Source organism: Vibrio sp. T13N, from assembly GCF_032970445.1.
GTDB lineage: Bacteria > Pseudomonadota > Gammaproteobacteria > Enterobacterales > Vibrionaceae > Vibrio > Vibrio diabolicus.
Genome location: NZ_JAWJYE010000001.1, coordinates 57,672 through 115,342 on the forward strand (window position 1 = coordinate 57,672; position 57,671 = coordinate 115,342).

Annotated in this window: 49 protein-coding genes (2 of these 49 cut by a window edge); 23 read left to right on the forward strand and 26 right to left on the reverse strand. The window is 45.8% G+C overall.

The genetic code is table 11. The features are described from left to right. Together R2S67_RS00295 and R2S67_RS00300 are read left to right on the forward strand one after the other, a co-directional pair. Positions 1–615: the 3' portion of a DMT family transporter gene (locus tag R2S67_RS00295; protein WP_053809570.1), read on the forward strand. 243 nt of this gene lie to the left of the window's left edge; 615 of the gene's 858 nt are visible here — the last part of the coding sequence; its start codon lies beyond the left edge, outside the window; the stop codon is at positions 613–615. Between the two features lie 44 nt (positions 616–659). After that, entirely contained in the window at positions 660–1,274 is a 615-nt protein-coding gene (locus R2S67_RS00300; protein ID WP_053809571.1) for a glutaredoxin domain-containing protein, read from the forward strand. A 126-nt stretch (positions 1,275–1,400) separates the two neighbouring features. On the opposite strand, the gene R2S67_RS00305 is transcribed toward R2S67_RS00300, so the two are convergent. From R2S67_RS00305 to R2S67_RS00315, 3 genes are all read right to left on the reverse strand, one after another. Continuing rightward, entirely contained in the window at positions 1,401–1,535 is a 135-nt protein-coding gene (locus tag R2S67_RS00305; protein ID WP_005391196.1) for a hypothetical protein, read from the reverse strand. Positions 1,536–1,668: 133 nt separating this feature from the next. After that, positions 1,669–2,016 (reverse strand): hypothetical protein, encoded by a 348-nt coding sequence (locus tag R2S67_RS00310; RefSeq protein WP_005391198.1) that lies wholly within the window; start codon positions 2,014–2,016, stop codon positions 1,669–1,671. A 178-nt stretch (positions 2,017–2,194) separates the two neighbouring features. Next, complete coding sequence (locus R2S67_RS00315) at positions 2,195–3,388, reverse strand: multidrug effflux MFS transporter (protein ID WP_256964455.1); 1,194 nt, start codon at positions 3,386–3,388, stop codon at positions 2,195–2,197. A 105-nt stretch (positions 3,389–3,493) separates the two neighbouring features. Here R2S67_RS00315 and R2S67_RS00320 point away from each other — a divergent pair, with 105 nt between their 5' ends. Both R2S67_RS00320 and R2S67_RS00325 read left to right on the forward strand, forming a co-directional pair. Beyond that, entirely contained in the window at positions 3,494–4,381 is an 888-nt protein-coding gene (locus tag R2S67_RS00320; protein WP_005391202.1) for a LysR family transcriptional regulator, read from the forward strand. 183 nt (positions 4,382–4,564) lie between these two features. Then, on the forward strand, positions 4,565–6,385 hold the full coding sequence (locus R2S67_RS00325; RefSeq protein WP_074189912.1) for a putative bifunctional diguanylate cyclase/phosphodiesterase: 1,821 nt from the start codon (positions 4,565–4,567) through the stop codon (positions 6,383–6,385). Positions 6,386–6,492: 107 nt separating this feature from the next. Here the strand turns inward: R2S67_RS00325 and R2S67_RS00330 are convergent, their stop codons facing one another. Together R2S67_RS00330 and R2S67_RS00335 are read right to left on the reverse strand one after the other, a co-directional pair. Further along, complete coding sequence (locus tag R2S67_RS00330) at positions 6,493–7,776, reverse strand: peptidoglycan DD-metalloendopeptidase family protein (RefSeq protein WP_145472100.1); 1,284 nt, start codon at positions 7,774–7,776, stop codon at positions 6,493–6,495. A gap of 124 nt (positions 7,777–7,900) precedes the next feature. Continuing rightward, positions 7,901–8,530, reverse strand: a complete 630-nt coding sequence (locus R2S67_RS00335; protein WP_167427647.1) for a hypothetical protein — start codon at positions 8,528–8,530, stop codon at positions 7,901–7,903. Positions 8,531–8,733: 203 nt separating this feature from the next. Between R2S67_RS00335 and R2S67_RS00340 the strand changes: the two genes are divergently transcribed. The 4 genes from R2S67_RS00340 to R2S67_RS00355 all read left to right on the forward strand — a co-directional run bounded on the left by R2S67_RS00340 (position 8,734) and on the right by R2S67_RS00355 (position 14,097). Then, complete coding sequence (locus R2S67_RS00340; protein ID WP_080955925.1) at positions 8,734–9,135, forward strand: GFA family protein; 402 nt, start codon at positions 8,734–8,736, stop codon at positions 9,133–9,135. Between the two features lie 152 nt (positions 9,136–9,287). Next, positions 9,288–9,959: a YoaK family protein gene (locus R2S67_RS00345; RefSeq protein ID WP_317341693.1), complete on the forward strand. Its 672-nt coding sequence runs from the start codon at positions 9,288–9,290 to the stop codon at positions 9,957–9,959. A gap of 454 nt (positions 9,960–10,413) precedes the next feature. Continuing rightward, positions 10,414–11,778: a YjiH family protein gene (locus R2S67_RS00350; protein WP_031780191.1), complete on the forward strand. Its 1,365-nt coding sequence runs from the start codon at positions 10,414–10,416 to the stop codon at positions 11,776–11,778. A 447-nt stretch (positions 11,779–12,225) separates the two neighbouring features. Beyond that, positions 12,226–14,097 (forward strand): methyl-accepting chemotaxis protein, encoded by a 1,872-nt coding sequence (locus R2S67_RS00355; protein WP_317341694.1) that lies wholly within the window; start codon positions 12,226–12,228, stop codon positions 14,095–14,097. A gap of 153 nt (positions 14,098–14,250) precedes the next feature. Here the strand turns inward: R2S67_RS00355 and R2S67_RS00360 are convergent, their stop codons facing one another. The 3 genes from R2S67_RS00360 to R2S67_RS00370 all read right to left on the reverse strand — a co-directional run bounded on the left by R2S67_RS00360 (position 14,251) and on the right by R2S67_RS00370 (position 16,999). Next, positions 14,251–14,598, reverse strand: a complete 348-nt coding sequence (locus R2S67_RS00360) for a hypothetical protein (protein WP_082244876.1) — start codon at positions 14,596–14,598, stop codon at positions 14,251–14,253. A gap of 235 nt (positions 14,599–14,833) precedes the next feature. After that, positions 14,834–15,991, reverse strand: coding sequence for an amino acid permease (locus R2S67_RS00365; RefSeq protein ID WP_005391218.1), 1,158 nt, complete (start codon positions 15,989–15,991; stop codon positions 14,834–14,836). Between the two features lie 696 nt (positions 15,992–16,687). Beyond that, positions 16,688–16,999, reverse strand: a complete 312-nt coding sequence (locus R2S67_RS00370; RefSeq protein WP_145472101.1) for a hypothetical protein — start codon at positions 16,997–16,999, stop codon at positions 16,688–16,690. A 141-nt stretch (positions 17,000–17,140) separates the two neighbouring features. Here R2S67_RS00370 and R2S67_RS00375 point away from each other — a divergent pair, with 141 nt between their 5' ends. Continuing rightward, complete coding sequence (locus tag R2S67_RS00375) at positions 17,141–17,476, forward strand: helix-turn-helix domain-containing protein (RefSeq protein ID WP_145472102.1); 336 nt, start codon at positions 17,141–17,143, stop codon at positions 17,474–17,476. A 215-nt stretch (positions 17,477–17,691) separates the two neighbouring features. Here the strand turns inward: R2S67_RS00375 and R2S67_RS00380 are convergent, their stop codons facing one another. The 7 genes from R2S67_RS00380 to R2S67_RS00410 all read right to left on the reverse strand — a co-directional run bounded on the left by R2S67_RS00380 (position 17,692) and on the right by R2S67_RS00410 (position 25,174). Further along, positions 17,692–18,438, reverse strand: coding sequence for a phosphatase (locus tag R2S67_RS00380; RefSeq protein ID WP_317341696.1), 747 nt, complete (start codon positions 18,436–18,438; stop codon positions 17,692–17,694). A 25-nt stretch (positions 18,439–18,463) separates the two neighbouring features. Further along, positions 18,464–19,198 carry a nucleoside/nucleotide kinase family protein gene (locus R2S67_RS00385; protein WP_317341697.1) on the reverse strand — a complete coding sequence of 245 codons (735 nt, stop codon included), beginning with the start codon at positions 19,196–19,198 and terminating at the stop codon, positions 18,464–18,466. A gap of 9 nt (positions 19,199–19,207) precedes the next feature. Further along, positions 19,208–19,726: an MltR family transcriptional regulator gene (locus R2S67_RS00390; RefSeq protein ID WP_005435522.1), complete on the reverse strand. Its 519-nt coding sequence runs from the start codon at positions 19,724–19,726 to the stop codon at positions 19,208–19,210. 59 nt (positions 19,727–19,785) lie between these two features. Then, complete coding sequence (locus tag R2S67_RS00395) at positions 19,786–21,057, reverse strand: zinc-binding dehydrogenase (protein WP_317341698.1); 1,272 nt, start codon at positions 21,055–21,057, stop codon at positions 19,786–19,788. A 47-nt stretch (positions 21,058–21,104) separates the two neighbouring features. Then, the gene (locus tag R2S67_RS00400; protein ID WP_005498331.1) at positions 21,105–22,529 is read right to left on the reverse strand and encodes a PTS mannitol transporter subunit IICB; all 1,425 of its coding nucleotides are present in this window, start codon (positions 22,527–22,529) and stop codon (positions 21,105–21,107) included. Between the two features lie 12 nt (positions 22,530–22,541). Further along, the gene (locus R2S67_RS00405; RefSeq protein ID WP_005391226.1) at positions 22,542–22,985 is read right to left on the reverse strand and encodes a PTS sugar transporter subunit IIA; all 444 of its coding nucleotides are present in this window, start codon (positions 22,983–22,985) and stop codon (positions 22,542–22,544) included. Between the two features lie 431 nt (positions 22,986–23,416). Beyond that, positions 23,417–25,174, reverse strand: coding sequence for an SgrR family transcriptional regulator (locus R2S67_RS00410; RefSeq protein WP_317341711.1), 1,758 nt, complete (start codon positions 25,172–25,174; stop codon positions 23,417–23,419). Positions 25,175–25,568: 394 nt separating this feature from the next. Here R2S67_RS00410 and R2S67_RS00415 point away from each other — a divergent pair, with 394 nt between their 5' ends. Both R2S67_RS00415 and arsB read left to right on the forward strand, forming a co-directional pair. After that, positions 25,569–25,910 (forward strand): ArsR/SmtB family transcription factor, encoded by a 342-nt coding sequence (locus R2S67_RS00415; RefSeq protein ID WP_006742094.1) that lies wholly within the window; start codon positions 25,569–25,571, stop codon positions 25,908–25,910. Positions 25,911–25,994: 84 nt separating this feature from the next. Continuing rightward, the gene (gene arsB / locus R2S67_RS00420; protein WP_005391233.1) at positions 25,995–27,050 is read left to right on the forward strand and encodes an ACR3 family arsenite efflux transporter; all 1,056 of its coding nucleotides are present in this window, start codon (positions 25,995–25,997) and stop codon (positions 27,048–27,050) included. Positions 27,051–27,092: 42 nt separating this feature from the next. On the opposite strand, the gene R2S67_RS00425 is transcribed toward arsB, so the two are convergent. Both R2S67_RS00425 and R2S67_RS00430 read right to left on the reverse strand, forming a co-directional pair. Then, the gene (locus tag R2S67_RS00425) at positions 27,093–27,872 is read right to left on the reverse strand and encodes a helix-turn-helix transcriptional regulator (protein WP_258647105.1); all 780 of its coding nucleotides are present in this window, start codon (positions 27,870–27,872) and stop codon (positions 27,093–27,095) included. Between the two features lie 21 nt (positions 27,873–27,893). Continuing rightward, the gene (locus R2S67_RS00430) at positions 27,894–28,427 is read right to left on the reverse strand and encodes a YbhB/YbcL family Raf kinase inhibitor-like protein (RefSeq protein WP_167427652.1); all 534 of its coding nucleotides are present in this window, start codon (positions 28,425–28,427) and stop codon (positions 27,894–27,896) included. Between the two features lie 188 nt (positions 28,428–28,615). Between R2S67_RS00430 and R2S67_RS00435 the strand changes: the two genes are divergently transcribed. Beyond that, positions 28,616–29,407 (forward strand): PhzF family phenazine biosynthesis protein, encoded by a 792-nt coding sequence (locus tag R2S67_RS00435; RefSeq protein WP_317341712.1) that lies wholly within the window; start codon positions 28,616–28,618, stop codon positions 29,405–29,407. 92 nt (positions 29,408–29,499) lie between these two features. Here R2S67_RS00435 and R2S67_RS00440 read toward each other — a convergent pair whose 3' ends face one another. After that, positions 29,500–30,528, reverse strand: coding sequence for a lactonase family protein (locus R2S67_RS00440; RefSeq protein ID WP_317342135.1), 1,029 nt, complete (start codon positions 30,526–30,528; stop codon positions 29,500–29,502). 405 nt (positions 30,529–30,933) lie between these two features. On the opposite strand from R2S67_RS00440, the gene R2S67_RS00445 reads away from it, so the two are divergent. Genes R2S67_RS00445 through R2S67_RS00455 form a run of 3 tightly spaced genes read left to right on the forward strand, consistent with a single transcriptional unit; the run spans position 30,934 to position 33,909 of the window. Further along, a complete protein-coding gene (locus R2S67_RS00445; RefSeq protein ID WP_025503691.1) occupies positions 30,934–31,881 on the forward strand; it encodes an HlyD family secretion protein in 948 nt (315 codons plus the stop codon). A gap of 4 nt (positions 31,882–31,885) precedes the next feature. Continuing rightward, the gene (locus R2S67_RS00450; RefSeq protein WP_268979056.1) at positions 31,886–32,812 is read left to right on the forward strand and encodes an ABC transporter ATP-binding protein; all 927 of its coding nucleotides are present in this window, start codon (positions 31,886–31,888) and stop codon (positions 32,810–32,812) included. Continuing rightward, positions 32,812–33,909 (forward strand): ABC transporter permease, encoded by a 1,098-nt coding sequence (locus R2S67_RS00455; RefSeq protein WP_162472215.1) that lies wholly within the window; start codon positions 32,812–32,814, stop codon positions 33,907–33,909. Before R2S67_RS00450 ends, R2S67_RS00455 begins: the two co-directional genes overlap by 1 nt. Before the next feature lie 108 nt (positions 33,910–34,017). Here the strand turns inward: R2S67_RS00455 and R2S67_RS00460 are convergent, their stop codons facing one another. The 3 genes from R2S67_RS00460 to fdhF all read right to left on the reverse strand — a co-directional run bounded on the left by R2S67_RS00460 (position 34,018) and on the right by fdhF (position 39,854). Continuing rightward, on the reverse strand, positions 34,018–34,389 hold the full coding sequence (locus R2S67_RS00460; protein ID WP_005391248.1) for a hypothetical protein: 372 nt from the start codon (positions 34,387–34,389) through the stop codon (positions 34,018–34,020). A 176-nt stretch (positions 34,390–34,565) separates the two neighbouring features. Further along, the gene (locus R2S67_RS00465) at positions 34,566–35,513 is read right to left on the reverse strand and encodes an endonuclease/exonuclease/phosphatase family protein (RefSeq protein ID WP_375222749.1); all 948 of its coding nucleotides are present in this window, start codon (positions 35,511–35,513) and stop codon (positions 34,566–34,568) included. Positions 35,514–35,585: 72 nt separating this feature from the next. After that, positions 35,586–39,854, reverse strand: a complete 4,269-nt coding sequence (gene fdhF, locus R2S67_RS00470; protein WP_317341715.1) for a formate dehydrogenase subunit alpha — start codon at positions 39,852–39,854, stop codon at positions 35,586–35,588. A 244-nt stretch (positions 39,855–40,098) separates the two neighbouring features. On the opposite strand from fdhF, the gene R2S67_RS00475 reads away from it, so the two are divergent. The 5 genes from R2S67_RS00475 to copI all read left to right on the forward strand — a co-directional run bounded on the left by R2S67_RS00475 (position 40,099) and on the right by copI (position 47,764). Continuing rightward, on the forward strand, positions 40,099–40,518 hold the full coding sequence (locus R2S67_RS00475; RefSeq protein ID WP_005391253.1) for a hypothetical protein: 420 nt from the start codon (positions 40,099–40,101) through the stop codon (positions 40,516–40,518). Positions 40,519–40,735: 217 nt separating this feature from the next. Beyond that, positions 40,736–42,157: a TolC family protein gene (locus R2S67_RS00480; RefSeq protein ID WP_168187777.1), complete on the forward strand. Its 1,422-nt coding sequence runs from the start codon at positions 40,736–40,738 to the stop codon at positions 42,155–42,157. A gap of 103 nt (positions 42,158–42,260) precedes the next feature. Beyond that, positions 42,261–43,976, forward strand: a complete 1,716-nt coding sequence (locus R2S67_RS00485; protein WP_317341717.1) for an efflux RND transporter periplasmic adaptor subunit — start codon at positions 42,261–42,263, stop codon at positions 43,974–43,976. A 2-nt stretch (positions 43,977–43,978) separates the two neighbouring features. Further along, positions 43,979–47,119: an efflux RND transporter permease subunit gene (locus tag R2S67_RS00490; protein ID WP_317341719.1), complete on the forward strand. Its 3,141-nt coding sequence runs from the start codon at positions 43,979–43,981 to the stop codon at positions 47,117–47,119. Between the two features lie 63 nt (positions 47,120–47,182). After that, entirely contained in the window at positions 47,183–47,764 is a 582-nt protein-coding gene (gene copI / locus R2S67_RS00495; RefSeq protein WP_253644341.1) for a copper-resistant cuproprotein CopI, read from the forward strand. 97 nt (positions 47,765–47,861) lie between these two features. Here the strand turns inward: copI and R2S67_RS00500 are convergent, their stop codons facing one another. After that, positions 47,862–49,208, reverse strand: a complete 1,347-nt coding sequence (locus R2S67_RS00500) for a ferric reductase-like transmembrane domain-containing protein (RefSeq protein WP_317341720.1) — start codon at positions 49,206–49,208, stop codon at positions 47,862–47,864. A gap of 239 nt (positions 49,209–49,447) precedes the next feature. Between R2S67_RS00500 and blaCARB the strand changes: the two genes are divergently transcribed. Both blaCARB and R2S67_RS00510 read left to right on the forward strand, forming a co-directional pair. After that, entirely contained in the window at positions 49,448–50,299 is an 852-nt protein-coding gene (gene blaCARB / locus R2S67_RS00505; protein WP_053809595.1) for a CARB family carbenicillin-hydrolyzing class A beta-lactamase, read from the forward strand. Between the two features lie 292 nt (positions 50,300–50,591). Further along, complete coding sequence (locus R2S67_RS00510) at positions 50,592–51,641, forward strand: sensor domain-containing diguanylate cyclase (protein ID WP_048625291.1); 1,050 nt, start codon at positions 50,592–50,594, stop codon at positions 51,639–51,641. Between the two features lie 118 nt (positions 51,642–51,759). Here R2S67_RS00510 and R2S67_RS00515 read toward each other — a convergent pair whose 3' ends face one another. Beyond that, positions 51,760–51,912, reverse strand: coding sequence for a hypothetical protein (locus R2S67_RS00515; protein WP_005375418.1), 153 nt, complete (start codon positions 51,910–51,912; stop codon positions 51,760–51,762). Between the two features lie 245 nt (positions 51,913–52,157). On the opposite strand from R2S67_RS00515, the gene speG reads away from it, so the two are divergent. Further along, positions 52,158–52,697 carry a spermidine N1-acetyltransferase gene (speG, locus tag R2S67_RS00520; RefSeq protein WP_041853120.1) on the forward strand — a complete coding sequence of 180 codons (540 nt, stop codon included), beginning with the start codon at positions 52,158–52,160 and terminating at the stop codon, positions 52,695–52,697. Between the two features lie 48 nt (positions 52,698–52,745). Here speG and R2S67_RS00525 read toward each other — a convergent pair whose 3' ends face one another. From R2S67_RS00525 to vmeQ, 3 genes are all read right to left on the reverse strand, one after another. Further along, positions 52,746–53,543: a hypothetical protein gene (locus R2S67_RS00525; RefSeq protein ID WP_317341721.1), complete on the reverse strand. Its 798-nt coding sequence runs from the start codon at positions 53,541–53,543 to the stop codon at positions 52,746–52,748. 175 nt (positions 53,544–53,718) lie between these two features. After that, positions 53,719–54,843 carry an OmpP1/FadL family transporter gene (locus tag R2S67_RS00530; RefSeq protein WP_317341723.1) on the reverse strand — a complete coding sequence of 375 codons (1,125 nt, stop codon included), beginning with the start codon at positions 54,841–54,843 and terminating at the stop codon, positions 53,719–53,721. Between the two features lie 110 nt (positions 54,844–54,953). Next, positions 54,954–57,671 carry the 3' portion of an efflux RND transporter permease subunit VmeQ gene (gene vmeQ / locus R2S67_RS00535; protein ID WP_317341724.1) on the reverse strand. Its footprint extends 429 nt past the window's final position, so the window shows 2,718 of its 3,147 coding nt (coding positions 430–3,147); the start codon falls outside the window, past its right edge; it ends in the stop codon at positions 54,954–54,956.

Below are 57,671 nucleotides of genomic sequence, written 5' to 3' on the forward strand. Positions count from 1 at the left end.
TATCCAGTTCCGATTTGGCAAGGCATTGCGCTGCTGATGACCTCTCCATTATTTGCAACGGTTGGATCTGGCTTGTTACTCAAAGAGAAAGTAGGTACTGCACGCTGGTTAGCAACATTAACAGGGTTTGTTGGTGCTATGATCATTCTTGAGCCGTGGGCAGATTCATTTACATGGGCGACCCTGCTTCCTGTTGGCGCCGCATTTTTCTGGGCAGCGTATTCTCTGATGGTAAAGAAAATGTCGGTCAACGATCCGCCCTCAACCATGGTTGTCTATTTATTACTGCTGATAACGCCGTTTAATATCTTATTGGCAATACCGACATTTACGATGCCAAATACCTGGACGATATGGGGCGTACTTTTAGCCGCAGGCGCGCTTACAGCACTCGCTCAATGGGCTATCGTTAAAGCGTACGCAGTTGCAGACGCCTCGTTTGTGCAACCATTTGATCACGCAAAACTGCCTTTGAATGTCGTTGCTGGCTGGTTGGTGTTTGGCTGGGTACCACCTGGTCGTTTATGGCTAGGCGCCGCGATTATTATTGCCTCCATTGCGTTTATTACGCACTGGGAATCGAAAAAGACAAAGCTAGTTGAAAGAAAAGTCTAATTTCAAGGTTCTATATTTTCAGGAAAGGAAATGAGGAACACCATATGAGTCAACCAATCAAAATTACACTGTACCGCTGGGCTGGTAGTTGGGGTCCATTCAAAGTCAATATTCCTTGTGGTGAATGTACGTTAACTAAAGATATTTTGACGGATACTTTTAAAAACGAACTCGCTGATGTCCCCGTTGAACTGGAAGTAAAAGATTGGTTATCACATTGGTGGGAACCATTAAAAGCAGGGGCCTGGCATGCACCGATTCTTATTGTCGAAGGAAAAGTGGTCAGCCAAGGAGAAGCGCTAAACCGGGGCGTGCTTGTGCAATCAGTTATCGCTGAATGGGTCAAACGCGATGAGCTAAAAGGCAACATTGTTTATGGTAAAGCCACCTGCCCTTACTGTGTCAAAGCGAAACAACTACTTGACGATGCTGGTGTTCAATACGAGTATCATGACGTGGTTAAAGACAGCGCCGCTTTGTATCGCATGATCCCCGAAGTAAAAGCCATCATTGGAGAAAAAACGCCGGTAACAGTGCCGCAGATCTGGTTGGATGGAAAGTATGTTGGAGGCGCTGACGATTTAGAAAAGTGGTTAGCAGCAAAGGGGCTAGATAAAGTGCCTAATAATGTCGTGGAGATACCAAGCCAATCCGCTTAGCGTTTGATTCAAATGCCATCCGTCTTTGAGTAGTGGTTTACCAATGTTGTTCAATATGTAGGCTGCCACTAAAAACAAGACAGATAAAAGCAAAAAGCCCTGATTCTTCAATCAGGGCTTTTTAAATTATTTCGCCAGTTTTTTCATAACACGAGCAAAAACAGAAGCTTTTTTCTTCTTCGCTTTACCGTAAAGCGCTTTGTGCATCGCGTCTTTTGCAATCATCTGGCCAATATAAGCACCACCAAGTTCGTTACCCATGACCTTCTCCTGAATGTATTGACTTAACTATGTTGTAATTTTACACCACAATTAGATAAAAACAAGACTGGCGTCACATTTATTTTGTAATTAACTTTCAGGTTAGTTCTGATTACTTTTTCGAAACGGGCGCCTATCGCTTAGGTTGCTGGTATGTTTTACCCGCTGCGACGTACGTATCTTTCTGTTTGATTTCAAAGAATGTTTCAAAGAACCACGCAGCAAATTTGATCAAGTGATCGCCTTCATTCATGACGTGCTCCACGTATTCTTGCTCTTCTCCGGACTCGTCTTCTTGAGTGGTAATATGGTAAATACGTTTCTCGCCATCAACTTCTGCAAGACCAAACTGACCCGTTAGGGATTGTGCCGCTTGTGCAACTTCTTCTTCCTCACACGCCTTCAAGACTTCGAGTGCCTTTGGCATGCTTTCTTGCTGAGTAATTTCTTTTACCAGTGTTTCAAATTCGTTTTGTTGCATTCTTTCACCTAACGATTAGAGATCGGATAGTCATTTGGGCAGAAATGTATCCCCAAGCTTGAGAGGAGCATCAGGCATTGCCCTCTTCCTCTCAAACTGAGTCATTCAATATACACAATGATCCTGACTTAATTTAGCAGCGCATTTTAGAAAGCTGCCTCTTTCGTTGCAAGTATATTCAGGTGGAAGTTTCTGCTTGAATAGTCCCTTTGGGTACTTTACGAAATTGACTCAATGCAAGCACACAGCAAGAAAGTAACGCAATAAACAAATAAAACACCCCAAGCTGGTTTTGATTCGTGACCCAAGAATCTACCAAGTATCCGCCAAACAACCCGGCTAAACACATTTGAATTGAGCCAGACAATGCAGAAACCGCTCCAGCCTGTTGCTTATGTGGCGACAGCAACAAACTAATTGATACCGGAAACGACATGCCTTGGGCAAAACTTAAACACGTAAATGCCACTAGTAATGAAAATACACTGAAGGGTGTAACCAACAACATGAAGCCAGCAATGGCAACAATCGCGAAACTCATCAGCAAGATTTGCTGAGCTTTGTAACGAGCGTTGATCAAATTAAGCACCAAGCTACCCGTCAGCAAACCAACTGACGGTATGATCATCAACGAGCCATAATCCGCCGCCGTTAATCCTAACTTTTGTTGCATTAAAAATGGATACAAGGAGAGCGTAACCAGAGCCGATAAATAACTAAGCCAGTTGTAGCTCGCACTACCAATCACTTGTGTATTCGTTAACAGACGCAAATAGTTCGCGCTGACTTGGCCTACTTTAAATTTTCGCTTCGGGTAAGGCAGCGTTTCTGGCAACACCAATAAACCAAGTGTAAAAATTGCCATTAAGTAAATCAGCACAAACACGAAGACAGCATGCCAACTCAGGTGAAAAGCAATCCAACCACCAAACAGCGGAGCAATAATTGGCATCACAGATGCCGTGACTGAAATATAAGATAGCGCTTTGGTTAATTGCATACCGTCATAACTGTCACGCAATACGGAGCGACCAAGCACCGAGGCACTGCCCGCTCCCAAACCTTGAAGTAACCGCCCCGCTTCAAGAGCAATAATGTTGTCCGAAAAGGCGATACAAATAACCGTACCAACTAGGTACACACTTTGGCCCAGAATAAATACTGGTCGACGACCAATCGCATCAGACAATGGGCCATAAAAAAGCTGAGAGATACCGAAACCAACGAGAAATAGTGTGACGAGATTCTGAATCGAATGTTGCGGCAAATTCAAGTCATGACCAATCAATGGCAAAGAAGGAAGATAAATACTAACGCCAACTTGGCCTGTGGCAATGATCATCATCGCTAATAACAATGGTGTTTTACGCAAACGTTCCTCCTACTTTGTGACAGATTGATGGCAAACAGTGTATATTTGATACTCAAAGATGATAATCAGCTAAGTTGGAAAGGAATTAATTCCCAAGGAGACACAATGGACTGGATTCAAAGCGTGAAGAGTTATATTCGTGTGGTCGAAGAAGGTAGCTTTAATGCAGCAGCGCGGAAACTCAATACCACCAGCTCAGCTATCAGTAAACGAGTTCAATGGCTAGAAGATAAAATTGGCGTTCAACTACTTAAACGCACGACCCGCTCTATTAGCCAAACTGAAGCTGGTGCGCTGTTTTATCAACGAGCAAAAAATCAGTTGGATTCATGGCAATCGGTATTAGATGAAACTCGATCAGTCAATCAATCACCAGCGGGGTTATTGAAAATTGGCGCGACACTGGCGGTTGGTTCTAAGTTTTTGGTGCATTACCTAGATGATTTTCTTGAGAAATATCCAGACATCACGCTTCAATTAACGACAACGCTACCAGGCCAATTGCCAGAGCTAAGCTTAGACCTGTTTATTAGCCGGGAATTAGAGCAACTGAACTCTCTGAGTTTCAAAGCCACCGCACTTTTCGAACATAAAGCCCAGTTTTACGCCGCGCCTAGTTACCTAAAAAAATATGGCACACCACAATGCGTTGAGGATCTGACAGAGCATAATGTCCTGATTTGGGGTGAAAAGCCCTCACGAGAAATCAAAACCAATCGAGGCAAACGTATCAGCTTGTCCGGTAACTTTGCCACGACCAACCCAGAAGCGCTGTTTCATGGTGCCAAAAGAGGCATGGGTATTCTGATGACGAATAACGTCATGATCAAAGATGATCTCAAATCCGGCGCGTTAGTCCCTATCCTGCCCGATATCACAGCGGATAAAGCCACTGTATATGCCTACTATCCAAAGCTGGATTATCAGCATACCCGAACTAAGCTGTTCCTCGATTATCTCAAATCGCGATTAGAAGAGGAGAAGCGCGCCTAGCTTAGCGTTTTTATCGCTATACCTTTAAAAGGTTCAAGTATAAAAACATGAAAATAATGATTTGTTCGTTCACAAAATTTGAAAAATTCGCCTTAGTAACCGATAGTTTATTTGATGCATATCAAATAATAATTCTTCGTGTCTCACACGATATGGTAATCACAACGCTAGGTGAAATGCTCAATGGGTCAGGTACAAATCAGTTTCCACAAAATTGATGAAATATTGAAGCTAAATGGCACGGCTCAGCTAAACCGAGTCACGTTAGATATTCATCAACAATTGCAGAGCCATTGCACTTGTGTTGTAGAAGTTGCGCATCTTCAGCATTCGGCTCATACCATCTCCTTCGCCAGCAATGGAAAAATTACAGACAATCTAAGCTACCACCTTTCAGGCACCCCCTGTGAAAAAGTGGCAAAAGACATTGGCGAACATATTTTCTATCAGGACCAAGTTTACAAACGCTTTCCTGAAGATCAGATGTTTCAAGAGGATGGTATTCAAGCTTACATTGGTCTGCCATTAAAGACACAAAATGGCGAGGTTCTGGGAATTTTATTGTCTACCTTTACCCGAAGCATCCACGCTAAGGAAGCGCAAGATATCCTCGACTTCCACCGCTTTTATGCCAATGTCATTATTCACAGCTTACGTGAAAAGTGGGTCAGTGAACGTTCAGATAAGCTTCTTAATCAGCTTAGCTATGAAGTATCGCATGATAACCTAACTGGACTGCTCAACCGTAGCTGCTTAGCTGATACCTTGGAGACATTGACGCAACAGGCCACTCGTCCATTCAGTTTGGCTTATCTAGACATCGATAACTTCAAATCGATCAATGATATCAACGGAAACTACATCGGCGACCAAATTATTAAGTTTACGGCAAACGCCATTCAACAGAGCTTGTCATCGCCAAACAACGCTTTTCGTGTCGCTGGAGATGAATTCGCCTTCATTACTTACGACGAAGATCCTGTCGCCGTTTGTCAGGAAGTACTCGACAAAATTGAAAGCGGCTACAGCGACAAATCTAACCGAATTTCTTTCACTGTTAGTATCGGTATCGCGCGCGCACCAGTACATATGTTGAACAGTGATGAGCTGATTTTGAATGCTAGCCTCGCTCTCAAAGACTGTAAAAAACATCGCGATACACGAATTCAGCATTACGACACACACCTTAGCGCCCTTTATCACCGTAGAACGCAGCTTATTGAAGCTATGCGCATTCAACTAAGCGCTAACATACATGATAGCGAAGAGTTGTATGTCGTTGTTCAGCCAATCGTAGATATCACAAGCGATCGCTGGAATTACTTTGAAATCCTAGCCCGCTGGAACAGCAATGTTTACGGAAACATCTCCCCTGCGGAATTCATTGAAGCTGCCGAACAATCAGGCCTGATTATCGAGTTGGGTGAACGTATTATTGAACTCGCATGTATCGCGAAACAAGAGCTAGAAGCCAACTTAGGATACAAAGTCAAACTCTCTATCAATTGCTCTGCCTATGAGCTGGTCGACTCTAACCGCTATATTAACCACCTAACTAACATGGTTGAAAAGTATCAGCATGAAGCAAAAGACTTTGTTATAGAGCTCACCGAGACCGTTTTACTCTCGCAAAGTGGCCGTGAACAGATGGTACTTAACTCATTGCGGTACTTAGGTTTTAAAGTCGCGTTGGATGATTTTGGTACGGGATACTCCAGCTTGAACTATATACACAATTATCCGATTGATAGCATTAAAATCGATGCAACCTTCGTTCAAAACATGCTCTCAAATACAACCTCTGAACAAGTGGTGTTTTTGATAGCGCAATTGGCAGAACTGCTTGATGTGGATTTGATTGCCGAAGGCGTAGAAGACGATAGAGCATTACAAAAATTAATTGAAATGGGCTGCCACTACATTCAAGGCTATTTCTACTCTCGCCCACACAGTGTTGATGAAATCGTACACCTGATAAATGAACGTGAAGTGCGGAGCGCCTAAGAGCTCTAAACAAGCGACGGTCATGGAATGTAAATCTAGTTAATGCACAAAGTAAAAGAGACCAAGCTATGCTTAGTCTCTTTTTATTTTTTGAGCAAAGTACTTTGTTACAGCACTGCTTTCTCTTTATCGCGTAATAGCTTATCCATTTCATCTCTGTTCGCGACAAAGGTTGCCATCTCTTTCTTAGGAACAGAGCTCGCCATTGGGATGTTTGCTCGCATGGCGTTAACTGGACGGCCGTATTCAATCAATTCATAGTGAAGGTGTGGCCCTGTCACTCGACCTGTTTTACCTGAAAGACCGATACGCTGGCCTCGAGAAACCTTTTGCCCTTTCTTCACCAGAATCTTACTTAGGTGTAAGTAACGGGTTTTGTATTTGCTGCCATGCTCAACAACCACGTAGTTACCCGCATAAGGGTGTTTACGAGTCATGATCACTGTACCGTCACCAGTAGAAACGACTGGAGTACCGGTTGGTACGGCAAAGTCAGTACCGTTGTGTGGCGCGACACGCCCCGTTACTGGATGTAAGCGATTAGGATTGAAGCCAGAACTGATACGCCAACGGCTACTTACAGGATAACGCTGGAATGCGCGCTGCAAGCTCTCGCCTTTGGCATTGTAGAATTGACCATCGGTATGAAGGTAAGCTGTGATTTCACGTCCGCGATTGTAAATCTTAATCGCCTCAATTTCGTTCTTGCCCGTTGGTATACCATTGATGCTTTGCGAACGACGAACGACTTCAAATCGATCACCTGCACGAAGATCACGCCCAAAGTTGAGCTGCTCTTTGAGTAAGCTCACAACTTGACTCACTTCTGCCGACGTTAGACCTAGTCGACTTGCAGAAGAAGAGAAACTGCCTTGAATAACACCAACCAATGGTTCTTGGCGCCACACGCCAGGAATCGAGATATCGGTAAAGTCATAGCTACCATCACTATTTAGTTGGTAGACCACTTTATCTGCAATAGAAAATTGCAGTTCCATTTTCTCTAACTCGCCTGTCGCATCATCACGCCAAAAACGGAGCGTATTGCCCGGCTTTAGTGTATCAAGTGCAAGGTAGTTCAAATCCGTTTCCATTACTTTCATTAACGAGCTGTAACCGAAACCGAGCTGGCTAAAAATAGTGCTTAGGTTGTCACCAGCTTGGATTTGATATTCGAAGTTCGGGGGAGTGACAACTTCGGCAGTTGTCGCATCAAGAATTTTTTCAACGACCTGAGATTCAGGCAGGTTCAATGCGATGGTTTTGGTTAAAGATGACTCTTTGAGAGAGTGAGAAACACCAATCGCAACTAAAACTGGCAAGGAGTATAACAGCAGCGCTCTACGACTTGTCAGATTCGGCAACCGTCTTGTAATTTCATTTGTAGACACGGGAATTACTATCTCCTTTCAAACAAGGCTCATAGCTTATGCATTCCCGTATAAGAAATCACTATGAAATTTCGAGATCTAGCGCAGAAAACACTGAATTTTTACAGAACTCAAAAAAAATTCATCACTGTTGCATATGTAAGTTATTCCCTACACGCTTTAATGTGGATGAATTTAATTGATTTGGCGTATCTGCCATTGCTTGATCGTCACCATGCGCTAAATATGAAAGCGTGATAATGGCATCACTTTCCCATGTAATTTGGGTAAATTTAACGCGGTCACCGACAAAAATACTGTCTAAAAGGACAACTCGGCTCGGCACGGGGTCAAACTTGAACAAGCCAACATAGTTAAACGAACCGCTACCTTGTGTCGTTACAATCATCGGTGCAGCAATCCATGAAACACTCTCAATCTCACGCTGACTAATAAACGCAGTTGGAACGAGTACCTGACCTTTTGTCGCACCTGCATCATAATCGCCTATCAAATAGCCGTTTTCTTTATCCCACTCATCAAGAAAAGTGACCGCTCCCTGCTCTGGTACTTGAATCGTCCATGGGTTGCGTGAAGTAATTCCCAGCGTCTCTTGCACAATAACATTGGTTTCTGCTTCCGATTGAGGGAACTTAGCCATGATCTCTTCATCAGACAAACTAAAGCGATAAACACCCGCGATCACAACCACGACCAATAATACGATCGGAATAAGAAGAATAAGTGGTATCGGCAGGATTCTTTTGTGAGCCATGAAGACTTCCTTGTTTAAAGGTATAAATGAAAAAGCGAGTATAGCATTGTATACCCAAATGATTTCATCCCTTCAAGGGTTTCAAAATTAAACTAAACTGACTGTATCCAAATGATTTTCAAGCCCAGATTTCATAACTGGCCACTGACACTGCTCTCAGTGTTCCAAATTCATTGGTGTATTGGGAAGAATAGGTAATCACGATGACAACAACCATTCATACATGCGAATGCGCCTGCGGTTTAGTTGAGATCCGTTGTAAGGGAGAACCCATCCGTACATCTGTCTGCCATTGTTTTGAATGCCAAAAGCGGACAGGCAGTGTGTTTGGGGTACAGGCTCGCTTTGATAAAGAGCACGTAACCTTAAACGGTGAAGTCACCTGCTATACCCGAATGGGGGATGATGGCAGCGAGGTTCAGTATGAGTTTTGCCCTTCTTGCGGCACGACAATGCGCTTATTGGTCTCTACATTTCCTGAAATCATGATCATTCCCGTCGGTCTTTTTACTGATAAAGAGTTCCACCAACCAACGGTTTCAATCTATGAACAGAGGAAACATGGATGGGTGAGTTTCGAATGTACAATGGAACACATCAGGTAGGGGAAATCCCCCTCTATGTCGTTATCATGGTCAAAGCAAAAGCTCGATAAATGAGATTTTTTTGAGAATGATCAACCGAGTTTTACTGTAAGGGGTTTCGTAACGCGGTGTGAGCGTTATAATCGGCTCCTAACATTTGGTGGGGTTTTATTGTGATTTCCAGACTTCCTCGTTGGGTGGAATATGGCGCGTTTCTACTTGCCCTTCTCGCGGGCTGCGTCAATGCCGTTGGTCTTCTCGGCTTTCAACATCAAGCGATAACACATCTTTCGGGAACCGTAACTCAGCTAGGGAACAGCTTGCTAACAGGTGTGGATAGCTCCATTCACCTGCTCTTCATCGTATTTAGCTTTTTGATCGGTGCTGCCTTTAGCGGCTTTTTTATTGAGAGCAGTGCGTTAAAACTAGGGCGAAGATATGGTGTTGCACTGTGCATAGAAGGGAGCTTGCTCCTACTCAGTTTGGGCTTTTTGGTGCAAGGGGATTTGTACGGCCAATATCTAGCGTCAGCAGCATGTGGATTACAAAACGCAATGATCACTACATTCAGCGGCGCAGTAGTCAGAACCACACATATGACTGGAATCATCACCGATCTGGGGATTATGATTGGAGAAAGCTTAAGAGGTCGTCAATTTGATCGACGTAAAGCAAAGCTACTCCTATTCATTTTCTTCGGATTCTTGCTTGGCGGTGTCGCAGGAGCCGCACTATTCGTGGTATATGGATTATATACGCTCGTCTTCCCTGCAATATTGGCTTTCGCTACGGCTCTGATCTACTGGAGTTACCTTTACGTGCTTAGTCGCCAACAAAAAGCATAAAATCTCGAACCGATTGAGGCCGAATGCTTCAATCGGTTATAGCTCAACTATCTCACCACTGCACATCATAATAAACGTTTTATCGTGTTGTAACGCAGCTAAAAACCTTATAGCAGCTAGGGCTAACAGGGCTTCAGGTAAAAAGTTAGTTAGATCAAAGTCACATTTGTTTACCGTTTTATTATTCCAGTCACAATGCGCCCCATAATTCTCTGCGCTGCTCGCGCTCCATGCTACAATTTTCTAACACAAGCAACATATTCGTATACACTTATACGTTATTTGACCAATTACCCGACAAATCGGCTGAATAACTAGATGTATTTAATGAATAGTATTGCAATGGATGCAGTTTGCGGGTACCCTCCGCAAAACTGTGATTAAATACGGATGTTTAGTGAATATTTATGTCATGGAAATGGCAAGTATTGACTAGTAGTAACACGAGACAACTATGCATAACACCACTAATGCTACTGAAGCTCCTAAGGGCAACTTTTGGATGTTTTTCATCCCTTCCCTAATCGGTCTTCTACTCTTTATGGCTCCGATCTCATACGATGGCGGCCTAACTATCCCTGTTGCGGTTATGGCAAAAGTCATCCCGGCAGTATTAGGCGATACCTTGATCGCTATCGTCACCAGTATCATCGCTTTCATGGCAGTCGCTTCTGTTCTTTGCAAAATTTTCAAACCTGCAGCGATTTTACGTAATGGATTTTTAAACGGTCTTTTCAATCCATCGCCGCTTTGGCTTATTGTTCGCTTAATCGGCGGTGCAGCCGTATTAATGACATTCTTCCAAGTGGGTCCAAAAGCGATTTGGGAAGAAAACACAGGTGGCCTTGTTCTTACCGGTCTTCTACCAACTTTGTTTGCGGTGTTCATTTTTGCGGGCCTACTCCTTCCGCTTCTTCTGAACTTTGGTCTTCTTGAGCTGTTTGGCGCATTACTGAGTAAAATAATGCGCCCGGTATTCAACCTGCCTGGACGTAGCGCAATTGACTGTATGGCGTCTTGGTTAGGCGACGGCAGTGTTGGTATCTTGCTAACCAGCAAACAGTACGAAAATAAATTCTATACTCAGCGTGAAGCCGCTGTTGTCGGGACAACGTTCTCAGCAGTATCGATCACGTTTAGCTTAGTGGTTATCGCTCAGGTACAGTTAGAGCATCTGTTCCTACCTTTCTACGGCGCAATCTGTTTAGCAGGTATTGTCGCTGCGGTTATCATTCCTCGCTTACCGCCGCTAAGCCTGAAGAAAGATCGCTACATTGATGGCAGCAACCCAGATAAAGATGCTGACGCCGTACCAGAAGGCCACACCACATTCTCATGGGGTATGGATCTAGCACTTAAGCGCGCGGGTCAGGTAACATCTGTTCAGTCTGTATTTAAAGAAGGCGTACATAACGCAATCGACATGGTGTTTGGCGTACTACCTGTGGTTATGGGTCTGGGTACCGTAGCATTAGTGATTGCAGAGTACACTCCTGTATTTGAAATTCTAGGTCAGCCATTCATTCCATACCTAGAGCTACTGCAAATTCCAGAAGCTGTCGCCGCATCACAGACTATTGTTGTTGGCTTTGCGGATATGTTTATCCCGGCAATTTTAGCGGCATCAATTGATAATGAAATGACACGTTTTGTTATTGCAGCAATGTCAGTAACTCAGCTTATCTACATGTCAGAAGTTGGCGCCCTACTACTAGGCAGCAAAATTCCAGTAAACATTGTAGAACTGTTCGTTATTTTCATTCTGCGTACGCTAATCACATTACCTGTGATTGCTGGTGTTGCTCATCTGATTTTCTAAAATCAAAGCATCAATCAACAAAGGCTCCGCATTGTCGGGGCCTTTTTTATGTCTAAAACTCTATCTACAGCTCTATTCAGATCACTTAATTAGCAAACGCTCATAACTTACAACGAACAGCTCCAATCACGCCCCCTTTTACGACAGTTAAGTCGTTCTCATCTCACCAATAACGCCAACCTGAAACACTATGCTTTACGCAATTCTTTTCATTATGACGCTTTCATTAACAGAGCGCACAAATCTGATCAAACTCACGGTTTTTGTCGTAACTTACCGTTTTGTTTAAATTTGGTTAAAAAAGACAACAAATAGACTCATGTTTTTGACAAAGATGTCGATAAAGAAGATAACCAAACACAATAGGTTTCTCTTGATGCCGAATTCGCCCGTTTAAAAAGAGGTGAAAGCATAGTGAAGCCAACCGGGAGAATCAGAGGAAAGCTCATGAAATTTAGACATAAGGTTGTCACAGCCTCGTCATTTTTGCTGCTAATTACCGTGTCACTACTGTCGACGCAACAAGTTATGACTATCCGCTCCCAAACGCAGGAGCACATTGACTCGAGTGTGAACGAGGTATTGACCAGTGTTGGCAATACTGTGCAATCAGAAATGAATGCTAAAAAGGATCTCGCTCGTTCTATTACTGAAGTTATCGAACTTAATCCAAGTTCACACAACTACGTTCAGAACATTCTTGAGCGACCAACACCAAAAGCCAGCTTTCTTGCGATTGGCTTTGGTTATGAAAGCAATGGCTTCGTGATTGAAAATGACGACGGCTGGGAAGCAGGACCAGACTACGATCCGCGTCAACGTCCTTGGTTCATCGCAGCTAAAAACAAAGGCGATTTGGTCGTAACTGACCCATACGTCGATGCGTCTTCAAAAAACGTCATCATCTCTGTTGGTACACCAGTAAAAGAAAACGGCCAGTTCTTAGCTGGTATGTTTTATGACCTTGAGCTCACTACCCTTTCTGACCTCGTCAACCAAGTGAATCTGTTTGACGCTGGTTACTTATTTTTGGTCACCGCTGATGGAACTACCATTGCCCACCCTCAAAGTAAGTACAACGGTGAAAAAGTTGGTAGCTACCTACCACAGGTCGATCTTACACAATCAACGCAACACATTGAGATCGATGGCGATCGTTATATGATTAACTTGACTCACATCCCGGGCGAGAACTGGTACGTGGGTTCAGTTATTGATGAAGCTATCGCCTACTCTGCCGTAGGAGAGCTTCGCAACAGCGCTATTATTTATTCAATCATTGCCGTGATTGCTTCTGTTATTGCACTGACTCTACTCATTCGCACGCTCATGCGTCCGCTGGACACTTTAAACAACGCGATTAAAGATGTTGCGTCAGGGAAAGGCGATCTTACACAGCGCCTTGAAACTGATACTGACCAAGAATTCTCAGAGCTTGCTACAAACTTCAATACATTCATGGAAAACTTGCAACAGCAAATTATTGAGTCGAAGAGTATTTCTGATCAAATTTTGAATGGCACTCAAATCACCGCTGAGGGTGCAAAAGATTCGGCTGGTGCTATTCAAACTCAGCTACAAGAGCTAGAACAATTAGCCACCGCGATGCACGAGATGTCTGTTACCGCGACTGAAGTTGCCAATAATGCGCAAGGCGCAGCGAGTGCAGCCAAAGAAGCTGATCAAGCAACGGTTGAGGGCTCTTCTGTGGTCGGTGAATCGACACAAACGATCAACATGCTTTCCGATAGCATTGACCTTGCTGTCGAAGAAGTGCAAGTGCTTGAATCTGCAACCGCCAACATCGAAACGATTCTAAAAGTCATCAACGATATTGCGGACCAAACGAACTTACTCGCGCTGAATGCCGCAATCGAGGCTGCACGTGCGGGAGAATCTGGCCGAGGCTTCGCCGTCGTTGCTGATGAAGTTCGTACACTGGCGCAACGAACTCAAGAATCAACGACAGAAATTCGTACTATGATTGAGCAGCTGCAATCTGGCGCATCATCTGTGGCAAATGCTATGCATCAAAGCAAGGGTAGCGCTGTAGAAGCCGTAGAAAAAGCAGACTTGGCAAACAACGCGCTACAACGTATTCGTGATGCGATTCAGCGTATTTCTGATATGAACTTACAAATCGCCTCAGCGGCGGAAGAGCAAAGCTTAGTTGCGGAAGAGATCAACAACAATACGGTGAATATTAAAGACCTATCGACTCAAGTCGCCGAATCTGCAAATCGAACTAACGATGCTATGCAGGCACAGCAAGAAGATGTGCATAAACAAGATCAAATATTAAACCGATTTACAGTCTAGTCTTCACCTAAACAAAAACAGCGAGCCAATGCTCGCTGTTTTTGTTTTTAGACCTCTATCGCAGTGGTATCTAGACTTAGAGCGCCTAGTTTTTAGTGTTATCGCCACTCGGCTCAAAACTGTTATCACGCTTGCTATGCTGCCTTTCCCACTCTAGTTGAATTCAACATGGATATAGCGGTCATTGGAGCGACGATAATAACGATCATCCACTTTTAAATAGGTGAAATCTCCAATCTTTATGTAGGTACTATTACGAGGAATTCGGTCGTGGTAGTAGTAACTGCGTCTTGGTCGTCGAGACTCCACATAAATAACGTCACGATGTTTATACTTATGCTTATGTTTATGCTTGTGCTTGCGTTTATGATGATGGTGATGCTCATGATGGTGATCATATCGATGACCATGCCTATGTTTCGGGTCAGCCATCACTTCTGTACTGAACACACCTAAAGACAATATAACGCCAACCATGGCAAAAGATAATTGCTTTGACACAACAGAGCCTCTTATTCATATCAACATCGATATAATAGAAGGGTGAATCACTGTACATGTCAGCCTTTCGCCAAGGAGTTTTACTACAAGGTCAAAGCTTATCGTGATTATCAGAGAAAGGTAAAGTATCACTGATATTGATAACTTTTTAAGTCCTCTGTGTTTGGGTTATAAACACAAAAAAGCCGCCCGTTATACAACGGGCGGCTCAGTTTTTAAATAAGCTAGCGTGATTTTATACTGCTTGGGCAAACAGCAAGAAACAGCCGAATAGGAAGATCATGCTCATTCCCATTACGCCGCCACCAGCTTCATAAATATTGTCATCTTCTACTGGCACTCGACGCACTTTCATTGTCATTGATAATGGGACAAAGACCGCGAGAAACACAAGAATAATCCCCGCGTAGCTAAGAATAGCCAAGAAGTGTTCTGGCGCAAACACAGCACCTAGTAGTGGTAGCACAAAAGTAGTAACAAAAATCACTGGCTTACTTGCTTTCAGTAAGTCTGCATTTTGATCGTATAGCGCCATTGCCACACCTAAGAACGACGTTAGCAGTGCTAACCCAGTGAACATGGATAGGATAAACTCCAAACCCTCGTATTGCTGACCTAATACCGAGATCAACTCCGTTACGTTGGAGTATTGAACAAGCTCATGAGGTGGTAGGTTACCGACAACTGCTAACAACCATAATAAGTAACAAACAAGCGGAATAGTTGAACCCACGATAATCATATTACGCAGTTGAGTTTTGCTCGCTTCTTTGTTGTAAGTTACAAGCGATGGGATCACGACCATAAAACCGAAACTGGTGAAAAGCACCGAGCTTGTCTTAATTAGCGCCATCTTATCGTCACTCACGACTTCATCAAGTCCCTCAAACGAGACGCTTGGTGCAAGCGCAAAAAGTGTCAGGATCAACGCCACGATCATGCCTAGGAACAAACCGCGATTAAGCTTATCTACAACCCCTGTGCCTGCCGAAACAATGATACCGACTAAAAGAGTAAAACCGACTTGGCTTGCGATCGTAGATGTTGGCAGCCCAATTGAGGCTGTTACTTTTTGTACGAGATCACCCGCACCAATGATATAAGCCATCAATAGACAAACTAACAGGGCGTAAAGCAAGCTGTTGGTTACCAACTGGCCACCTTTACCTAGCGTTTCGCGAGCAATTGCATTCATGCTCACGCCGCCGCCTACTTTGCAACTGGCCTCAAGAAGGAGCAGCGCAGCGTAAGTCGTCCCAGCCCAGATGAATAACATAAGAAGAGTGCCCCAAAGGAGGCCAAATTGAGCAAGCACCATTGGTATAGCAAGCATACCAGCGCCAAGAGCAGTACCTGCAACGATCAGGGAGCTGCCGACAAGTTTTAGGTTCACGGTTAATACCTCTAAATTCAATCCGTTTATTTCTCGCCAGTTGTGCTACATCCAAAGCACACCCAACAAAACGCTCTACTCAACCAAAATTTGGTTACAAGAACCCTATATGGCTAAGAAAACATGCAGCAAAAGGTGGTTAATTCAATTGCACATGAACACTTGAGAGTCGTTTTGGGCGATGTCATCGTTGATGAAATGCGCACAACTTTGGGTTCGAAGCAAAATTGTTCATCTTAATTCATCAACCCCATTCGTTGTGAATGGATTTGGTTCGAAAAGATTGTAAGGCATAAGCAGGACGATTGAAAAGCAAAAGGTCAATCTTATAGCGATATATTTTAACAACTCTCCTCATTCACCTAAGATGTGTTGTTATTTTCATCACTAATCAGTCTTTTATCGCCTAATGAGAGTAAAAACGTGCTCAACCGCTCAACTTTGGATGGGTGTACAAATTAATTTACAGTTCAAGTAAAGGTGTTAGATTCCAGGGGCGTAGCCTAGATCGGACAATATCGCTATTATTCGCTGCGTACCGACACTGTTCGGTTCACATACCTCTAAACACTGATTTACGGTTCGAAACTATAGGTAAATGAGTGTCCGAATGCTGGGTGTGGTTCCCCAGCATTTGCATCCTTTCTTTTAGGTGTTATCCAAACTGTCTAAATCTAAGCTAGCTTGCCCATTCTATTAATACGCTTTATCTAACGCTCCGATGATATAAGTTAATGCTGAAACGCCCATATCCGCGACCTGCTTCTCAGTCACACTCATATTTTCATACGCAATCTGCAACTCTACCTCACCTATCGATTCTTTATGAAGATAAAGCTCTTTGTAGTTCATCAACCTCTGTTGAGACTGTCGAGTCAGAGCGACTACATTTTCTTTAGTGACACGATGCTGCTCATTAAGCTCGCTAAATAATTGATCTAAAATGCGTTGCATTTTGCGAATTGAGTATTTTGTCTCGATTGATTTGTATGATTGATACTTTTCCATTGAGTTTATAACTGACTAAAATATGTACATTTTTATTAGATAGCTATTCTTATACTGATTGCAAAACAGGTAAATATGAGATGGTTAAACTGGTCCACTTCTTGCTTTATTTAGGTCAAAACTGTCCTTTCAGGAGAGCACATGCAGGTCGACCCTATTATTGAAGCACTGATTGCGAGAAGAAAAGCGAGTGGCCTCTCCCGTGAACAAATGGCAAACATCGCAGGGATGAGCGTGAAAACGTATCAACGGATAGAGCGTGGAGAATCCGACCTGAAACTTTCCCAATATCGCTCCATACTGCGCTCTCTGCATTTGACCGATCTCGACATCGCATTGGATATAAGAGACGTTCAACACGTAACAGCAGGTGATCTAATGGCCGTAGCACGCTTACTGTCTCCTGAAGCTCAGTCCCTACTTGTTCGCCTGTTATCGCTCGTTATTGAACAGCGGAACACAAAAAGCGGCTCATAACCTTATGACTGATTAAGAGCAATAAAATTCCCGCTCGGCCTATAATATTCTCGAATTATGGCCTTCATTCCCTTTTTCATTGATTCTTCTTTTCACGCTTTATATGACAGTCGCGTTGTGTGTTCTACGCCTCCCCAAAACGAATAAAACCCGCAGCTTAGCGGGTTTTAGGGCTGTATAAGAAAATACTTCGTTTAATGTGTTTGGGATTTTACTTAGTAAAAATCCTTAAACTCTGAAATCCTCGCCTTACCTCTCAGCAATAAGAAGTTCAAGAATCGGCTCGTCGACGTAGTGAGTATCTGCTCTTCTTCCACACCGTGTTTTTCCAGCAAAGCAATCGCCAAATCTAACTTAGAGATCTCTTCACAGAAGTGCGCATCAGATCCGGTACTGAAGTAAACGCCAATCTCTTTGCCCAGCTCGACAATGCGATCACAACGGGAATCACTGCCCTTACGGCTTTTGCCTGTCAAAGATGTATTGTTAACTTCAACCGCAACATTGTGCTCTTTCGCGCAGCGCAGCACCTGTTCCATATCGAATGGGTAATTTGGGTTACCTAAGTGACCAAGAACATCCACTCTGCCGCTTTTAATCGCATTTATTAGAGCGGCAGTATGCTCAGCTTCGGTTGCGGGCTTGAATACGGGTTCATGGAAACTCGCAATCACCCAGTCAAGATGTTGGTCAGAAGACGATGGTAAGTCTATCTCCCCTTTCACATTCAGCGTGTTGGCTTCGACACCACGGAGAATACCTACATCGTGTAAAAAGCGGGGCAAAATTCTTTGATTATTGAAATGCCAGTAGTGAGGGGCTCCTGGCATTTCGGGAGCATGATCGGTGGTACAAAGAAGTTTTAGCCCCTTATTCTTGGCTGCCAATGCGTTCTCTAAAATGGTGCTGTAGGCATGTCCACTGGCAATAGTATGGGTGTGGCTATCAACGACGATATCCATGGTGACCTCCTAAATTGTGGACGAATTATCGAATTTCGAACGAACAGTTTTGATTCAGAAACAGCGTGAGATCCGCTGGAATCGAGTGATTTAAAACCTTATCTACATTTACGGCATCTGAGTTCAAATAAAACTCCAATGCAGCTTCTGGCTCTGTACCACCACGAATCTTACGGTTTACTAAGCGTTCTTGCAGAAACTCAGGCTGTGTATCTACAAAGACGGTAAAATCGGCCAAACGATGCAGTTCATTCCACACCGGTTCATTAAGCAGTAACCAATTCCCCTCAACGACAACCACATTCCGATTTACCAAAATGGCGTCGTCGACTGGATCATGCAAATTGCGGTCGTAGTATGGCCATTTTGTATCTTTCATTTTGAGCTGTTTGAGCTTGTCGATAAGCTCCGTCAGATTAAATGTTTGATAGGACCCCTTAATACTGCGCAGAGGCACGAGCTCGCCATCTCGTTCAATCGTATTGTTGTCGAGGATCTCATTTGGATAGTGGAAACCATCAAACGGCAGCACTTGTAAAGGCTCTTGGCTTTCATCATGTTCAGAGAGATATTCCCAGAACGCAGCAAGGGTTGACTTACCGCTGCCCGGAGGGGCACACAAGAACACCACAATGCGTTCCTGCTTCTCATGATAAAGACGGGTAAATTTTTCGATAAGAGGTTGATGGATTCGCTTTACGTCGGCATCAGGAAAGGTAGCTTCGGTTTCAAAACCACTGACGTTTAAATTCACTTTCATGGTGAACCCTTATTGATTGATCTCCCCTTCGATTCTTTCTATCAACATTTCACACGACAGCTTCAACACTGTTTTGATGAGAGATTCGTATCTCATTTGCGAAAAGGACTCAAACGAAGAGAACTTAAGCTGATTGATCGACTCAAGATAAAAGCTGTCTTGCTGAGAAGAGAGTACCGCTTGGTTTTTGATGAAATCGTAAATCACGTCATCCGCGAATTCGACTTTCTCAGGTTGGCTAACCACGTACTCCAAGACCTGATCGTACAATCCGATATCGGCGTAAGTTTCCAAAGAGATTTTGCCCATCGCAAACATCAGCTTCGATACCACATCGGTCGTCACCAACGGACCATCTTCTTTCAATAGAGGATCCACAGCATACTCCTTCACTAGATCGTCTTGGACGAACACGCTCGGAAGTAATGCTTTTAACTTGAGGTTAATTATTTTGTTAGAAACCTGAAGAAACGCAGTGGCATTTTCGCACTCGTCCAGTTTCTCCAGTAATTCATCTTCACGTGACAACGTATTATGACCTCTCCATTATGTGGCAGCGCAAAGGCTACCACACAAATTCGTTGCAACTAAACCGTTAAGCTCACGTCATAAAACTCAAGTAACGCTTTTTCTGCATGCGCGTTCCACACATAGTTGTTCGCGCACAAAATCGCATCGAGTTCCGCAAAGAACGGGTCTTGGTCTGCCAGCGATAAAAAGTCATCAATCGCCGTCAATGGCAGGTCAATATGTGGGTAAATCAACTTCTTACCGCCCGGAATATCCAACTGATTCAGAATCGTATGGGGTGCAGCTTGTAAGCCTCCGACATGGGTGATCATGAAAGACGGGTTGATCTTGCCTTGTGAGGAAAGCTCAATAGATTCCACCATGTCACCCTTTGAACCACCGGACGTCCCTACAATATGGGTTGATTCGTAATGCACGTTGTAGAAGTTAAACGGCACTTTGAAGTTCTTATCCGTTGGGCCAGCAAAGAAGTTGAGGCAGCCATCATTGCCAAGTAGCTCATCGGCTTGTTCTAGCACTTGAGCAACCGCCGCGTAGACCATTACATCGTCGTAGCCTTTGCCACCGTTGAGTACTTTGAGATACGCGACCGGATCGTCGATTTGAGCGGTATTCACATAGTGCAGTTCAACGCCCTGCTCTTTGGCTTTTGCAACGGGAATGAGGCTTTCAGCTCGGTCTAAACGCGCGGCGTCGATGTCCGTCACCACGATCAGTTTTGGCTTTACAGGGCCGTTGATCGCATAGTCAATCGCACCAATGCCCATTGGGCCAGCACACGCCAAAAGCGCTAACGCACCACCTTCTTTAATGCCCATATCGTGCTCGTACACGTATTGCGTAGTGTGGTAACTCGCATGGTACGCACCGATAATGCAAGACATTGGCTCAGCAAGCGAAGCATCAGCAAAGTAATCGCCGTGGTAAGGCAGCACGCAGCCTAGGTCGATAGCGATTTTAGGAATAATGGAATACGTCGCGTTGCCACCAAATGTCTCATAGCTATAGCCCGCTGAGTAGCCTGTTGGCAAGCCCATGGCAGGTTGCAAAACAAAGTAGTCACCAGCTTTGAATTGATCTTTTAGATTCTCACCAACTTCAACAATCACACCTGCGTATTCATGACCTGTCATCACTGGCACTTCGTCAATGTTTTCAGGAACGCGTTTGTGTTTGCTACCTAACAATGCTGCTTTGTAAGTGGATAGACAAATGCTGTTTGAAATGTTTTTAACCAGAAGTTCGTCGGCTGAAATGTTTGGTAAATCAAAGGTTCTTAATTGAACGTTTTTCTCACCACAGATAACCGCTGCCGTTGTTTGTACCATGATTTCTCTCCTAATTGGGGCGATACCTGCCGCCCCAAACTGCATTGTTAGGCTGGTTGCTCAGTCGCGACCGTTTGTTGCTTAATCTTATCCATCAGCTCGTCAAGCGCTGGGTCGTTGAGGAAGTTCTTGATCGTTACGACTGGTAAACCTGTCGCGTTGACTGCGCGGCTTTCTAAGCTCTCGTGTGTCACGACGATATCGGCTTCACTCGGGACTTTCTCGATGGCAAAGTTCTTCACTTCAATCTCTATCCCAGCTTGTACCAGCTTGCGTTTGAAGGTCGATGCGCCCATCGCACTAGAGCCCATACCCGCATCACATGCGAATGCGACAAATGAAATTGGCTTGCTCGGCTCTTGCGTCGTCGCAGCTGCAACTGGCTTAACTGCGCCTTCCGCTTTCATCTCTTTCATGTCAGAAACTGACTTCTCAAACTCGCTTTCTTTTTCTTCTGATTTGCTCACCTTCAGAATCGCACTTGCTACCAAGAAAGAGACAATCGTTGCACTTGTCACACCTGCGATGGTCGCGATGAAGCTACCTTTCGGAGTAAGAGCAAGGTAAGAGAAGATAGAGCCTGGACTTGGACCCGCGACCAAACCGGCATCAAATAGGTTGAAGGTTGCGATGCCTGTCGCCGCACCAGCAATCATTGCCACAATCATGATTGGTTTCATGAGTACATATGGGAAGTACAGCTCATGAATGCCACCAAAGAAGTGAATGATGATGGCACTTGGCGCAGAGCGTTTAGATAAACCCTGACCAAACTTTGCGTAAGCCAGCAGCATACCAAGACCTGGGCCTGGGTTAGACGCCACCATAAAGAAAATGGACTTGCCCGTTTCTGCGGCCGCTTGCAGGCCTAGTGGGTAATAAATACCTTGGTCAATGGCGTTGTTCAGGAACAACACTTTTGCTGGTTCGTTAATGATCGCTAACAGAGGCAGGAAACCCGTCGCAACCAACGCTTCGATGCCTGATTTCACAAACAAGTTTGCTGCGGTGACTGAAGGGCCAACAATCTCGTAGGCGAACAAACACAACAACATACCGACGATACCCAACGAGAAGTTGTTGACCACCATCTCAAAACCAGAAGGGATGCGGTGTTGAATACGTTTATCCACTTGCACCACAACCCAAGCACTCAGTGGGCCCATGATCATTGCGCCAACAAACATCGGTATGTCAGCCCCGACAATCACGCCCATCGTACCGATAGCCCCCGCTACCGCGCCGCGTTTTTCACCAACAATCTGACCACCAGTGTAACCAATTAAAAGTGGCAGCAAGTAAGTGATCATTGGCCCCACGAGTTCGCCAAAGGCTTCGTTTGGCATCCAGCCCGTAGGAATAAAGAGTGCAGTAATAAAGCCCCAAGCGATAAAGGCTCCGATATTTGGCAGCACCATGGCGGTCAAATGACCTCCGAAGGCTTGCACATTGGCTCGCATGTTTGCTTTCACGTTATGTTCCTTTTAGTATGCTTTTATTATGTCTAGCACTTGTTCTTTGGAAGAGGCTTGTGCCAGTTTTGCAATGTTCTCTTCATCCACAAACATCTCGCTCAACGCTTGAATCACCTCAATGTGGGTATCAGAGTCTTTCGCAGCTAAGGTAATAAGAATATTGGCCGGACCGAGATCCGATCCAAAATCAACAGGTGATGGGAAAATATGAATACCTAAGCCTGTTTTTAAAACACCAGTTTCAGGTCGGGCATGAGGCATTGCCAATCCAGGGCATAACACATAGTAAGGACCGTTTTCTTCCGTTGAACGGATGATTGCATCAGCATAATGCTGGGAGACGTAACCTTTATTTTCTAGGTATTGAGTGGTCTTTTTAACCGCATCTTGCCATTGGTAAGCGCGATCATTAATTACATCTACTAGTTCGTGGTCGATTAACTCGTACAACATATTTAACCCTATCAACAGTTCGTCATCTGATGGGTTAATTATCAATAACAGAGTCCCAACCGCGCAACCGAGCTACTTTTGCGCTTCGAGTCACACTTTAAAGCCTGTCAATTTGTTTAAATGGACAGAGCTCAAAAATCCCACACGTAAAAAATCTACAAATTTTATTTGAGCAACAAGTCAATAGACGAATTTTGAATACAATCACCTTCTCGAAAATATTCTTAAAGTTACATTATTTAAATCAGATCACATTAGACCTATTGACTCGATATAATTCGTGATTAATTTCAAAGTTCATTTCGGGCTGTTTCTTGATCACTCGCGCTCAAACGTAGATAAGCATCACACTTGTTGGCTAGAAAAAATAAAAACGTCACTGGCTTTCACCAAATTGCAGACACAAAAAACCGCCATTCAGGCGGTTTTGATCAGTCCGCAGACCAAACGGATCGTATGTCTGGCCATCCCCAGTTTGTGAGTGCGACATCTTCCAAGACCCCTTGAAAACGTAGCGTCTGAGTATGGTGAAACATCGGTGCAATCCAATATTCGCTAATCAATGTGGACGCAATCGGCTCTAACGCGCTCAGATAATCTTCAAGCGGTGAGAATGCGCGGACATTTTCCATTTGAGCATCCAACCACGCCGCATTTTGCGCCCCTAAGGTGTGGTAAAGCACGGCATTGCTAAAGAAGTTGCTAAACGCAGACGCATGACGGTTATCGTCCAAGTTAATATTGGTGACAACCAGAGTCTCATCAAGCGTACCGTTTTTGGCTTTCTCGCTCAGTTCACGGTAGGAGTACATAACGATCTCGACTCGGCTGCCCGCATGTTTTAGACGCGAAGAAATCGCTCGTGCACACCGGCGTAGTGCCGTGTAATTGTACCCTGCGATGGTGATCAGCTTTGGCAACTTGACCGCTTCTCCAAATGGACGCAACACCGGTTTCCAGTTAGGCAATAAGTTATAAGCAGGTATGCTCCCAAATATAATGTTTTCATTACGCATCACTTCAGCTAGCTGTTCAGGTTGAATCAATTCACTGATGTATCGGCGCTGGGCCTGAGACAAAGCGTGCTTTGCATGATGGTTAAACAGTGCGAACAAACAACCGTCTTCCGTTCGACTGCGTTTACTCGCTGGTGATACTTCACTGTTTGGCGTCGACATATAGTGGCTGCACATGTCATCAGCAGAATCAGGTTCTGGTTGCAATGTGTTTGCGGCAAGCGATGGATTTTCCATCTGTTCATCGTTGACGATCCATATCGTCACAAAATCCGTTAATACTCGACACGCGTAATAGCCATCAAACGCTTGCAGTTTCAAACGGTTTTCACTGTGCTCAACGACGGAAAATGGACCACTCCCCACCACCGACTTGTTGTTAGCAACGTTCACCTGACTCACGGGCTGAATGCCATATTTCACGCCAGAAATAAGTCCAGCAAAACCCAAGTCAGGTCGGTTAAGCTTAAAAACAACCTTCAATGGATTAAGTGCCGTAATGTTGGCAACATGCGCCAGCTCTTTTTCGTAGTATTCCAAAGAGCTTAATTTGGCGAACAAACTGACAACCGTTTCAGCATCAATTGGGTTGCCATTATGAAAAGTCAGACCCGGACGAAGATAAAATGTCCATTCGAACAAGCTGTCATCATAACGCCAATGATGAGCCAGCTCTGGCTGCACCTGCCCGTTGTAATCGCTCGAAACCAAACAACAATAAATTTGGCGAAGCAAAAAACGTTCACTACTTCGCTGCAGTTGATGCGGAACCACACGCTCGAACATGCGTTTGTAGGTCAGCTGAATATTGAGCCGCCCCTCTTTTACCGATGCGCCCGACGTTGTTTTGAGGAGTCGCCCAAATGCAGCTTCATCTTCATCCAGAATCGACAGCGCTTTCTCGTACTTACCAAGCTTGATTCGCTCTAGTGCAAGGCTTTCTTTTAGCGCGCTGAGTTCAACGTTTAACAACAATGTTGAACGCTGGTTCCGTCCCGGTTTTGGTCGCCAACTTAACCACGCTATCTCTTGCATCTGCGCCAGCAAACTGCGCGCATGACGAGGCGAAGTAAACAACAAATCGGCGATTTCTTGCAGCGTGGTTTTTGCTTCATTACCAACACCAAAAGAGAGCAAGCGTTGGTAATAACGAAATAAGTTGAGATCAGACACCGCACGCACCTTAACTCTAGGAGGCCATTCAATAGGCGTATTTTACTGAACTTGGCGGCAATAAAATAAGAAAACTTCCAAACACTTTGTTCCCCTTTTACTAACATTTCGTGCCTATATTGTAGGAAAACCCCACCAATTCGGTTTTATCAGGAATAAAGCGAAGAAATCTACTCTCTTTTTCGCCTCCCCTTTTTTCACCATACTAATTTAGCGAGCAGGAAATATAGAGAGTTGCTCATGACCTAACCCCCAAGCAGAACTTAGCTCCTGATACCACACCCCCAATTCGTCGTATCTTTAAGTTCTGCTTTTTTACTGCCAACAGTTGCGCCTTAGAAAAAGCACACGTACACTTAATCGCAATTCGACGATTAACTATAAAGGTTTGCTCATGAGCAACAAATGCAGCGAAACGTGCCAAATTGCTTTTGAAGCCACGCAAAAACAACTCGATAAAGAGCAAGCACTCGCCGCTCAAGCGAAAGCGCTGTCTCATCCTGCTCGCTTACGCATTCTGCATATTCTTCACACTTTAGACACTATGGGCGGCTGCTTAAATAGCGATTTAGTCTCTGAGTTAGGTTTAGCGCAATCGACCGTATCAGAACACTTACGTATTCTAAAACAGGCCGGGTTTATCAGTGCAGAACCTAACCCGCCAAAGGTTTGTTACCGCATTCAACGTGAAAAACTGAACGCGTTTAACGCTCAATTTTCCGGTTTATTTAGCTAAGACACATTGCGCGCTTTCCATGCGCGCAAAGATAAACTATAACCTTATATATCGCCTTTCGACGATAAACGAATAGAGATCACTATGACGACTGAAGTTTTAAATAGTGCCAGCGAAAAAATGAGCTTTCTTGACCGCTACTTAACGGTTTGGATCTTTGTCGCAATGGCCATCGGCGTGGGGATAGGCGCAGCCTACCCGCAAGTAGCAGAATGGAACGAAGCAATGTCCGTTGGTAGTACGAACGTACCACTCGCCATTGGTTTGATTTTGATGATGTACCCACCACTCGCCAAGGTGAACTACGGTCTATTAGGAACGGTAACGAGAGATAAAAAAGCCATCACGCTGTCTCTGGTTATGAACTGGATCATCGGCCCAATCCTGATGTTCGTTCTTGCTTTAACCTTTCTTGGTGATCATCCAGGTTACATGGTCGGTATTATTTTGATTGGCCTTGCACGCTGCATCGCTATGGTTTTAGTGTGGAATGATATTGGCGGCGGCAACAAAGAATATGGTGCGGCCTTGGTGGCATTAAATAGCGCATTTCAAATTCTGACTTACAGCGTTATGGCTTGGCTATTCATCACCGTACTTCCACCGTTCTTTGGCTATGAAGGTTTTGTGGTTGATATTTCCATGGGAGACATTGCGGAAAGCGTATTGATTTACTTAGGCATTCCGTTCCTCGCTGGTTTTCTCAGTCGTAAATGGTTAGTCGCTGCAAAGGGTGAGAAGTGGTACAACGATGTGTTTATTCCTCGAATTTCACCCATTACTTTGATCGCTTTGCTCGCCACCATCGTGCTTATGTTCAGCCTCAAAGGAGAGATGATTTTACAGCTACCAATGGATGTGTTCCGCGTGGCAGTCCCACTAGCGATCTACTTCGTATTGATGTTTTTTACCAGCTTCTTTATCGGGAAGAGAATGGGCATCCCCTACGATAAAAATGCCTCCATCGCTTTTACGGCGACGGGCAACAACTTCGAGCTGGCGATCGCGGTTTCCATTGCTGTATTTGGCCTGAACTCCGATCAAGCATTCGCTGGCGTGATTGGTCCGCTAATCGAGGTTCCTGTTCTGATTGCTTTGGTTAACGTCGCACTGAGGATGAAAACCAAATACCAGAGCTAAAATTGGAAACATAAAGATCGAGCCAAACAGCAATATTAAGTACTAACTGACGACAGTTTTTATGTACTCACTGGGCGTTAAACCAAACTTCCCTTTAAATCGTTGGCTAAAACGGCCTTCCGATTGATAGCCACACAACTGCGCGAGTAACGCAACGTTGTATGAACCATTTTGCATCAGGTAGAGTGCGTGATTTAAGCGCACTTCTGCCAGCACTTCGCGATACTGAGTGCCCTCTTGCTTGAGTTTGCGTATCAACGTTGCTCGGCTCATAGCAAAGCGCTCAGCAACAAATTCCAAAGGGTGGTCATCGCCCGGAGAGCGTGACAGATAGCGGCTGAGTTTCTGACTGAACGAGGTATTGGAACTCGAGAAAAGCCGATGCAATAGTCCTCGCTCTGCTAACTGCTGATACAACCCCCTCATCCAATAACGTTGCGTCGCTTCACTTAAACTTTCCCGTTCAAAAGAAAACAAGGCATTTAATGTCGCTTGCAGTGCTTTGTCTGTCTCCACCGCTGGGACGTAATTTCCCAATGCATTACTCATACTCAGCTCTAACATTTCATCGCTAGGTACGCAGTGAAAACTGAACATTCGTGAAAGAAAACGCCCTTGTTGAGGAAGGTTTTCAAAATTCAGCGAAGCGTTTGCTTCACAAAGCATGATGTTAGGATGAAGAATATCAAACGCTTCGTTTTTCCAAAACAGACGCTTACTCCCTTTAATGATCTGGATAATACTCGGGGAGTGAATCCTGACGTTACGTAGCTTTTGCTGCTGCTCCGCACGAAACAGCGTCACTTGATATTGATGCCCCATCTTCTCCCCTTTCGTATTCAATTATCGTGTGTAAGTCGCGGTTAACTTCGCGTTGTCCAATGCAACACTATTCAACGTAAATCCTACAACCGCCGCTGGCGTGTTCTCATCCAAGTTCAACTTATCACTCGGCAGCGCCCAAACGGTAAACTGGTAGCGGTGCATACCATCTTTTTCTGGCGGACATGCGCCGCCAAAACCAGTAGTACCGTAATCGATACGAGACTCCTTACCGCCGAGCTTACTGATATCAACGCCACGAGGCAGTTCGTTAACTGAGGCTGGAATATCAAACGCTATCCAATGCCAAAAACCACTGCCTGTTGGTGCATCAGGATCGTACGCGGTAATCGCAAAACTTTTTGTACCCTTTGGAACGTCTTTCCACATCAGTTGTGGAGACTGGTTCGCACCATCACATCCCCAACCTGAATATTCAAATGTCTTCGCCATTGGATGACCTTCTTGAATATCTTTGCTCTTTAGTTCAAAAGCATGGGCAGAGCCGATAACCAAAACGCTAAGGGCCAAAACAGACTTGTGAATCGCTTTCATGTTTTTCTTCCTTTCAATGAGTTCAATTCAAGTCTATTCATCAACACAAGCCAAGATACATCAATAAGTATCACAAAATATAAAACCATCGTCTATTTTGATACTTTAAGATTCAAACATAAATTTCTTATTCTCTGAGTTGCATCTGGTTTATGCTAACCAACCGCTCAGAGAACAAGGAAGACAAAATGGAACTGGACATCTACGTCGTTGACGCATTTACAGACACGCAATTTAAAGGCAACTCAGCCGCAGTCGTACCCTTGCAAGAGTGGTTAGAACCAGAGCTAATGCAAAACATTGCAGCGGAAAACAACCTCTCGGAAACCGCGTTTGTTAAAACGATTGGAACGAATCAATATGAAATACGCTGGTTTTCACCACTTACAGAAATCGACTTTTGTGGACACGCAACGCTCGCCGCTTCTATGGTGTTGTTCGACCAACTCGGCGTTACAGGAAGTATTGACTTTCACACATTAAAAGTGGGCACCTTAACCGTAATTAAGAACGCACTTGGCAAGATTGAAATGACATTTCCGACAAGAGCACCACACCCCGTCAACGCCGTTCCTACGCAATTAATTGAGGGATTAAACTGCGAAGTAACACACGTACTGCTTAGCCCGCAAGCTTACTTCGTCATCGTGGAAGATGAGCAAACCGTTTTCGATGTTCAATATCGATCCGACCAACTGAAACAACTCGCCCCTTACGATGTCGTCGTCACATCAAAAGGCAGTCAATACGACTTTGTATCTCGCTACTTTTGGCCAGCAAACGGCGGAGATGAAGACCCTGTCACAGGATCAATCCACGCAGGCTTAGCACCATATTGGGCGCAAGAGCTCGGCAAAGCATCTTTAGTGGCGTATCAAGCATCAGCACGTGGTGGCATTCTGTACTGCGAAGTCAAGGAGGATTGCGTCAATGTATCTGGTGATGGTGTGTTGTATATGAAAGGCAAAATTTACGTCTAACTGTACGTTGAAGATTGGCGTTAACTGTTTTTATCCTGAAAGCCTAGCCGCCCGCTAGGCTTTTCTATTTCCTGTTGTTTCAGCGTTAATCGTTACAAAGGTTGTTCGACAATACACACAGGGGAGCCTATCTCACAGTCATAACCCGTTGGGGTAATTTCACCCGTTTGAGGATTGCGACGAAAGCTCACCACATTGTTGGAATGTTGATTGGCAACCAGCAACCACTTTTGATCACGAGACAACACAAAATCTCGTGGAAAAGCCCCTTCACAGTGAATGGCTGCTCGCCTTTTTGGCGTATCGCCAGACACATCAAACACACTGATTTTGTTCTGAGCTCGGCAAGAGACATACAAAAACGTTTCATCTTGCGAAAGACGAATCGCCGCCGCCGCTTGCTGATTCTCTTCCCCTTCTAATAATTCTGTTTGATTCAAGATAAGCCATTTATCTTGATGCTTAACTAGAACAATCAAGGTTTCTGACAGTTCGCAAACCACATACGCTGTCGACTCTTGTTGGTTAAACACCACATGGCGCGGTCCCGAACCTGCGGGCAAATGAATCACTTGCGACAGTGAAAAATCCGGCGGCTGGGCATCGTAATCATAAATAAGGACGCTATCGCTGCCTAAGTCTACGACAACCAATTGATCACTGTGCTTTAAAAACGTGACTTGATGAGCATGAGGAGAAGTTTGGCGTTCTAAATTCGGCCCGCATCCATCAACGTATAAATCCGCCAATAAACCTAGCGGTTTACCATCGCGATCCAATTGAAATACGCTAACATTGCCAGAGCCATAATTAGCGACCGCCAACAACGGTTTTTTGATATCCAAATGACACGGATAATCGCCATTAATCGGCAAAGAGACGGATTCACTACCGCGAAAAAATGCGAGCTCTGCACCTTCATTTCTATCCATTTCGCTAAACGTATACAGCCCGTGTTCAGTGATCGTGAGATAGGACGGATTACGTTGAACAGCAACATCGTCAAGCCGAGTCAGTTCACCCGTTTCAGTGTTCAGCGATACACGCGCAATGCCCGTGCTCGTACTCGGTGGGTTGGTGTAAGTGCCAATATAAAAATGCACGTGACCAGTTGTTGTCATGGATGGCCTTATATGAGTAATTCGCATTATTCAACACCTTGCCTATTGTCATGGCAGACCGCAATCCATTTTACGAATCAGCCACTTAAAATGTGAAGTGATTTCTAATTCAGAATCAAGTGACAACTTGCAGCCTCAACTATCCTAGTGTTTATCGCTGGGCATTTAACTTTACTTATCAGGAAAACCTGACCTCGTTCAAGGTTTTTTCATTCCACCTCGCGACAAGCTTGTTCCAACGCTAAGCCTCTCTATTTAAAAAGAATCGCTTGTAGATAAAATGCTAAGCTCTAAAAAGAAATCGTTATGGATGGCGGTTAGCGACGGGTTAGCGGACTCAATCAACACGCTCCCGTTCGCAAGTTATCTATTCATGCATTACTTCTTCAAAGGAAGCACCGCACTATGAAGCGAATCATTTTTGGCACATTGGTTATTGCCCTTTTAAGCGCCTGTTCAAAAGATAACACGCACCAAGCGCTTGGCACCCTAGAGCGTGACCGTGTAACGTTTACTGCCACATCTAATGAGATAATTAGAGCCCTTCCAGTCAAAGAAGGCAGCTTGGTCAGTGAAGGGGAAGTGTTGGTTCAGCTCGATACTAAGAATCAACAAGCAGTTCTTGCACACGCCGTTGCCGAGCAAGCCAAAGCGGGAGCGTATTTGCTTAAATTGACCAATGGTGAACGCCCAGAAGACATTGCTGCTGCATCGGCTCGCGTAGCCCGAGCGGAAGCGCAGCTCACCGAAGCGCAGAAAAACTATCAACGCAAAGCAGAACTGGTGCGTAAAAAGCTCATCAGCCAATCCGAAAAAGATTCCGCTCTTGCGGCAAGGGACTCGGCGAGAGCCGAATTAGACTCAGCAAAAGAAGAGTTCAGTAAGCTCACCGCAGGTTCTCGCCTCGAAGACATCGAACAAGCTAAAGCCGCTTTAATGGCGGCAAAAGCCGAAGTAGCGTTGCAAGAGCAAAAACTGGCAGAACTCACCATCACGGCTACGCGTGACGGTACGCTCGATAATTTGCCTTACAATCTTGGCGAACGCGTACCAGTGAACGGTGTGGTTGCCGTGATTCAAGCCAACCGCGTGCCGTATGCGCGAGTGTATGTTCCTGCCGATTATCGAATCGGGTTTATTCCTGGAAAAACCGTGACGGTGAATGTCGATGGCCTTGAGAATCCATTACAAGGCACCGTTCGTTGGGTGGCTAGTGAGCCTTCATTCACGCCCTACTTCGCACTAACCGAAGAAGAACGTTCACGGTTGATGTATCTAGCAGAAGTTGATTTACCTGAGTCTGCAAAAACGTTGCCGTCAGGTGTGCCTGCCCAAGTAGATTTGGTGGAATAAGCCAATGACCGAGTATGCAATTCAAGCTCAAAATGTGGTCAAAAAGTTCGGCGACTTTACTGCTATCAATAACATCACACTCAACGTGCCCAAAGGCAGCATTTACGGATTTTTGGGGCCAAATGGTTGTGGTAAGTCGACCACAATTCGTGTGCTCACCGGCCTTCTCAGCCCAAGCGAAGGCAGTGTGGATGTGCTTGGATTAGAAATCCCAAAACAATCCGAACAACTGCGGCTCAAAATTGGCTACATGACACAAAAGTTCTCGTTGTACGACGACCTATCCGTTCAAGAAAACCTCGAATTTATTGGGCAAATTTTTGGTTTAAGCAGCAAGTCGCTGAAAGAGCGGATAGAAGAGCAGCTCACCACTTACGGGTTGGATCAATTGCGCAAACAGCGCGTAAGCGGCATGAGTGGCGGACAAAAGCAGCGCCTTTCACTCGCCGCGGCGACCATGCACAAACCCGAACTGCTGTTTTTAGATGAGCCAACATCCGCCGTTGATCCCGAAAATCGACGCGATTTTTGGGAGCAGTTGTTCGACTTGTGCGATCAAGGTACGACGATTTTGGTCACCACGCATTACATGGACGAAGCAGAACGCTGCCACCGTCTGGCGATCATGGAGTCGGGCGAAATTCGTGCCGATGGCGAGCCAGAACAGTTAATGGAACAGATGGGCGTTAATATCATTGAGGTGAAAACCGACAAACTTCGTGAACTCAAAGAAAAGCTGATTCAACGTGACGAAGTTCGCTCTGCGGCGCAGTTGGGGATTCGTTTACGCATCCTTATCCACCAGCATGTCGAGCAGCCGATTGAATGGTTAAAGCAGACGTTTCCCGAACTTCAAAACGCTGAAATGAACTACGCTCGCCCAAGCTTAGAAGATGTTTTTGTCAGCGTGACAGGGAAAGGCCGCCAATGATGAAACCTATCGCTCGCATGAAAGCCGTCATGATCAAAGAGATTCGCCAACTTTCCCGTGACCGAATCACGTTTGGCATGGTGGTGATGATCCCGCTTATCCAGCTTTTGCTGTTCGGCTTCGCAATCAATACGGACATTCGCAACATTCCGGTAGGTGTTGTCGACCAAAGTGGCAGCACCGCCGGGCGGATCATTACCCAGTCAGTAAAAGTCACTCAAGTGGTGGATATCAAAGAAACCTATGCCACCGCGCAAGAGGCCGAACAAGCGATTCAAGATGGTATTGTGCGCGCCGTGCTGATTTTGCCAAGCGATCTCACACAACGCATGATGCAAGGTCGAGAACTTGGGCAGTGGATTGTGGATGGGTCAGATACCATGATCAGCTCGGCAATATTGTCGTTGCAAACCATGCCATTGACCGATTTTGATTTCGAGATTCGCCCAGCGCCAAGCAAAACATTCGAAGTCGCACTCTACTACAACCCAAGTCGGCGTTCTGCGGTCAACATCGTACCCGGCTTACTCGGTGTGATTCTCACCATGACGATGATTTTGTTCACCAGTGCCGCGATTGTACGAGAACGTGAACGGGGAAATTTGGAGCTATTGATCACCACGCCCATCCACTCGATAGAGCTAATGGTGGCGAAAATCGTGCCGTATATCTTTGTCGGCTTAATTCAGGTTTTCATCATTCTAGGGTTGGGACATTGGATTTTCGGCGTGCCGATTAACGGTGCAATCAGCCAAATTCTGTTTGGAACCTTGTTGTTTATCGCCGCCAGCTTAACTTTAGGGTTGGTCATATCCACCATCGCCACAACTCAGCTTCAAGCCATGCAAATGACGGTGTTCATTCTTCTGCCTTCAATTCTGCTGTCTGGATTTATGTTCCCTTACGAGGGCATGCCAGTCGCAGCACAGTGGATTTCAGAAGCCCTGCCCGCCACTCACTTTATGCGCATAATTCGAGGCATAGTGTTGCGAGGAGCGGATCTGATGGACTTATGGCGAGATACCCTTTGGTTGCTCGGGTTTACCGTATTTGGATTGGTCGTTGCGTCACTGAGGTTTAAGAAATCGCTCGATTAAACTTGCCAATTTTTCTCTTTCGCAGAAACAAAAATAGCCTCGACAATGAGGCTATTTTTGTTTGGATATTCAAATTTAGTTTTACCGGACTTAACTAAGCAACTCACCTTAATAATATTCGCCGTACGAGCAGTCTCGTAAGTCTGAAATACTGTAGTTTTTCAAAGAGTTGATTTTAAAGTTAAACACCACCTGTTTACAGACGACACCTTCACGATCGGTATAGGTAATAAAGCCTTCACTGTAAGCACGTTTGCCATCAGAAGACGTAACATCGGCCACGAGTTCTAAATGCCCTTTGTGCGCCTCTACGCGATTCATCATCTCAAACACATCCATCCACTCTTCGCGATTTGCCATTTGTATCAACATGGATTTGGCCTGTGTTTCCAACTGCTGCGGATACACGTAATAACGGTTGTAACCAAAGTATGCGCACATCAGTAATAAAACGAGTGCAAATGAGGTTGTTCTTGTCATGCAAGCTGCCTCTTGTTGTTATAAAAATCCTGCTTCGTTAGTTCAGTATAGGAAGCAAGCAAAGTTTAGGTCATGGAACTTGCTCAAATAACAGAGAACAGTCAGAGAGAGTCAATTCTATGACAAGCTCAGCACAGGTTTAACTTATGCAACACAACAAATTCTAAGGGCTTTAACTATGGAATATGCACACCGATCTGGGTTGTCACCATGCGGTGATCTGAGCCTTGTGGTAAAGCAGAGGATTCACGAGAGCAGATGATTCGCTGTCCTTGCTCAGATTTTAGCCACAAATGATCAATGCCTATCATCATCGGCTCTGGCACGTTGATGCCTTTGATGTTAGTTGGCCAGCTCGTCACTGGCGCGGTTTGAAAACTCGGGAACAGCGTAGCAAAACGAGGGCTAACCGAGGAGAGATTGAAATCCCCCACAACCAACACCTCTGGCTCGGGATAAAGCGCGGTCAGCATTTCTATGGTTCGCACCAGCGCATTTCTTTGATGCCAAAGCTCGCTGGTTCTTGGTGACGGTGGATGAGCCGCAAACAAAGTGATCTGTGCTTGACCTTTAGGCAACCAAACCGCTCTGATGACTTCTTGTCCATTTGGCGCACGATAAACCGAAACCTCCGTGATGGGGTGTCGGCTAAGAATCATCAAATTTGATGGATACCCCACGTCACGTTGGCCACCATAATAATGCGGATAGACATCATCCAACATGTGCAAAAGGCTGCCAACACGCGGCGTCAGCTCTTGCATCACCACCAAATCAGCAGGATGCCTCAACAGATAGTTGATGAACTGATTGATGTCCGAGTTTTCGTAAAAAAGATTGAATTGAATGACGCTCAACGAGTGCGAGCAAGACGCCACATGGCTGCGCTGCGACGGAACAAGTAACGAGACAAACAAAATAGCGACAAAGGCAGAAAATGCACTTTGCAACCATCGACGAGTGATGAAAAACGCCGAGGCTAAAGCAACGTAAGTGAACACAATGAGGGCGGGGATCGAGGTAAGATTCTCCGCCCACCAAATATGTTCAATTTGCCTGACCGCCAGCCAAATAAGAGCGGGTAGAAGCAATATGATCCACTTAAAAACGCTCGGCACACGCACTGCTCGTTTCGCTATTACATATCATAAGCTTAAATGCAATTTCTCAACTCGCCAGTGCGTGAAGCGTTGATGTTAGACGTGGTGTACCGCTTCCTCGACAGGCTCTGGTTGAGCAGCCGTTTCACTGATTTCAATCTTCACCGCTGCGACTTTGAATTCAGGAATTTTCGCATGCGGGTCCGTTTCCGTAGTCGTCAAGCGGTTGACCGGCGATTCAACGAAATGAAACGGGATAAACACGACGCCTTTTTGCATTCGCTTGGTAACAAACGCATCAATATCGATGCTGCCACGACGGGTCGACACTTTTAGGCGCTGACCATTATGGATACCAATTGCTTCGGCATCTTCAACACTGATCATCGCTCTTGGCCCAGCAAGGTTATCCAACCCTTTCGTTTTGCGTGTCATCGTACCGGTGTGGAACTGTTCTAGCACACGCCCTGTTGTAAGCACCAAAGGATACTCTTCATCAGGCAACTCAGCTGCATAGCGGAACGGCACGCCCACCATTTGCCCTTTCCCTCGGGTAAATTGGGTTTGGTGCATAATACGAGTACCGTTTGGATTGTTCTTGTTACTTGGCCATTGAACACCGTTCGGCGTGATCGCGTCCCAGCGCAACCCTGCATATTGCGGCGTTACACGCGCGATCTCGCTAGTGATTTCAGAAACGCACTGGTAATGCCAATCGCTACCCATCGCGTTTGCGATCGCTTGAATGATCCACCAATCTTCTTTCGCCTCACCCGGCGCTTTCACTGCCGCATTAACGCGCTGCACGCGTCGCTCAGTATTGGTGAAGTGACCGGATTTTTCCGCAAATGAACAAGAAGGCAATACCACATCGGCGTACTGCGCCGTCTCGGTGAGGAAGATGTCTTGCACGACCAAGAAGTCGAGTGCTTCCAACCCTTCAATCACGTGTGCTTGGTTTGGATCGCTCAGTACTGGGTTTTCGCCCATGATATACATCCCGCGAACTTCTCGTTTGCACGCCGCATCGATGATTTCCGTTAGGGTAAGCCCTTGCTCAGAAGGTAAGTTCGGCGCATCCCACTCAATCGCGAATTTCTGACGAACAATCGGGTTATACACTTTTTGGTATCCCGGATAACAGTTCGGCAATGCGCCCATATCACACGCACCTTGTACGTTTGATTGACCGCGCAGTGGGTTAATACCCCCCCCCTCAATACCGATGTTGCCACACAACAATTGCAGGTTTGCAATCGAACGAACGTTGTCGTGCCCTGTTGTATGCTGGGTAATACCCATTGAGTAATACACCGCCGTGCGTTTTGCCGTACCAATCATTCGCGCCATCGCGAAAATATCGTCCGCTTTTACGCCCGTAACTAACTCAACTTTGTCGAGGTTGTACGCTGGCGACATCACCTCTTGAAGCAAGGTATCAAAGCCGTCGACGCGCTCTTCGATGTATTCTTGATCATACCAACCATTTTTGATGATTTGCTGCATCACGCCGTTGAGCAACATAACATCCGTGCCCGGTCGATGCGCTAAGTACAGCTCTGCATGTTCGGCCATGTCCACTCGTTTCGGGTCTGCCACAATCAAGCGTGCCCCGTGATGACGAATCGCCTGTTTGATGTGCGAAGCGATGATCGGGTGCGCAGATGTGGTGTCAGAACCGATAATAAAGATCACATCGGAATGCTTAATGCTTGGAATGTCGTTGGTCATCGCACCACTACCCAGCGATGCCTCAAGCCCAGTCACACTCGATGCGTGACACAAACGTGCGCAGTGATCAACGTTGTTCGTCCCGAGTTCACGACGGATGAATTTTTGAAACGCGTAGTTATCTTCGTTAGTGGTTTTCGCTGAAGAGAATCCGGCCAGTGCGTTGCTACCAAAATCTTGCTTGATCGTCGAAAGCTTCGAAGCCACTAGCTGAATCGCTTCGTCCCAACTTGCTGGCTGCAACCAACCATCTTTACGAATCAGTGGTGTCGTTAAACGCTCTTCGCTGCTAATGAAATCAAAACCGAAACGGCCTTTCACGCACAGCATACCTTGGTTAACTGGCGAATCCGCACCTTTTACATAGCGGATTTTGTTTTGTTGCTCATCGACAAACATGGTCAACTTACAACCCACACCGCAGTAGGTACAAATGGTGTCGACGGCTTTTAGCTGTTCGGTTCTACCTTGAGAACGATCACGGCTGTCCACCATCGCGCCCGTTGGACACGCCTGAACACACGCCCCACATTGCACGCATTTTGAATCGCCCATGAGCGTCAAACCGCTGCAACTTGCGCCTTTTTCATCGGAGCGGAATCGTGGACGATCATCTGGTCGTAAAGCTGGTCGGCCATTTTTATCCGACACAAAACTCAACACACCATGTACCGCTTGCTCACGGCATGCTTGAATACACTGACCACAACTGATGCAGCGGTTAGCATCAAATTCAATGAACTCAGAACTGCGGTCTACTTCGTATTTATGACGAAGATCTTTCGCACGTAAATCGAGCCAATCTTGATGACCAATCACGTTAGCAAAGGAAACGTCCACGGAAACATCGAAATGTTGCTCGGCATGATATTCCGTTGAGTAATCTCGCAAGGCACAGTCGGTATTCGCTTGGCAACCACACTCTAAGCAGCGCGCCGCTTCTTTCATGGCCTCTTCGTTATCAAAGCCCAGTTCCACTTCAGCAAAACTCTGCTCACGCTGTGCTGGCGTCAATTCCGGCATGATTGAACGAGCAACTTTTTGGATATTTTCGAAATGAAGTGGGTCAACCTGCGCCAGTTTTTTCTCTTTACGAGAGTTGAACGCTGGTTTCGGCATGTCCGCCATATCGCCATCGAGGAACAGATCAATCGCTTTTGCCGCAACTCGCCCATCTCCCACTGCTTCAACCGCTGTTGCAGGACCACGACGAAAATCACCGATACTGAAGATATTGCCCGTACCCGTGTGCATGGTTTGCGAGTCGGACTCAGATGTGTTCCAACGCGTTAGAGGAATGGACAGCTCATCGTTTTCTAAGAAGCTGAGATCTGGCTTTTGCGATACAGCTGCAATCACGGTATCAAATGCTTCAGTAAAGAACTCACCCGTTGGTTTCGGGCTACGACGACCAGACGCATCTGGCTCACCTAACGCCATTCGTTCTAATCGAATTGCCTTCACGCGGCCGTTTTCATCCGCAATGTTTTCCGCCGGATTCGTTAAGAAATGGAACTTCACGCCCTCATGTTCAGCTTCGACGATTTCGTAGTCCTCGGCCGGCATTTCGTCGCGAGTTCGACGATAGATCAAAGTGGTATCGGCACCCGCACGACGCGCCGTACGCGCACAGTCGATCGCAGTGTTACCACCACCAATCACGGCAACTTTTTTGCCCGTAACGTAGTTTTGCTCTGTAACGTAATCTTTCAGGTAATCAACACCGAGGTAGCAACCGTCCAACTCGCTACCAGGATAATTCATTTCTACCGCTTGAGACGCCCCCACAGCCAAACAGACAGCATCGTAGTCTTCACTCAATTGCGACAGCGTGAAATCAACCCCAAGCTTTTTGTTGGTTTCAACTTGCATGCCGTTGCGGCACATCAGTTCGATTTCTTTGTCTAGAATGTCTTTGGGTAGGCGATATTCAGGAATGCCGTAGCGTAGCCAACCGCCTGCTTTTGGCATGGACTCAAATACGGTGACGTCATAACCTTCATTCGACAAGTAATAACCTGCCGTTAAGCCACCGGGGCCACTACCAACAACGGCGATCTTGCGATGCTTCGCTGGTTTTTTCTCTGGGACATACGCTTCATGCGCCGCTAAATCTGCGTCTGCGGCATGGCGTTTGAGTTGGCGAATGGCAATCGGCTCATCCACCAAAGAACGGCGACACTCACTTTCGCAGAATGCCGGACACACACGCCCAATCGATAACGGCATTGGTAGTGTGCGTTTAATAACTTCAATCGCTTTTTGATGATCGTTTTGCGAGATATGGTAGAGATAAGATTGGATGTCTACCCCAGCAGGACACGCCGTTTTGCATGGAGCTTCACAGTCGGCGTAGTGGTCCGTCATGATTCGGTTGAGCGCTTTTCTGCGGTGCTCACTAAGTTGTTCTGATTGTGTGACGACATTGAGACCGCGGTACACTTTGAGATCACAGGCGCGCTTAGTTCCGCCACTTTCCACTTCGACCACACACAAATCACACGGAATTTTCTCGTTACTTTTGTTCATTCCGCACAGTGAAGGGATTTCGACCCCGCACACTTTGGCTGCTTCCAGAAGGGTTAGCCCCTCTTCTACAATTCTATATTTTCCATCGATGACAATTTCTATCATATAACCCCCGAAGCAGGCACACTAAACCTTACATTCTATAAGGATAAACCCTACCATGGAAAGTTCGTGTGACAAAAAACTCACTAGCGAGATATTTCTTAGCGATTAATATGTCCAATTGACTTTAAGATGTAGAACTCATTATCTCGAAGTGGGGTCGGTATAATCCTTGACTTTACCCCTAGGGTAACCTTTATTATTTAGTGGTTACTCGATATATAAGCTCATTTTGACTGGAAACCGTATGCGTCTGAAATCATTGCATACAATTTGGCTAACGTTATGTACAACGCTGATACTGCTGGTATCTAGCGTGGTAAATAGTGCGCCTTTAATGAGCCTAAAAATGATGTCGAGTGATGCCATGATGTCTGCTCACATGACGGAAATGGCAAGCGAGAACGATCACTGCGGCTCCCCGAGTATGAGCATGGAGATGGCCTCATCGTTGAGCTCCGACTCTGCAGAGATTACCATGAGCTGTGTTGATGGCTCCGGTATGATCCACAATTGCTGCACAGCATCTTGCTCATTCGTTTTTGTCCCATTACCAGTCACTGACAGCCAGCTCTCCCCATTGGCTTGTCGCGCATCCATTGCCTCAGAAATTACCGCACCAGTGGTACAAGTCACCCATGATTTGTATCGGCCTCCGATAGTTTAATCCATACAAAGCATTCGACCCTGCATCGCTTTGCAGGCAGTTTCTTTGCGCCCAACTGATAGCGTACTTACCTCAGCTATTCGCTCGTAACTCCATTTGTTACCTGCTATTTAGCGATAAAAAAGTGCGTCATCCGTTTGGCAAATACCAACGCTCTCCCGCTCGGTTCAATCGATCCGAAACGCAAAAGAGCTTGGTATCAATTTGGATGTAAATTATGGAATTCAACCCAAATCGCTTAGTGGCACCAGTATGCTCACTGGCTCTGGTTGCCCTACCTGCTTTCAATGTGGTGGCACAATCGCCAGCCAATACGAAAGCACAACAAGAAGCGCAAGCTCAATCAATCCAAGCTCAGTCAACCAATGAGCTAGCAAACCTCATTAGCGTTGCGTTGAGTAACGATGGCAACCGTAAGCAGTTCTATGCTCAATCGGAAGCAATGCGTGAAACAGGCGTAGCCAGCGCAACCTTGATGGACCCGAAATTGAAAGTCGGTTTTGGTGGTTTGCCTGTCGATAGCTTCAAATTTGACGAGGATCCGATGACCAATATCTCCGTCGGTTTGATGCAACAGTTCGAACGAGGCTCGACGCTCGACCTTCAACAAAAGAAAGCCAATCAACAAGCCGATGGTTTGTCGTTGCAAGTTCACGCACGGGAGCTTGAAGTGGCAAACAGCATGACTCAGCTTTGGTTGGAGCTGGGCTATCAGCAGAAAGCAGAGCAAATTTTGCTAGAAAACCGTCGGCTCATGACGGAAATGGAAAACTTCATTCAAACCAATTACTCAATCGGCAAAAGCGAAGCGCAAGATTTACTGAATGCACAGCTTCAAGTGAGTAAGTTGGATGAAAAGCTGCAAGCCAACGCACAAATGCAGCGCCGTTTGGTCTCGCAACTCTCAGAATGGTTGGGCTCGGACTGGCTCAATACCTATACCCAAAACGGACGCTCAACACTTCAAGCCAGCAACACACTGACTTGGGCGTCATTAAACCAAAAGTTGTCTGCAAATAACGAAACGACCAAGCACTACCAACAGTTGAGTGAGCACCCGATGGTGAAAATGGCAGACGTAAGTATTTCTGCCAATGAAACTCAAGTGGACATTGCAGAGCAAGCTTACACGCCTCAATTCGGTGTGGAAGTGATGTACGCCTATCGTCAAGCCAACAATATGAAAGGCGAACCTGCATCGGATTTGGTGAGCGCGTATCTAACAATGGACATTCCCCTGTTCACTGGCAATCGCCAAGACCGCAACTTAGCCGCCGCTCAGTATCAAGTGGGTGCTGCTCGCTCACAAAAAGATACGTTACTGACTCAGATGAACGCGAAGGTCAACACATTGCTGGTTGATCGCGCCAACTTGAGTCAGCGTTTAGAGCGTTATCAATCCACCTTACTTCCCCAAGTTCAAGCTCGTATTCACGCGGTAGAGAGGGGTTATCAAAACAACACCGCACAGTTTAACGATGTGATCATGGCAAGCACAGACGAGCTGGCGCTAAAGCTCGAACAGCAACGTCTTATTACCGATTTAAACATCGTAAACAGCAACTTAGCGGCTTTATTGGGTGGTTTCGAATATCAAGTATCCACACCCAACATCACGCCTGAAGCAAGCGCGAACTAAAACAAAAACATGAGAGAACCCAAGTTTGGGGACGATGGCGAATGCACACCAATAAGCAATCAACATCGCTGTCATGCCTCATGGGGAAAATAAGGAATTAGGAATGAGTTCAAATTCAATCAAGATAGCAACCATCGCTCTGCTTGTTGGCGGGGCACTAGGGTTTGGCGTTAATCAGTACCTATCTGGTGCAAACCACGACATGAGTGGCTCAGGCGCTAACGCTGCAAGCAGCTCAAACGAGCCACTCTATTGGGTTGCTCCAATGGATCCAAATTATAAGCGCGACAAACCGGGCAAATCGCCAATGGGCATGGACTTGATCCCAGTGTACGCTGAAGATCTCGCGGGTGAACAAGACAAACCCGGCACGGTAAAAATTGACCCATCAGTTGAAAACAACTTAGGTGTAAAAACTGCTCAAGTCTCTTTAGAGCAACTTTCACCTCGGATTGAAACTGTCGGCTATATCGCGTTTGACGAAAGTCATTTGTGGCAAACCAACGTTCGCGTGGCCGGCTGGGTTGAAAAGCTTTACATCAATGCCGTGGGTGAAAAGGTCAAAAAAGGCGATGTGCTGTTCACGCTGTACTCGCCTGAGCTAGTCAAAGCACAAGAAGAGCTGCTGAACGCCTACCGAACTGGGCGTAATGGCCTGGTGAAAGGCGCGACAGAACGTTTAGTGACACTGGGTGTTGATCGTTCTCAAATCAGAGCCATCACTCAACGCGGGAAAGCATCGCAAACTATTGAAATTAAAGCTCCGGAAGATGGCGTCATCGCGAGTTTGAACGTTCGTGAAGGTGGTTACCTATCCCCTGCTCAAGCGGTAATCAGCGCGGGCCCACTTGAAAACGTATGGGTGGATGCCGAAGTATTTGAGCGCCAAGCTCACTGGATGAAAGCAGGAAGTAGCGCCACTATGACGCTTGATGCTATTCCAGGCAATGAATGGAAAGGGGTTGTCGACTACGTATACCCTATTCTGGATCCTAAAACTCGTACCTTGCGTGTACGCCTCAAGTTCCCTAACCCGAATGGCGATCTTAAACCTAATATGTTTGCCAACATTGCCCTTCAACCAGTCACTGATAACGCAGTTATGACGATTCCTAAGTCTTCCGTTATTCGATCCGGCGGTATGACCCGAGTCGTGTTGTCTGAAGGCGATGGTAAATACCGCTCAACGCGCATCAAAGTTGGGCGTGAAGCCGACGACAAAATCGAGGTGCTACAAGGTCTGTCTCAAGATGATCGCATCGTAACCTCTGCACACTTTATGTTGGATTCGGAATCGAGCCAAACGGCTGATCTATCCCGTATTTCATCACCTACTGAAGCCAAAGCAGAAACAGTTTGGGCTAAGGGTGAAATCACCGATGTGATGAAAGATCACCGTATGTTGACCATTAATCATCAGCCCGTAGCAGAGTGGGATTGGCCGGGTATGGTCATGAACTTTACCCTCGCAGATGACGTTGATTTGAGCACTCTGCAAAAAGGCCAAGCTATCGAGTTTGAAATTCAGAAAACAGAGTCCGGTCAATATGAAGTCGTTGACTACAAAGCCGATGACAGCGTTGTCGTGACTGACGTATGGATTACCGGAGATATCAGCATGTTGATGGCGGATTTTGGGATGATAACTCTCAACCACCTCCCAGTTGCAGAATGGAACTGGGAGGCAGGAGAGATGAACTTCTCTGTAGGTGATGAAGTGGATCTATCCGGATTCAAAGAAGGTCAGAAAGTCCGATTTCTAGTTGAAAAACAAGGAGCTGACTACGTATTGAAGCAACTTGAAGCGGTTGAGGGCTAACTATGATTGGAGCAATAATCCGCTGGTCGATCAAAAACCGTTTCATGGTTTTGATCGCAACCCTAGCGCTTGTTTTAACCGGACTTTACAGTGTAAAGAATACACCTGTAGACGCCATTCCGGATCTTTCTGATGTTCAAGTGATCATCAAAACAAGCTACCCAGGCCAAGCACCTCAAGTAGTTGAAGATCAAGTCACTTATCCGCTAACCACCGCGATGCTCGCCGTACCGGGTGCAGAAACCGTTCGTGGTTATTCATTCTTTGGTGACTCATATGTTTATATCATTTTTAACGATGATACCGACATGTATTGGGCACGTTCGCGTGTTTTAGAGTACCTAAGCCAAGTAGCACCTAAATTACCACCGAGTGCAAAACCGACATTAGGACCAGATGCGACGGGTGTGGGCTGGGTCTACAGCTATGTACTGCAAGATAAAACTGGCAACCATGATCTTGCTGATCTACGCAGTATGCAAGACTGGTTCTTGAAATATGAGCTGCAAACCGTCGATGGCGTCTCTGAAGTCGCAACCGTAGGCGGTATGGTGAAGCAGTATCAAGTCCAGATTGATCCGGCGAAGCTGCGTGCTTACAACCTGACACTGCAACAAGTGAACATGGCGATCCAAAACGGCAATCAGGAAACGGGCGCCTCTGTTGTTGAAGTAGCAGAAGCGGAACACATGGTTCGCACTACAGGTTACCTAACGAGTATTGAGGATATTGAATTACTTCCGCTCAAAGTGACAGAGAAAGGTACACCGCTCTTACTGGGCGACATTGCCGACATCAACTTAGGTCCGCAAATGCGTCGCGGCATCTCTGAGCTTAACGGCGAAGGTGAAGCGGTTGGTGGAGTAATTGTCATGCGATTCGGCGAAAACGCGAGTGAAGTCATCAGCAAAGTTAAAGACAAACTGGAAGATTTACAGCGCAGCTTACCGGATGGTGTAGAAATCGTGCCTACTTACGATCGCTCCACGCTGATTAACGCTGCCGTAGAAAACTTGTGGAAGAAATTGGCGGAAGAATTCATTGTCGTGGCGATTGTTTGTGCCCTCTTCCTATTTCACATCCGTTCATCTTTGGTTATAGCGCTGAGTTTGCCCGTCGGTATTTTATCCGCGTTTATCGTCATGCATTCTCAAGGCATTAATGCCAACATCATGTCGCTCGGGGGGATTGCCATCGCCATCGGTGCAATGGTGGATGGTGCCATCGTAATGATAGAAAACGTCCACAAGCATATTGAACGAACGCCTCTCACGGATAAGAACCGCTGGCAAGTGATTGGCAAAGCCGCTGAAGAAGTGGGCGCGCCCCTGTTCTTCTCACTGCTTATCATCACGTTAAGCTTTGTGCCAGTATTTGCACTGGAAGGTCAAGAGGGCAAGATGTTCTCCCCTCTCGCCTTTACTAAAACTTATGCAATGGCCGCAGCGGCAGGTTTGGCAATTACCCTCGTACCTGTGCTCATGGGTTATTTCATCCGTGGCAACGTATTACCAGAGCATAAGAATCCAGTAAATAGAGGCTTAATTGCGCTGTATCGCCCGTTGCTGAATACCAGCCTCAAGTATCCTAAGAGTATGATCGTTATCGCTTTAGGCCTAATGGCGTCAGCTTACTATCCAACCAGTCAACTGGGTAGCGAGTTCATCCCACCATTGGATGAAGGCGACTTGATGTACATGCCGACTACGTATCCGGGAATCTCGATTGGTAAAGCACGTGAACTAGTTCAGCAAACTAACAAACTGATCAAAACCGTACCGGAAGTCAAAACGGTTTGGGGCAAGATTGGCCGTGCAGAAACGGCTACCGACCCTGCGCCACTCACTATGATTGAAACTGTTATTCAGCTAAAACCTCACGATCAATGGCGTGAAGGCGTGACGACAGAGTCGTTACGCAAAGAGTTCGATGAACTGATTCAGTTTCCGGGACTCACCAACGCTTGGGTAATGCCAATCAAAACGCGTATCGACATGCTAGCGACCGGTATTAAAACGCCAATTGGGATCAAGATTGCAGGCCCAGACCTGAAAGAGATCGAAAAAATTGGTGCTCAGCTGGAACCTATTCTTAATAGCGTTCACGGCACCTCATCTGTATATGCCGAGCGTGTAGCCGGTGGCCGTTACGTAACAATCGACATTAAACGCCGCGCTGCTGCGAGATATGGCTTAAGCATCAAAGACGTTCAGCAAGTCATCTCAACCGCTGTTGGGGGTATGAATGTTGGAGAAACCATTGAAGGGCTAGAGCGCTACCCTATCAACGTCCGCTATCCGCAAGATTACCGTGACTCGGTTGTTAAACTGCAAAACCTACCACTGGTAACCCCCAACGGCGCACGCATCGCACTCGCAGACGTGGCAGATATTCGTTATGAAGATGGTCCACCGATGATCAAAACCGAAAACGCGCGTCCAAACGGTTGGGTTTTCGTGGATATCGAAGGTCGTGACCTAGGCTCATACGTCGTGGAAGCACAACAAGTAGTAGCAGATCAACTTGAATTACCTGCGGGTTACTCGCTGGCTTGGTCAGGTCAGTACGAATACATGGAACGCGCCAAAGACCGCTTAAGTGTCGTAGTACCAATCACTATTGCGATCATCATGATGCTGCTTTACTTCAGCTTCCGCCGTGTGGGTGAGGTGCTGATCATCATGCTGACGCTGCCTTTAGCAATGGTTGGTGGCTTATGGCTGATGCATTATCTGAACTACAACTTCTCTATTGCCGTGGGGGTTGGGTTTATCGCCCTCGCCGGCGTTGCGGTGGAGATAGGCGTCATCATGCTGGTGTATCTCAACCAAGCGTGGCACCAACGAAAACTGGATGCAGAAGAGAAACAACGACCGCTTCAAGCGCGGGATCTTACAGACGCAATTCGAGAAGGCGCTGGCTTGCGTGTGCGGCCTGTCATGATGACCGTATTAACGGTAATCATTGGTCTTATTCCAATCATGTACGGTGAGGGAACCGGCTCTGAAGTGATGCAACGCATCGCTGCACCGATGATTGGTGGCATGGCCTCTGCCCTGCTGTTAACGCTGCTTGTGTTACCTGCCATCTTCAAGCTGTGGAAACAGCGTGAAGTGAAATCAACTCAACACCAAGATAAATAACAACGAGCGCCATTATTCAGAAAATAATGGCGAGATAGCTCATTGATAGTAAAGGAAATCAACATGAAAAAGACTCTTATCACTCTTGCTCTAACCATGGTATCGGGTGGCGTATTTGCTCAAATGGATAACTCAAACATGAACCACGAAAATATGGAGCATGGTCAAATGGAACACGGTTCCATGAACATGGATAAAATGCCGATGGATCATGGAAAAATGGACCACGGTAAAATGGATCATTCTGGTATGAGCGGCATGCCAGGCATGTCAGCGGTTGGTATGCCTGCAAATGGCGCAAAACCAGACAAAGTCGTTCATGTACTCTTAACGGATGATATGAAAATTACATTCAAAAAAGACGTGACAATAGAACCGGATGATGTGGTTCAATTTGTGGTAATGAATACAGGCAAAATCAATCACGAATTTACCATTGGCTCAGCAGAAGAACAGCTTAAACACCGTGAAATGATGAAAACCATGTCTGGCGATCACATGCATGACTCCGGCAATGCTGTCACTGTTGAACCAGGCAAAGCGAAACAACTCCTGTGGCACTTCCATGGCGATAAAAATGTAGAGTTCGCGTGTAATATCCCCGGACATGCAGAAGCCGGCATGGTCAAAAAAGTGGAACTGTAGTGAAACCGGATTTACGCATTCATACGGTTCATAGACGTTAAATGTAAATACAAAAGGAGCTGATTCAGCTCCTTTTTATTTCGATCCAAATACTAGATTATCGCATCACAAACAGCTCTTCATGATAGTGGTGTTCTGTATCAAAACGATATACCTCTAACTCTTTTTTCAGGGTTCGAGAGAATACCTCCGGTCCACAGAAATAAAACTCATAACGCGATAAGTCGCCGCATTCCTTCGCAATTCGTTCAACATTAAGTCGAGGTGAAACCGCAGTATCTATCACGTTTAGTTTCACTTGTGCCTGATGCGCGGCATTCCACAGTTCATCCACTAAATGACTATCTAAGCCACGTGTGCAATAAAACAAATGCACTGGCGGATGTATTTTTAACGCTTTCAGTGAAGATAAGATGGCAAAGAACGACGCTATCCCGACACCACCAGCAATCCAAACTTGCGGCTTGTTGACATCAAACTCTAAACGTCCATACGGCCCTTCAACAACAACCTCATCGCCCGCTTTCACGCGCTGGTACAAATTGGTCGTGAAATCGCCTAGCTCTTTGATCAAAAAACGGACCTCTGGATCGTGCTCACCTGAAACAATCGTAAACGGATGTGGATCTTCATTACCAAAACGAACGTAAGCAAACTGTCCTGCTTTGTGCTGCCAAGGTTTTCCTTGACCGTTATTGCTTGGCGCCAAAACCAGCTCCATCACGCGCGCTTGAGGGAAGTAGCGAGTCGACACCACTTTGGCTGGATAGCGGTTCGCTCGCCCGACAAAACCGAACAAGCTGTAAGTGGCAGCCGCAGAGCCCATCAATGCAAAACCTAAAGCGACAAAATGAATGGGATCGCCCCAGTATGCATGCTTGATCAGCAAAACGGAGTGAACAGCAACCATCAGATACACCACCGCCATTAAACGATGGGACAACTTAAACGGTTTGTATTTAACAACAGTCCAGAGTGACACTGCCAGCAATGCCAATAGCAAATAAAAGCCCCACTCACCTAAATCCAAGCCTACATCACGCAGTTCTTTAACCCATAACTCAAAACCAACGAAGTTATTGCCCGATGGCCCTGCTCCAGTGTGTTTTAGTGGTTTTTCCAACCAACCAGCAGCAACGAGCCACTTTGGAACTTTATACATAAGCCAATGGATCACACCCAAACTGACGCCTGCTATACCTAACCACTTGTGTACTCGATATGCCTTGTCCATGCCATGAACCCATTGCTCTATCACAGGTAAGCGCAGCGCCAGCACCATCGCAATAGACATCAAAGCTAACGACAAAACACCAGAATATTGAATAAGCGCGGAGCGCCATTGGAAGAATTGGGTCGAGGACAGCAGTTGCGGTTCACTCATCCACCACAACACAGACACGGCGGCAACTATCATCCATACAAAATTTCGTACAGTTTTCATGAACATCACTCTCAAATTGACGACAACTCTAGTTTAGTTTTTCTAGCGTAATGCAACGTCAATATTCGTAAAGTTGAGTAAACCCACAATATACTTAAGGTCAATAACAAACTTGGAGGTATTGCGCAGAATCCTACAAAAAATCGACATGGATTTAACAGTGGTTAGAGTATTCGCTCGTTATAGTTTGCGTAACATCGCCACAGTGCGAACCAAAACCAAAATGAAGAACACGACGCATGAAAAAGTTATTTTTGTTGGCTGGGCTAATGGTTTGCTCAACCCTAAGTTACGCTTCCCAACTGAATGAAGACATTTCTCTCATCGAACAACAAACCTCAAGCAGAATTGGGGTCTCGGTTTGGGATACGCAAACCGATGAGCGCTGGGATTACCGCGGCGATGAACGCTTCCCACTCATGAGCACATTCAAAACCTTGGCTTGCGCCACAATGCTAAGTGATATGGACAGCGGTAAGCTAAGTAAAAATGCGACCGCGAAAGTCGATGAGCGCAGCATCGTTGTGTGGTCTCCAGTGATGGACAAACTCGCAGGCCAAAACACACGCGTAGAACACGCTTGTGAAGCCGCGATGTTGATGAGTGATAATACTGCTGCCAACTTAGTATTGAATGAAATCGGCGGTCCTAAGGCCGTGACAATGTTTTTGCGATCAATTGGTGATAAAGCGACGCGCCTAGATAGATTAGAACCACGTTTGAACGAAGCGACACCGGGAGACAACCGCGACACAACCACACCTAACGCCATGGTAAACACTCTGCGAACCTTGATTGAAGGAGAAACGTTGTCTTACGAGTCTCGCGTGCAATTAAAAATCTGGATGCAGGACAACAAGGTTTCAGACTCGTTAATGCGTTCAGTATTACCAACAGGTTGGTCTATCGCCGACCGCTCTGGTGCGGGTGGTCACGGTTCGCGCGGTATTAACGCAATCATATGGAAGGAAAACCATCGTCCTGTTTACATTAGTATCTATGTCACAGAAACCGAGCTATCACTGCAAGCCAGAGACCAGCTCATCGCGCAAATCAGTCAGTTGATTTTACAGAAATACAAAGATAATTAATTCACTGCTTACGTATTTACTTTCCTAAGTTCACCCTCTTTGCCCTTCTCTTCCCTGAAGGGCTTTCCTATTCTTTGGTTCTACCTCAAAAACACCCCTTATTGAGTAATGACTTACTTATAAATAGGTATAACATTTATTCATTTAGGCGTGAGTTAACGCCCACATTAAGCAATTGAACACACATAGATGGCGATAAATAAACCATAATCTTACGTAGAAACGCATTTTTCTTGAAAATAGCTTCGTGTAACTTATTGTTGGTATTTGCAACATCGCAAGGAGATGTCTATTGAGACTTGAAAGAACTTTTAACCCTGATGACTTATCGATGCAGAATATGGAAAGTCCGATCTGTATGCCGATAGGGTTTGTTCACTTTTTAGCTCAATCGGAAACATTGCAGCAGGTGCTTGATACGGTCGCAGAATGGATAAATCGTATATTCAATTCCGACCGCGCGAGTATCACGCTTTATGAAAATGATGATCATCTAAAGGTCTACTCTTTCTCTGGTAATAAAGCGATTCCGGCTGAATTCTTGGTACCTATTCACCGAGCTTTTGTTGGCCGAGTGTTCAAAAAACAACAACTGATGATCTGTGACGATGTCACTCAATCTGATGAGGTCGATTGTGTGATGCTGGCATCCAATGGCATGGGGACGTGTATGGATGCGCCTTTAATGCACGGTAAAGTCTGTTTGGGCACGCTTAATGTTGCACATCATCAAACGCACACTTATACAAACGAACAAGCGGCACAGCTTCAGTGCATCGCTAACTGGATTGCTTTAAACATTGCTCTTCATATACAAATTATGAAAATGGAGCATCTTGCCACAACGGATGACCTGACTGGCATTCCAAACCGCAGAGAATTCATGCGACAAATCGAAAGCCGCCTGAATGAATACCGCACCCAAGGCATTGACTTCCATGTTGCTATTCTAGATTTAGACAACTTTAAGAGCCTTAATGATCGGTTTGGTCATGACGCTGGCGATAAATCGCTGATCCATGCAGTCAACACCATTCAAAGCCATCTACTTGACTGTGACTTACTTGCCAGAGTTGGCGGTGAAGAGTTTGCCATCGTACTAAGAAGCCGGTCATCGCAAGAAGCCCTAAACACATTAGAAACGATTCGCAATGCGCTAGAAACTACGACGATTCAACACTCAGGTCGTGATATGAGCTTTACCGCTAGTATTGGTGTAACTCAAGTCTGTAGCTTGGATGACTCGTTTGAACCACTCGTAAAACGCGCCGACTTAGCCCTTTACAAAGCCAAAGAAACCGGTAGAAACCGTGTTGAGGTTCATAAAACAGAAGAAAACTAGAAAAGAGAGTGATAAAAAAGGTAGCGGCTTGTTGCGCTACCTTTTATTAATTCTAACCCGCCTAAAATAAGTAATACGAACTTTAAGCCAGTTTAGAAATAAGAGTGAGCAAATTTAATTATGCTTTCTTAAGATCTTTAGCTGGGTAAGTTAGCGTTTTCTCGCCTGCTTTTACGTGTGTGTAAAAGCCGCCACTGCTTAAACCTGTAACAACCATTTCGCCAAGATCGATACCTTTAGTCGCTACTACTACGTCACCGATTGAAAACATATTGAATACCTTGTTTATTTAGATTAAGACACTAAGTCGTTGCGCGGTATTTAATATGATATTAGGCAAACCACCTAATCGAATTTTTTATCGTAAAGATTAATTTTTATTTGGCGTGAACTCTAAGTTTCCATATTGAAAAAACCACAATATTTCCCAAAAACAGATGCGCTATTCTTGTTAAATACGTTAAGATTTTCTAGCATCAATTGCGGAGGTTTACTCCGCCTCATTGGAGATAAATGATGAAGAAAGGCCTAAAAATGCGTGCACTAGAACGCTCTGATTTGCGCTTTATTCACGAACTAAATAACAACCGAAATATCATGGCCTACTGGTTCGAAGAGCCCTATGAATCTTATGATGAGCTCGAAGAACTGTACCGAAAACATATACATGATGACGCAGAAAGACGCTTTGTGGTTGAAGATGAAGACGGCATAGTGATTGGATTGGTCGAACTTATTGAGATCAACTACATTCACCGAAGCGCTGAGTTTCAGATAATCATCGCCCCAGAGCATCAAGGACGAGGTTATGCGACAGAGATGATTAATCGTGCATTGGATTACTCCTTCTCGATTCTTAATCTACGTAAAATATACTTATTGGTCGCAGTGGATAATGAAGTCGCTATTCATTTATATAAGAAATGTGGTTTTATTGAAGAAGGCCATTTAGTAGAAGAATACTTTATTAACGGAGCCTATAGCGATGTTAAGCGCATGTATATATTAAAACACCAATATCAGAAAAAGATCGAAGAAAAGAACGCGATTCACTAATTTATTCCATCAAAGTAAAAACGCAGCCATCGTTGCTGCGTTTTCAATTTATTCAACTTGATATTGGTAAGATAATGCGACGCGCCTATCTGCCTCATCTAAATAGGTGTTGTTGTCCATGACAAACGTCATTACGTTAAACGAGTGACGTTTATTCACGAGATAACCAAGGCCGATACCACCAAAGAAGCCTTTGTAGTTCTCTCCTTCACTGTTTTCTGAGCCGTAAGTGCCTGCTGCGAAGCTGATTAACGTCAGCTCTTTGGTAAACGATTTCAGCGCAAATGCACCAACGTAACCACTGCTGCCTGAAGAGCTCATCATATTGAAGCCATTCTCTGCACTTGGAGTGCCCGTAAAGTTAGGCTCGCTACAGTGGCTACTTTCTGCACCGTCACATACGGGAACATCACCAGTGTTGTACGTATAGCCTGCCATTGGGAAAATTTGGAAGCCTGCTGGCTCAATCCCGAAATAACTTAACGGCATAAAGGTACCAACGCTGTAGTTGGTTTGATCCGCGCCGTTTACGTATTCATTTTTACCAAAATTGAAATTCACGATACCGACCGGAAACAACCACGAACCACCAATACGCCACTCGCTCGCATCATCATTGATACGCAGGTTGATTTTGCGCGCTTGGTCAAGCGCAAGTGAGCCCGAGAAGGAGATGTTTTGATCATCAAAATCGTAGTTGTTTGCGTACGACGCGCCAAATTTCGTGATGACTTTTGTTGGGTCATCCGCCAACTTGTTTTTATTGTCTTTTACTCGATGCTCGGCACCATGAGCCAGCGTACTGACCAACAAAGTCGTACACACTAACGCTAGTTTGTTTTTCATTTTTAGTCCTTTGAGATGTTGAATACCCACACTTAGCCGCACAGATACTTTTTAAATCATCACTCACTGGGTGTGACAGAAGCGCCCTAACTACCTTAGATAGCGCGACAGCATCCAGTGCAGGTAGTTAGGGTAGAATGGCCTGTAAGGAAGGCGTTTTAGCGATTAGGAATGATTAGTTTTTCCAGTTGTAGCTCATGCTCATGAAGTACAGAGCAGGCTCATCAAAGCCAGCTTGTAAGCGTGGCGTTTCTGACGATTCCATCAAGATCGCTTCAAACGCGAAACCAATTGAGTTTTCTGAATCCAATTTGTAATCAATGCCTGTACCAATGCGGTACGCCTTGCCAGTAGGAACGGTTATGTCACCGTTTGATTGGCTTTCATACATGCTGGTATCGAATGCAAAACCTGCATTCCACATCATTTTTTCATTCAGTTTGTACTGAGTACCCAATGCGATTTGGTAAGTGTCTTGTGTCTCTACATCGACCAAATCTGCAGCCTTAAGCGCAGTTGTGTATTCGCTCCAGTCTTGCCAGTTCACATTCCACATCACCGCTAGGTCATCATTCACTTCATGGTAAGCACTGAAGATCAGTTGTTGTGGAGCAATGGAGTTACTATTGTCGAATTCAAATTCGGTTTCAGAAGAGTAAGACAGACCAAGACGCGTGCCTGGTGTTGCCTCATAAAGCACACCTACTCGGCCGTTGACTTGAGTATCTTGGTCTTCGTCTAAGTATTTTTTATGCATGCCAGAGCTAGCCAACGTCCCTTCCGCTTCTACTTCATACATACCGTACTGAATACCAAGCGCCGCACCCACAGACCAGTGCTCATTGATGCGGTAAGAAGCGGAAGGTTGAATGGTCATGGCTTGTGTCGTTGCTGTAGGAATATCTAAGTGATTATCCAAAAGACCTTCGTACTCGAGGCCAAGACCGTAGTTGCCATACAGACCAATACCCAGCGTCCATTTGTCGTTCACTTGTTGGCTGTAAAATGCCGACGCCATAGGAACAAAACCAATCACGTTGCCCGCATCGCCAGTCATCGTGTCTAGTTGCGCGTCACCGTATAGGCCAATCAGGTTACCAGAGAAAGATTTACCAGAAACATTCGCCAGACCAGCCGGGTTTGCTGCCATTACTGAGGCATCTTGCGCACGAGCCGCCATACCAGCGGATGCCAAACCAATATCCGATGCTGTTGTTTCGTAAAGGTATAACCCACCCGCTTGCGCAGCAGCACACGTCAGTAGAGAGCTCGCTACGACGATTTTTGAAAGATTTTTCATGCTAAAACCTATTATTGTTTGGGGAACCCACGCTGCGACGGTGGTTGTATATCAATGCAAGGCATTGGCCAATCGCACACAGCGTGGGGGTGTTGTGGAGTCAGTTGAAATCAGCGTTGTTGCTCACTCACCTCAATTTCAGTGGGTTTCTTTCGCTTAAACTTCTCGCGCAGAGATTGCATCATCACGAAGAACACTGGCGTCAGTAACGTGCCTACAAACGTAGAGAGAATCATGCCGCCGAATACCGCAAAGCCCAGTGAGTGACGAGATGCCGCACCAGCACCCGATGCAATCACCAACGGGAATACCCCCCAGATGAAGGCGAATGCGGTCATCTGTACTGCTCGGAAACGGATTCGAGCAGCTTCTTTGGCAGCATCAATGATGGATAAGCCCTTTTCTTCTCGCAGAACTTTGGCAAATTCCACGATAAGAATCGCCACTTTGGCGGACATACCGATCAAGATGACCACACCAATCTGCACGTACAAATCGAACGGTTGTCCCACCAGCAGTAGCGTGCCCATAGCGCCGAGAATCGCGACTGGAACCGCCATCATTACCGCAGCAGGAATAGTCCAACTTTCGTACTGAGCCACCAAGAACAAGTAGGTGAACAGCAAAGACAGTGCGAACGCGATTGGCGCCATGTTGCCTGCTTTCATCTCTTGGTAAGTCATGCCTGACCACTCGTACGAGTAACCACTTGGCAAAGATTCTGCAGCCAGTTTTTCAATGGCTTTTACAACATCACCCGAGCTGTAGCCTGGCGCTGGCGCACCGTTCACGGTTGCAGAACTGAACATGTTGTAGTTCGATAAGGTATCCGGGCCGAAGATCGGCTTCACTTTCACTAGCGTTGCCAATGACACCATTTTTCCAGAGCTTGAACGAACAAACAGATGGTCGATGTCGTCGATGTTGTCACGATATTGCTCTTCTGCTTGCACTTTCACTTGGTACGAACGACCAAACAAGTTGAAGTCAGAAATGTAGGCGCCGCCCAACTGTGCTTGCAGTGTGCTGAAGATTTCATTCAACGGTACGCCCATCGAAATCGCTTTATCGCGGTCAATATCGATGTAACGTTGCGGAATGTCCGCACGGAAAATCGAGAACGCACGTGCCACTTCAGGCAGTTGGTTGATTTGGGCAACAAAATCAGCGGTTGTTTTTGCCAACTCTTGTGGAGAGCGGCCCAAGTTGTCCTGCAGCACAAGGTTAAAACCATCTACCGCACCCATGCCTTTGATTGCCGGCGTCGCGAAAACGAACGAAGCGGCATCTGGCGTTGAGTTCAGCATTTGGTTAACTTTATTCATCAATGCGCGTTGGTGTAACTCAGGGTCTTTACGTTTGCTCCAGTTATCCAGTTTGATGATCAACATGCCCGAGTTTGGAATCGACGCCATGTTAATTACCGAGAAGCCCGCAACCGAAACCACGTTCTCCACACCTTCCATCTGTTTTAGCTCATCAACGTACTTCTTCATTAATGGTGCAGTACGCTGCAATGCTGCTGCGTCTGGCAAACGCATTTCGACCATGAACACGCCTTTGTCTTCGTTTGGTACGAAAGAAGAAGGTACGGTCATGAACGCAAATGCCAGCACCGCAATAAGCGCGCCATAAACACCGATACTCAGCACAATACGACGGCTCAAGAAGCCAACTAAACCTTGGTATTTGCGCGTTATTGCTTCAAAACCTAGGTTAAACGCACGCAAAGGCGCAATAGGTTGCGAGTGAGTAGATTTCAACATCAACGCACAAAGCGCTGGCGTTAACGTTAATGCGTTGATCGCAGAGATCAGCACCGACACACAGATAGTGACCGCGAACTGGTTGAACATTCGACCAGAAATACCCGGCAATAGCGCAACCGGTACGAATACCGCCAACAAAATAAGCGTTGTTGCCAATACTGGCCCCGTCACTTCTTTCATGGCTTGGATCGTGGCCGGAATCGGGTCTAAATGCTCTTCATGGATAACCCGCTCCACGTTCTCTACCACGATGATCGCATCGTCCACCACGATACCGATGGCGAGGATCAAGCCAAACAACGAGATGGTGTTAATGGTCATGCCCATCACGCCCATGATTGCGAACGTCGCAATGATGGAAACCGGAATCGCTAAGGTTGGAATGATGGTCGCTCGCCAGTTCTGCAAGAAAACGTACACAACGAAGGTTACAAGAAGTACCGCAATCACTAGCGTCTCGTACACTTCATCAATCGATGTCTCTACGTATTCGGTAGAGTCATACGCGATGTCGTAGACCAAATCATCTGGGAACGATTTCTCGTACTCTTTCATGGCCTCTTTCACGCGTTCCATCACGTCTAGCGCGTTCGCTGTCGGCAACTGGTACAAGGCCAGAACGGCGGCTGGTTCGTTATTCATACGACCATCAGCTTCGTAGCCTTGTGCGCCAACTTCGACACGAGCCACATCTTTCAAGCGAATCAAAGAACCTTTCTTGCTCGCGCGGATGATGATGTTCTCGAACTCTTCCGCAGAAGTAAGGCGACCTTTGGTTTGCAAAACATATTGATATTGCTGGTCACCCGGAGCTGGCATACCACCGATCTTACCCGCCGCCACTTGGATGTTTTGCGTTTTAATTGCGCCAATAACATCGCTAGCAGAAAGCTTCAAGGTGGCCAGTTTATTTGGGTTCAACCAAATACGCATTGAGTAGTCTTTCTTACCCAGCAGCGTAATGTCACTCATACCTTCGATACGTTTTAGACGCTCAACGATATTGAGATCCGCGTAGTTAGAAAGGTAGATACTGTCGTAAGACTGTTTCGGGGAACG

Bases quoted from the DNA above. Each gene is read 5' to 3' on its own strand.
- copI (WP_253644341.1), top strand. From the start codon at position 47,183: ATGAAAAAGACTCTTATCACTCTTGCTCTAACCATGGTATCGGGTGGC.
- R2S67_RS00515 (WP_005375418.1), bottom strand. From the start codon at position 51,912: ATGTTTTCAATCGGTGACGTAGTAGTAGCGACTAAAGGTATCGATCTT.
- R2S67_RS00375 (WP_145472102.1), top strand. From the start codon at position 17,141: ATGCAGGTCGACCCTATTATTGAAGCACTGATTGCGAGAAGAAAAGCG.
- R2S67_RS00340 (WP_080955925.1), top strand. From the start codon at position 8,734: ATGACAACAACCATTCATACATGCGAATGCGCCTGCGGTTTAGTTGAG.
- R2S67_RS00305 (WP_005391196.1), bottom strand. From the start codon at position 1,535: ATGGGTAACGAACTTGGTGGTGCTTATATTGGCCAGATGATTGCAAAA.
- fdhF (WP_317341715.1), bottom strand. From the start codon at position 39,854: ATGATAGAAATTGTCATCGATGGAAAATATAGAATTGTAGAAGAGGGG.
- R2S67_RS00460 (WP_005391248.1), bottom strand. From the start codon at position 34,389: ATGACAAGAACAACCTCATTTGCACTCGTTTTATTACTGATGTGCGCA.
- R2S67_RS00475 (WP_005391253.1), top strand. From the start codon at position 40,099: ATGCGTCTGAAATCATTGCATACAATTTGGCTAACGTTATGTACAACG.
- R2S67_RS00500 (WP_317341720.1), bottom strand. From the start codon at position 49,208: ATGAAAACTGTACGAAATTTTGTATGGATGATAGTTGCCGCCGTGTCT.
- R2S67_RS00430 (WP_167427652.1), bottom strand. From the start codon at position 28,427: ATGAAAGCGATTCACAAGTCTGTTTTGGCCCTTAGCGTTTTGGTTATC.
- R2S67_RS00485 (WP_317341717.1), top strand. From the start codon at position 42,261: ATGAGTTCAAATTCAATCAAGATAGCAACCATCGCTCTGCTTGTTGGC.
- R2S67_RS00370 (WP_145472101.1), bottom strand. From the start codon at position 16,999: ATGGAAAAGTATCAATCATACAAATCAATCGAGACAAAATACTCAATT.
- arsB (WP_005391233.1), top strand. From the start codon at position 25,995: ATGACGACTGAAGTTTTAAATAGTGCCAGCGAAAAAATGAGCTTTCTT.
- R2S67_RS00480 (WP_168187777.1), top strand. From the start codon at position 40,736: ATGGAATTCAACCCAAATCGCTTAGTGGCACCAGTATGCTCACTGGCT.
- R2S67_RS00355 (WP_317341694.1), top strand. From the start codon at position 12,226: ATGAAATTTAGACATAAGGTTGTCACAGCCTCGTCATTTTTGCTGCTA.
- R2S67_RS00320 (WP_005391202.1), top strand. From the start codon at position 3,494: ATGGACTGGATTCAAAGCGTGAAGAGTTATATTCGTGTGGTCGAAGAA.
- R2S67_RS00425 (WP_258647105.1), bottom strand. From the start codon at position 27,872: ATGGGGCATCAATATCAAGTGACGCTGTTTCGTGCGGAGCAGCAGCAA.
- R2S67_RS00435 (WP_317341712.1), top strand. From the start codon at position 28,616: ATGGAACTGGACATCTACGTCGTTGACGCATTTACAGACACGCAATTT.
- R2S67_RS00310 (WP_005391198.1), bottom strand. From the start codon at position 2,016: ATGCAACAAAACGAATTTGAAACACTGGTAAAAGAAATTACTCAGCAA.
- R2S67_RS00380 (WP_317341696.1), bottom strand. From the start codon at position 18,438: ATGGATATCGTCGTTGATAGCCACACCCATACTATTGCCAGTGGACAT.
- R2S67_RS00300 (WP_053809571.1), top strand. From the start codon at position 660: ATGAGTCAACCAATCAAAATTACACTGTACCGCTGGGCTGGTAGTTGG.
- R2S67_RS00405 (WP_005391226.1), bottom strand. From the start codon at position 22,985: ATGTTGTACGAGTTAATCGACCACGAACTAGTAGATGTAATTAATGAT.
- R2S67_RS00440 (WP_317342135.1), bottom strand. From the start codon at position 30,528: ATGACAACAACTGGTCACGTGCATTTTTATATTGGCACTTACACCAAC.
- R2S67_RS00490 (WP_317341719.1), top strand. From the start codon at position 43,979: ATGATTGGAGCAATAATCCGCTGGTCGATCAAAAACCGTTTCATGGTT.
- R2S67_RS00350 (WP_031780191.1), top strand. From the start codon at position 10,414: ATGCATAACACCACTAATGCTACTGAAGCTCCTAAGGGCAACTTTTGG.
- R2S67_RS00335 (WP_167427647.1), bottom strand. From the start codon at position 8,530: ATGGCTCACAAAAGAATCCTGCCGATACCACTTATTCTTCTTATTCCG.
- speG (WP_041853120.1), top strand. From the start codon at position 52,158: ATGAAGAAAGGCCTAAAAATGCGTGCACTAGAACGCTCTGATTTGCGC.
- R2S67_RS00395 (WP_317341698.1), bottom strand. From the start codon at position 21,057: ATGGTACAAACAACGGCAGCGGTTATCTGTGGTGAGAAAAACGTTCAA.
- R2S67_RS00445 (WP_025503691.1), top strand. From the start codon at position 30,934: ATGAAGCGAATCATTTTTGGCACATTGGTTATTGCCCTTTTAAGCGCC.
- R2S67_RS00450 (WP_268979056.1), top strand. From the start codon at position 31,886: ATGACCGAGTATGCAATTCAAGCTCAAAATGTGGTCAAAAAGTTCGGC.
- R2S67_RS00385 (WP_317341697.1), bottom strand. From the start codon at position 19,198: ATGAAAGTGAATTTAAACGTCAGTGGTTTTGAAACCGAAGCTACCTTT.
- R2S67_RS00455 (WP_162472215.1), top strand. From the start codon at position 32,812: ATGAAACCTATCGCTCGCATGAAAGCCGTCATGATCAAAGAGATTCGC.
- R2S67_RS00530 (WP_317341723.1), bottom strand. From the start codon at position 54,843: ATGAAAAATCTTTCAAAAATCGTCGTAGCGAGCTCTCTACTGACGTGT.
- blaCARB (WP_053809595.1), top strand. From the start codon at position 49,448: ATGAAAAAGTTATTTTTGTTGGCTGGGCTAATGGTTTGCTCAACCCTA.
- R2S67_RS00325 (WP_074189912.1), top strand. From the start codon at position 4,565: ATGGGTCAGGTACAAATCAGTTTCCACAAAATTGATGAAATATTGAAG.
- R2S67_RS00525 (WP_317341721.1), bottom strand. From the start codon at position 53,543: ATGAAAAACAAACTAGCGTTAGTGTGTACGACTTTGTTGGTCAGTACG.
- R2S67_RS00415 (WP_006742094.1), top strand. From the start codon at position 25,569: ATGAGCAACAAATGCAGCGAAACGTGCCAAATTGCTTTTGAAGCCACG.